The sequence below is a fragment of the Candidatus Sphingomonas phytovorans genome (assembly GCA_029202385.1).
Classification (GTDB): Bacteria; Pseudomonadota; Alphaproteobacteria; order Sphingomonadales; family Sphingomonadaceae; genus Sphingomonas; species Sphingomonas phytovorans.
This window is the reverse complement of the sequence record CP119314.1, coordinates 1380009-1437679: the sequence shown is the minus strand read 5'-3', so window position 1 is coordinate 1437679 and position 57671 is coordinate 1380009. Positions and strand designations below refer to the sequence as shown.

50 protein-coding genes, 1 tRNA gene and 1 pseudogene (1 of these 52 only partly in view) are annotated in these 57671 nt (G+C 63.1%); 34 read left to right on the top strand and 18 right to left on the bottom strand.

All coding sequences use genetic code 11. The features are described 5' to 3' along the window. The 5 genes in view from rodA to P0Y59_06510 are tightly spaced (at most 57 nt apart) and all read right to left on the bottom strand, a layout consistent with a single transcriptional unit that may run on beyond the window. Positions 1-68, bottom strand: the beginning of a protein-coding gene (rodA, locus tag P0Y59_06530; protein WEK01334.1) for a rod shape-determining protein RodA. 1045 nt of this gene lie to the left of the window's left edge; only the first 68 of its 1113 coding nucleotides appear in the window; the start codon lies at positions 66-68; its stop codon lies beyond the left edge, outside the window. Further along, entirely contained in the window at positions 65-2149 is a 2085-nt protein-coding gene (gene mrdA, locus P0Y59_06525) for a penicillin-binding protein 2 (GenBank protein ID WEK01333.1), read from the bottom strand. The genes rodA and mrdA overlap by 4 nt, the downstream gene beginning before the upstream one ends. Further along, positions 2146-2658, bottom strand: a complete 513-nt coding sequence (mreD, locus tag P0Y59_06520) for a rod shape-determining protein MreD (GenBank protein ID WEK01332.1) — start codon at positions 2656-2658, stop codon at positions 2146-2148. Before mreD ends, mrdA begins: the two co-directional genes overlap by 4 nt. Next, positions 2655-3527 (bottom strand): rod shape-determining protein MreC, encoded by an 873-nt coding sequence (locus P0Y59_06515; GenBank protein ID WEK01331.1) that lies wholly within the window; start codon positions 3525-3527, stop codon positions 2655-2657. The genes mreD and P0Y59_06515 overlap by 4 nt, the downstream gene beginning before the upstream one ends. A gap of 57 nt (positions 3528-3584) precedes the next feature. Beyond that, positions 3585-4631, bottom strand: coding sequence for a rod shape-determining protein (locus P0Y59_06510; protein ID WEK01330.1), 1047 nt, complete (start codon positions 4629-4631; stop codon positions 3585-3587). Positions 4632-4788: 157 nt separating this feature from the next. Between P0Y59_06510 and mutL the strand changes: the two genes are divergently transcribed. Beyond that, a complete protein-coding gene (gene mutL / locus P0Y59_06505; GenBank protein WEK01329.1) occupies positions 4789-6561 on the top strand; it encodes a DNA mismatch repair endonuclease MutL in 1773 nt (590 codons plus the stop codon). A gap of 31 nt (positions 6562-6592) precedes the next feature. Here the strand turns inward: mutL and P0Y59_06500 are convergent, their stop codons facing one another. Both P0Y59_06500 and P0Y59_06495 read right to left on the bottom strand, forming a co-directional pair. Then, positions 6593-7687, bottom strand: a complete 1095-nt coding sequence (locus P0Y59_06500) for an acyltransferase (GenBank protein WEK01328.1) — start codon at positions 7685-7687, stop codon at positions 6593-6595. Positions 7688-7697: 10 nt separating this feature from the next. Then, complete coding sequence (locus P0Y59_06495; protein WEK01327.1) at positions 7698-8549, bottom strand: CmcJ/NvfI family oxidoreductase; 852 nt, start codon at positions 8547-8549, stop codon at positions 7698-7700. Positions 8550-8771: 222 nt separating this feature from the next. Here P0Y59_06495 and P0Y59_06490 point away from each other — a divergent pair, with 222 nt between their 5' ends. The 4 genes from P0Y59_06490 to P0Y59_06475 all read left to right on the top strand — a co-directional run bounded on the left by P0Y59_06490 (position 8772) and on the right by P0Y59_06475 (position 12716). Further along, positions 8772-9254 carry an SsrA-binding protein gene (locus P0Y59_06490; GenBank protein ID WEK01326.1) on the top strand — a complete coding sequence of 161 codons (483 nt, stop codon included), beginning with the start codon at positions 8772-8774 and terminating at the stop codon, positions 9252-9254. Beyond that, entirely contained in the window at positions 9247-9813 is a 567-nt protein-coding gene (locus tag P0Y59_06485) for a DUF2062 domain-containing protein (GenBank protein WEK02515.1), read from the top strand. Before P0Y59_06490 ends, P0Y59_06485 begins: the two co-directional genes overlap by 8 nt. 103 nt (positions 9814-9916) lie before the next feature. Continuing rightward, positions 9917-12325, top strand: coding sequence for a response regulator (locus P0Y59_06480; GenBank protein WEK01325.1), 2409 nt, complete (start codon positions 9917-9919; stop codon positions 12323-12325). 37 nt (positions 12326-12362) lie between these two features. Further along, a complete protein-coding gene (locus tag P0Y59_06475) occupies positions 12363-12716 on the top strand; it encodes a response regulator (GenBank protein WEK01324.1) in 354 nt (117 codons plus the stop codon). Here the strand turns inward: P0Y59_06475 and P0Y59_06470 are convergent. Both P0Y59_06470 and P0Y59_06465 read right to left on the bottom strand, forming a co-directional pair. Further along, positions 12713-13228 (bottom strand): phosphoribosyltransferase family protein, encoded by a 516-nt coding sequence (locus tag P0Y59_06470; protein WEK01323.1) that lies wholly within the window; start codon positions 13226-13228, stop codon positions 12713-12715. The genes P0Y59_06475 and P0Y59_06470 overlap by 4 nt on opposite strands. Continuing rightward, positions 13225-14238, bottom strand: a complete 1014-nt coding sequence (locus tag P0Y59_06465) for an adenosine deaminase (GenBank protein WEK01322.1) — start codon at positions 14236-14238, stop codon at positions 13225-13227. The genes P0Y59_06470 and P0Y59_06465 overlap by 4 nt, the downstream gene beginning before the upstream one ends. Positions 14239-14459: 221 nt before the next feature. On the opposite strand from P0Y59_06465, the gene recA reads away from it, so the two are divergent. From recA to P0Y59_06450, 3 genes are all read left to right on the top strand, one after another. Next, on the top strand, positions 14460-15518 hold the full coding sequence (gene recA, locus P0Y59_06460; GenBank protein ID WEK02514.1) for a recombinase RecA: 1059 nt from the start codon (positions 14460-14462) through the stop codon (positions 15516-15518). 182 nt (positions 15519-15700) lie between these two features. Then, on the top strand, positions 15701-16537 hold the full coding sequence (locus P0Y59_06455) for a methyltransferase domain-containing protein (GenBank protein ID WEK01321.1): 837 nt from the start codon (positions 15701-15703) through the stop codon (positions 16535-16537). Positions 16538-16550: 13 nt separating this feature from the next. After that, the gene (locus P0Y59_06450) at positions 16551-17183 is read left to right on the top strand and encodes a glutathione S-transferase (GenBank protein WEK01320.1); all 633 of its coding nucleotides are present in this window, start codon (positions 16551-16553) and stop codon (positions 17181-17183) included. Between the two features lie 291 nt (positions 17184-17474). Here the strand turns inward: P0Y59_06450 and P0Y59_06445 are convergent, their stop codons facing one another. Continuing rightward, positions 17475-18767 (bottom strand): dicarboxylate/amino acid:cation symporter, encoded by a 1293-nt coding sequence (locus tag P0Y59_06445; protein WEK01319.1) that lies wholly within the window; start codon positions 18765-18767, stop codon positions 17475-17477. Positions 18768-18862: 95 nt separating this feature from the next. Here P0Y59_06445 and P0Y59_06440 point away from each other — a divergent pair, with 95 nt between their 5' ends. After that, positions 18863-20119 (top strand): Xaa-Pro peptidase family protein, encoded by a 1257-nt coding sequence (locus P0Y59_06440; GenBank protein WEK01318.1) that lies wholly within the window; start codon positions 18863-18865, stop codon positions 20117-20119. Positions 20120-20161: 42 nt separating this feature from the next. Continuing rightward, positions 20162-22819 carry an alanine--tRNA ligase gene (gene alaS, locus P0Y59_06435; protein WEK01317.1) on the top strand — a complete coding sequence of 886 codons (2658 nt, stop codon included), beginning with the start codon at positions 20162-20164 and terminating at the stop codon, positions 22817-22819. A gap of 9 nt (positions 22820-22828) precedes the next feature. Here the strand turns inward: alaS and P0Y59_06430 are convergent, their stop codons facing one another. After that, positions 22829-23590, bottom strand: coding sequence for an NRDE family protein (locus tag P0Y59_06430; protein WEK01316.1), 762 nt, complete (start codon positions 23588-23590; stop codon positions 22829-22831). Positions 23591-23700: 110 nt separating this feature from the next. Between P0Y59_06430 and P0Y59_06425 the strand changes: the two genes are divergently transcribed. Continuing rightward, complete coding sequence (locus P0Y59_06425; protein WEK01315.1) at positions 23701-25437, top strand: alpha/beta fold hydrolase; 1737 nt, start codon at positions 23701-23703, stop codon at positions 25435-25437. A 17-nt stretch (positions 25438-25454) separates the two neighbouring features. Here the strand turns inward: P0Y59_06425 and P0Y59_06420 are convergent, their stop codons facing one another. Both P0Y59_06420 and P0Y59_06415 read right to left on the bottom strand, forming a co-directional pair. Continuing rightward, a complete protein-coding gene (locus P0Y59_06420) occupies positions 25455-27230 on the bottom strand; it encodes a cation:proton antiporter (protein ID WEK01314.1) in 1776 nt (591 codons plus the stop codon). A gap of 195 nt (positions 27231-27425) precedes the next feature. Next, positions 27426-28651: pseudogene (locus P0Y59_06415) on the bottom strand (NADP-dependent isocitrate dehydrogenase). A 185-nt stretch (positions 28652-28836) separates the two neighbouring features. Between P0Y59_06415 and P0Y59_06410 the strand changes: the two are divergent. The 20 genes from P0Y59_06410 (at position 28837) to P0Y59_06315 (ending at position 50816) form a co-directional block, all read left to right on the top strand. After that, positions 28837-29583, top strand: a complete 747-nt coding sequence (locus P0Y59_06410) for a phosphatidylserine decarboxylase (protein ID WEK01313.1) — start codon at positions 28837-28839, stop codon at positions 29581-29583. A 28-nt stretch (positions 29584-29611) separates the two neighbouring features. After that, entirely contained in the window at positions 29612-30439 is an 828-nt protein-coding gene (gene pssA, locus P0Y59_06405; GenBank protein WEK01312.1) for a CDP-diacylglycerol--serine O-phosphatidyltransferase, read from the top strand. Between the two features lie 400 nt (positions 30440-30839). Next, positions 30840-31715, top strand: coding sequence for a 30S ribosomal protein S2 (gene rpsB / locus P0Y59_06400; protein ID WEK01311.1), 876 nt, complete (start codon positions 30840-30842; stop codon positions 31713-31715). A gap of 86 nt (positions 31716-31801) precedes the next feature. Beyond that, positions 31802-32722 carry a translation elongation factor Ts gene (gene tsf, locus P0Y59_06395; GenBank protein WEK01310.1) on the top strand — a complete coding sequence of 307 codons (921 nt, stop codon included), beginning with the start codon at positions 31802-31804 and terminating at the stop codon, positions 32720-32722. Between the two features lie 206 nt (positions 32723-32928). Beyond that, positions 32929-33672 carry a UMP kinase gene (gene pyrH, locus P0Y59_06390; GenBank protein ID WEK02513.1) on the top strand — a complete coding sequence of 248 codons (744 nt, stop codon included), beginning with the start codon at positions 32929-32931 and terminating at the stop codon, positions 33670-33672. Continuing rightward, positions 33659-34216, top strand: coding sequence for a ribosome recycling factor (frr, locus tag P0Y59_06385; GenBank protein WEK01309.1), 558 nt, complete (start codon positions 33659-33661; stop codon positions 34214-34216). Before pyrH ends, frr begins: the two co-directional genes overlap by 14 nt. 14 nt (positions 34217-34230) lie before the next feature. Next, positions 34231-34953: an isoprenyl transferase gene (locus P0Y59_06380; protein ID WEK02512.1), complete on the top strand. Its 723-nt coding sequence runs from the start codon at positions 34231-34233 to the stop codon at positions 34951-34953. Next, a complete protein-coding gene (locus P0Y59_06375; GenBank protein ID WEK01308.1) occupies positions 34950-35744 on the top strand; it encodes a phosphatidate cytidylyltransferase in 795 nt (264 codons plus the stop codon). The genes P0Y59_06380 and P0Y59_06375 overlap by 4 nt, the downstream gene beginning before the upstream one ends. Next, a complete protein-coding gene (locus P0Y59_06370; protein WEK01307.1) occupies positions 35741-36898 on the top strand; it encodes a 1-deoxy-D-xylulose-5-phosphate reductoisomerase in 1158 nt (385 codons plus the stop codon). The genes P0Y59_06375 and P0Y59_06370 overlap by 4 nt, the downstream gene beginning before the upstream one ends. Further along, positions 36895-38028: an RIP metalloprotease RseP gene (gene rseP, locus P0Y59_06365; protein WEK01306.1), complete on the top strand. Its 1134-nt coding sequence runs from the start codon at positions 36895-36897 to the stop codon at positions 38026-38028. Before P0Y59_06370 ends, rseP begins: the two co-directional genes overlap by 4 nt. Before the next feature lie 284 nt (positions 38029-38312). Then, complete coding sequence (bamA, locus tag P0Y59_06360) at positions 38313-40892, top strand: outer membrane protein assembly factor BamA (protein ID WEK01305.1); 2580 nt, start codon at positions 38313-38315, stop codon at positions 40890-40892. Continuing rightward, positions 40892-41587, top strand: a complete 696-nt coding sequence (locus tag P0Y59_06355) for an OmpH family outer membrane protein (protein ID WEK01304.1) — start codon at positions 40892-40894, stop codon at positions 41585-41587. The genes bamA and P0Y59_06355 overlap by 1 nt, the downstream gene beginning before the upstream one ends. Next, a complete protein-coding gene (locus tag P0Y59_06350) occupies positions 41584-42060 on the top strand; it encodes a beta-hydroxyacyl-ACP dehydratase (protein WEK01303.1) in 477 nt (158 codons plus the stop codon). Before P0Y59_06355 ends, P0Y59_06350 begins: the two co-directional genes overlap by 4 nt. Before the next feature lie 95 nt (positions 42061-42155). Then, a complete protein-coding gene (rpmE, locus tag P0Y59_06345; GenBank protein WEK01302.1) occupies positions 42156-42386 on the top strand; it encodes a 50S ribosomal protein L31 in 231 nt (76 codons plus the stop codon). 80 nt (positions 42387-42466) lie between these two features. After that, positions 42467-42805: a PilZ domain-containing protein gene (locus P0Y59_06340; GenBank protein ID WEK01301.1), complete on the top strand. Its 339-nt coding sequence runs from the start codon at positions 42467-42469 to the stop codon at positions 42803-42805. A 270-nt stretch (positions 42806-43075) separates the two neighbouring features. Further along, positions 43076-44851 (top strand): hypothetical protein, encoded by a 1776-nt coding sequence (locus P0Y59_06335; protein WEK01300.1) that lies wholly within the window; start codon positions 43076-43078, stop codon positions 44849-44851. 275 nt (positions 44852-45126) lie between these two features. Further along, positions 45127-46395 carry an integrase family protein gene (locus P0Y59_06330; protein ID WEK01299.1) on the top strand — a complete coding sequence of 423 codons (1269 nt, stop codon included), beginning with the start codon at positions 45127-45129 and terminating at the stop codon, positions 46393-46395. A 904-nt stretch (positions 46396-47299) separates the two neighbouring features. Beyond that, positions 47300-48139 carry a hypothetical protein gene (locus tag P0Y59_06325; GenBank protein ID WEK01298.1) on the top strand — a complete coding sequence of 280 codons (840 nt, stop codon included), beginning with the start codon at positions 47300-47302 and terminating at the stop codon, positions 48137-48139. Between the two features lie 270 nt (positions 48140-48409). After that, a complete protein-coding gene (locus P0Y59_06320; GenBank protein WEK01297.1) occupies positions 48410-48664 on the top strand; it encodes a hypothetical protein in 255 nt (84 codons plus the stop codon). 214 nt (positions 48665-48878) lie between these two features. Continuing rightward, the gene (locus P0Y59_06315) at positions 48879-50816 is read left to right on the top strand and encodes an AAA family ATPase (GenBank protein ID WEK01296.1); all 1938 of its coding nucleotides are present in this window, start codon (positions 48879-48881) and stop codon (positions 50814-50816) included. Positions 50817-51281: 465 nt separating this feature from the next. On the opposite strand, the gene P0Y59_06310 is transcribed toward P0Y59_06315, so the two are convergent. After that, positions 51282-51500, bottom strand: coding sequence for a helix-turn-helix transcriptional regulator (locus P0Y59_06310; GenBank protein WEK01295.1), 219 nt, complete (start codon positions 51498-51500; stop codon positions 51282-51284). 100 nt (positions 51501-51600) lie between these two features. On the opposite strand from P0Y59_06310, the gene P0Y59_06305 reads away from it, so the two are divergent. Together P0Y59_06305 and P0Y59_06300 are read left to right on the top strand one after the other, a co-directional pair. Continuing rightward, complete coding sequence (locus tag P0Y59_06305) at positions 51601-52098, top strand: PH domain-containing protein (GenBank protein WEK01294.1); 498 nt, start codon at positions 51601-51603, stop codon at positions 52096-52098. Beyond that, positions 52085-52753 carry a hypothetical protein gene (locus P0Y59_06300; GenBank protein WEK01293.1) on the top strand — a complete coding sequence of 223 codons (669 nt, stop codon included), beginning with the start codon at positions 52085-52087 and terminating at the stop codon, positions 52751-52753. The genes P0Y59_06305 and P0Y59_06300 overlap by 14 nt, the downstream gene beginning before the upstream one ends. A gap of 11 nt (positions 52754-52764) precedes the next feature. Here P0Y59_06300 and P0Y59_06295 read toward each other — a convergent pair whose 3' ends face one another. The 3 genes from P0Y59_06295 to P0Y59_06285 are packed head-to-tail and all read right to left on the bottom strand — an operon-like array spanning position 52765 to position 56295. Beyond that, positions 52765-54666, bottom strand: coding sequence for a caspase family protein (locus tag P0Y59_06295; GenBank protein ID WEK01292.1), 1902 nt, complete (start codon positions 54664-54666; stop codon positions 52765-52767). Next, positions 54663-55328 carry a hypothetical protein gene (locus P0Y59_06290; protein WEK01291.1) on the bottom strand — a complete coding sequence of 222 codons (666 nt, stop codon included), beginning with the start codon at positions 55326-55328 and terminating at the stop codon, positions 54663-54665. Before P0Y59_06290 ends, P0Y59_06295 begins: the two co-directional genes overlap by 4 nt. 52 nt (positions 55329-55380) lie before the next feature. After that, positions 55381-56295 (bottom strand): hypothetical protein, encoded by a 915-nt coding sequence (locus P0Y59_06285; protein WEK01290.1) that lies wholly within the window; start codon positions 56293-56295, stop codon positions 55381-55383. Positions 56296-56479: 184 nt separating this feature from the next. On the opposite strand from P0Y59_06285, the gene P0Y59_06280 reads away from it, so the two are divergent. Next, entirely contained in the window at positions 56480-57286 is an 807-nt protein-coding gene (locus P0Y59_06280) for a hypothetical protein (GenBank protein WEK01289.1), read from the top strand. A 41-nt stretch (positions 57287-57327) separates the two neighbouring features. Here the strand turns inward: P0Y59_06280 and P0Y59_06275 are convergent. Next, positions 57328-57417: transfer RNA gene (locus P0Y59_06275), tRNA-Ser, on the bottom strand. Between the last annotated feature and the right edge of the window lie 254 nt (positions 57418-57671).

Here is a 57671-nt window from a genome sequence, read left to right as displayed (position 1 = left end):
ATGACCAGCAGGATGATCTTCCAGGGGAGTTGGGCCAGCGGCTCCGGAACGAAATTGAGCCCGTTCATCGGTCGCTCTCCGTCGAACCGGTCTCGGCGACCCCGGCCCCTGCCCGTGTGGCGTTGGCCAGCGCCTCAGCGCTTGCGTCGGCGGCGCTGGTCGCAGCCTCCACGGCCGGCGCGTCGGTGGCCGCGGTGGCGTTGAATTCCGTCGCCGCACCGACCATCGGCGGTGGCGCGTTGGCGGCGGCGCGATAGGCGGTGGCCTGCGCCGTCATGCGGGTCTTGATGTCGCCACCCCAGGTCGGCTCGACCTCGGCCAGTGACGCCACAGCCCGCTCGCGGTCGAGCAAATAGGTCAGGATGTCGCGCCCGATCATCGGCGTATCGAGATTGCGGATGAGATGGGCGTTGTGTTCGAGCACCACGGCTGCGGCATAACGCGGCTTGTCGGATGGCGCGAAGCAGATGAAGAGTGCGTGGTCGCGCATCTTGAAGGGCAGGGAGGCGTTATTGAGCACGCCGCTGCGCCGTTCAGCCATCGAGATGCGGCGTACCTGCGCGGTGCCCGTCTTGCCCGAGATGGTCATGCCCGGGATCTGGAGGCGTGAAGCGCCGCCGGTGCCGCCGTCGTTCACCACCGCGAACATCGCGTCGCGGACGATCTCAAGATGCTCGGGCGAGACATCGAGCGCTGCGGCGGGATGCACCTTGTCCATCAGGATGCTCGGCTGAAGCGCGCGTCCGGATGCGATGCGCGACGCCATGACCGCGAGTTGAAGGGGATTGGCGAGAACATAGCCCTGGCCGATCGACGCGTTTAGCGAGTCGGCGACCGTCCAGTTCTGCTTGTAGCGCCGGAGCTTCCACGCCGAATCGGGGACGGTGCCGTAACGCTGCGAGCTGAAGGGCAGATCGAATTTCTGGCCGAGGCCGAGCTTGCGGGCGATCGGCGCGATCCGGTCATATCCGATGTCGCGCGCCATCTGATAGAAATAGATGTCGCAGCTCTGCGCGACGCCACGCCGCATGTTGACGCTCCCATGGCCGCCGCGCCTCCAGCAATGGAAGGTGCCGTTGCCGACCTTCAGGGCACCCGAGCAGTTGACCGACTGGTCCGGGTGGACGCCAGCTTCGAGCAGGGCAAGCGCGTTCATCGGCTTCACGGTAGAGCCGGGCGGATAAAGGCCCTGCAGCACCTTGTTCATCAGCGGGACGTGATCATCGTCAGACAGCATCTTCCATTCGAGATGGCTGATCCCGTCGGAGAAGCTGTTCGGGTCGTATGCCGGCATCGAGACCATCGCGAGCATCTCGCCGGTCAGGCAGTCGATCACTACCGCCGAGCCCGAATTGGTGCCGAGGCGGCGTGCGGCATATTCCTGCAGGCCCGCGTCGATGGTCAGCCGCGCGGTCTTGCCGGGTACGTCGGGCCGGGTCGCGAGCTCGCGGACCAGCTTGCCGCGGGCGGTTACCTCGACGCGCTTCGCGCCGGGCGAACCGCGCAGCTCCGGCTCGAGCGTCTTTTCAAGGCCGTCCTTGCCCAGCTTGAAGCCGGGGGTGACCATCAGAGGATCCTTGGTCTTCTGATATTGTTCGGCCGACGCGGCGCCGACATAACCGGTCAGATGCGCGACCGCCGCGCCCGAGGGATAGCTGCGGGCGAAACCGCGCGAGGGCGCCACGCCGGGCAGTTCGGGCAGGCGGACGCTAACCGCGGCGAACTTCTCCAGATCGAGATTCTCGATGACCTGCACCGGCTGGAATCCCGCGGCGCGCTTCAGGTCGGCCGTGATCCGATCCATCGCCTCTGGCGGAAGGCTGAGGATATCGCGGAGCAAGCCGAGCGTGCGATCCTTGTTCTCCAACCGGTCGGGGATGATGTCGACACGGAAGTCGGTTCGGTTGTTGGCGATCGGAACGCCGTTGCGATCGACGATCCAGCCGCGCCGGGGCGGCACCAGCGTCATGTTCACGCGGTTGCTCTCGGAGAGCAGGCTGTAATGCTCGTTCTCGGCCACCGCGAGCCAGGTCATTCGGCCGGCGAGCAGCAGGCCGACCGCTGCCTGCCCGGCGCCCAACACCAGGGCGCGGCGCGAGAAGCTGTAAGTCTGCGTCGCCTCGGTAATCACGCGGGTCGGCTGGTTCATGCGCCCTCGCGCTTGCGGTCAAGCCAGGCGCAGAACCGCGCCACAAGGGGGAAAAGCATCGTCGAGATCACGATCTGGAGTAATAACACGGTATCGACATGGGCGCCGATAGGGGCTGCGACGAGACGTCCCACGATGAGGCAGAAGCCGATCGCGCCGGATGCGATCAGCCAGTCCTGCCAGAAATCCCGGAACACCAGCCTTTGGTCGATCAGGTCGATCATGAAGAAGCACAGGGTCCAGAGCAGCATCGCGCTGCCGAGTGGCTGCCCGCTGACCAGATCGTCGAAGAAGCCAAGCGGCAGCGGCGCCCAGATTCGAAGCACGTCCGGCCTGGTCAGTCGCCAGCCGAGCAGCACCATCAGCCCGAGCGGCGGCAGGAAGGGGAAGGTCGCGACGAAGGGCCAGGTCGTGGCGAGCGATGCCAGCAGCACCGATGCGGGCGGCAACAGCCGGGCCGCCGCGGGCGGGGGCGCGGCGTCGAAAGGCCCGCGGGTCGGCTGCCTCATGGCTTTTGCGGGGCCGCCGGCGGTGCGACCGACAGGAAAGCCTGCTGGACCAGCGCGAAATCGAGCGTGTCGGGCTGCGCGAAGGTGCGGGCCAGCGCCGTATCGCGGGCGCGTTTCAACACGCGTGCGACGGGGATGTTGGGCGAATAGATGCCACCGGTGCCCGAGGTCACGAAGATGTCGCCGGGCTCGAAACCCACATTGGCGAGCGAGGCTGACCGGATATCGAGCAACCCGTCGCCACGCCCTGCGGCGAGGGCGGGCAGGCCGTCCCGGGTACGGCGTACCGGAACGATGCTCTCAGGATCGGAAAGGAGCAGGACGCGTGCCGTATTCGGACCGGTTTCGAGAATCCGGCCGATCAGTCCTTCGGGACCGCGCACTGGCTGGCCCGGTTTCACACCCTGCCAGGCACCAGCGTTGAGCACCGCGAAACGCCGCGTGCTCGATGCCGAGGAACTGACGAGACGCGCCGCCACCACGGGGCCGGGCGAACGCTCGCGGAGCTGCAGCAGTGCCTTCAGGCGGCGATTGTCGTAGGACAGCGTCCGCGCACGCATCAGTAGGGCATGGTTGTCCGCGAGCTGCTTGCGGAGCTGCTCGTTCTGCCTGCGAACGCCGATATAGTCGGAAACCGAGGCAGGGATCGAGGCGATGCCCCGGCCGATCGCGGCGACGCCTGACGAGACCGGAGTGGTCACCTCGGCAACGGTCGCCCGCAACGCGGCGAAAGCCGGTGGGTCGAGCGTCGCCAGGGCAAGCAGCACCGCGCCGACGAGCGAACCCGCAACGGCGATCACGTAGCTCAGGAATAGGCTGTATTGCGCCCGCCGCGAAAAACCCGGGCGCCGGTTACGAGACGGCGCCATATTCCCCCTCAAGGAAGGCCCGGTACCGCCTATCGGCACCGGGACTTCATCATCTGATCACGCGCTGTGCAGCACACCGCGGAATACCGGATCCTCGAGCGCGCGGCCCGTGCCAAGCGCAACGCAGGTCAGCGGATCGTCGGCGATCGTGACGGGCAGGCCGGTCTCGTCGCGCAGCACCTCGTCGATGCCCTTCAGCAGCGCGCCGCCGCCGGTGAGCACGATGCCCTGGTCGACGATGTCGGCGGCGAGTTCCGGCGCGGTGTTCTCCAGCGCGATGCGGACGCCCTCGACGATCTGGCCGACCGGTTCCGAGAGCGCTTCGGCGATCTGGCCCTGGTTGATCTGGATTTCCTTCGGCACGCCGTTGACCAGGTCGCGTCCCTTGACGTGGATGGTCAGGCCGATGCCGTCTGGCGGCGGCTTCGCCACGCCGACTTCCTGCTTGATCCGCTCGGCGGTCGAATCGCCGATCAGCAGGTTGTGGTTGCGGCGGACGTACGAGACGATCGCCTCGTCCATCTTGTCGCCGCCGACCCGGACCGAGGTGGTGTAGGCGAGGCCGCGCAGCGACAGCACAGCGACTTCGGTCGTGCCGCCGCCGATATCGACGACCATCGAGCCGATCGGCTCGGTCACCGGCATGTCGGCGCCGATCGCCGCGGCCATCGGCTCCTCGATCAGCCAGACCTGCGAGGCGCCGGCGTTCGAGGCTGCGTCGCGGATCGCGCGGCGTTCGACCGAGGTGGAGCCCGACGGCACGCAGATCACGATCTGCGGCCAGCGCATGAAGCTGCGCTGCCCGCCATGCACCTTGTGGATGAAATGCTTGATCATCTGCTCGGCGACATCGATGTCGGCGATGACGCCGTCGCGTAGCGGACGGATCGCCTGGATGCTGTCCGGGGTCTTGCCCATCATCAGCTTGGCATCGTCGCCCACTGCCTTGACGCGCTTCACGCCGTTGATCGTTTCAACCGCGACCACCGACGGTTCGTTGAGGACGATGCCGCGTCCGCGCAGATACACCACTGTGTTCGCGGTTCCGAGGTCGATCGCCATATCGTGCGACATGAGTCTGAAGAAACGCGAGAAGAAGGCCATTGATCGTTCCGTTCCAGGCCGGCCGTTTTGCGGTCCGGCAGTTCGCACTACCACTTCCAACACCTGTGAACGCCCGGCCAGAGCTGGAAATTCCACGCTCAGTTTGCCGAGTAGATGCGGGTCGCGGGATGCCGTCGCTTGGGCTAGAGCCACACCCATGTCAATACGCCGCCTGCCCGAACATCTCGTCAATCGTATCGCCGCCGGTGAAGTGGTCGAACGACCCGCCAGCGCGTTGAAGGAACTGGTCGAAAACGCGATCGACGCGGGCGCCCGCCGCATCGCGATTCGTCTCGCTGGCGGCGGGACCGACCTGATCGAGGTGACCGATGACGGGTGTGGCATGACGCCCCCCGACATGGCGCTTGCGCTGGAGCGGCACGCGACCTCCAAGCTGCCGGATGAAGCGATCGAAAACGTCGCGACGTTGGGATTTCGCGGCGAGGCGTTGCCGTCGATCGCGAGCGTGGCGCGGCTGACCCTGGAGAGCCGGGTGCGGGGCGCTGAAGGCTGGTCGCGGATCGTCGATAACGGGGCGCTCGTGTCGGAAGGGCCCGCGGCGATTCCCCCCGGCACTCGGGTGCGGGTCGACGCGCTGTTCGAGCGTGTGCCGGCACGGCGCAAGTTCCTGCGATCGGCGCGATCGGAATATGCGGCGAGCCTCGATGTGGTTCGCCGGCTGGCAATGGCGCGGCCTGACATCGCCTTCAGCCTGGAACATGACGGGCGGCGTTCGCTATCAGTCGGTGCTGGCGAGAGCCTGCCTGACCGGGTCGCCGCGTTCACTGACCGGGCACTGATCGACAATGGCGTGCCGATCGATTTGGAACGCGAGGGGCTGAAACTCGGCGGGATTGCGGGCCTGCCCACCTTCAACCGAGGGATCGCCGATCACCAATATCTCTTCGTCAACGGCCGCCCCGTGAAGGACCGGCTGCTCGTCGGCGCGGTTCGCGGCGCCTATGCCGAACTGCTTGCCCGCGACCGGCACGCGGTGGTCGCCCTGTTCCTTGAGGTGCCGGCCGACATGGTCGACGTGAACGTGCACCCGGCCAAGACCGAGGTGCGTTTCCGCGAACCGGCGATGGTGCGCGGGATGATCGTCAGCGGCCTGAAGCGCGCGCTGGACGAAGCCGGGCATCGTAGCGTCCAGCGCCCAAGCGAGACGGCGCTGGCGGCGTGGCAGCAGGAGCCGATGACGCCCGTCTCGCCCCAGCTCTGGGAAGACCGGCAATGGGACAGCCGTCCGGCGACTGGCCAGCACGCCGTGTTCGAACGTCGTCAGGGTTTCATCCCCCCGCCGATGGCGCGGGCCGAGCCGGCCTATGCGCCGCCGCCGGAGACGGTGTCCTTCCCGCTGGGTGTCGCACGGGGCCAGGTCGCCAAGACCTATATCGTCGCCGAGGCCGAGGACGGGCTGGTGTTGGTCGACCAGCATGCCGCCCATGAGCGTCTGGTGCTTGAACGGATGCGCAAGGCGATGGCGCATGGTGGCGTCGCCGCGCAGGCGTTGCTGCTGCCCGAAGTGATCGAGCTTGACGAGCCGGCCTGCGATCGCCTGGAAGCGCGCGCTGCGGAACTGACCGAGTTCGGGCTGGATCTTGAGCGGTTCGGCCCGCGCGCCATGCTGGTGCGCAGCGTGCCGGCAATGCTCGGGCAAAGCGACGTCACCGGGCTCGTTACTGATCTCGCCGACGAACTGGCGGCGTTCGACGAGGCGCTCAGCCTCAAGGAGCGGCTCGATCATGTTGCGGCGACCATGGCCTGCCACGGATCGGTCCGGGCGGGGCGGGTGCTGTCGGTGGCGGAGATGAACGCGTTGCTCCGCGAGATGGAGATCACGCCCCATTCGGGCCAGTGCAATCATGGCCGGCCGACCTGGGTGAAACTGCAGCACTCGGATATCGAGAAGCTGTTCGGCCGGAAGTGAGGGACAATGCGCATGCCCGAGGCGGGCGGCGCTATACTCCTGCCGGTTGCCGGAGGCGGCTTCTCAGCCATTGTCGCGCCGGCGCCTCATAAAGATAGGCGGCGATCGTCGCGAAGAGCATGATGGCTACCGCGGTAAGGGCCCATAACGCAATTGCCCCCGAACGAGCGCCGATCAAGTCCGCGGCAACCAGCAGCAGGGGATAATGGACGGCGTAGAGCGGATAGGACAACGCCGCCAGCCATCTGGCGAGCCGTATCGCGGCCGTGGCCAGGCGGGCATGTGTCGCCAGCAGAACGATGATCGGGAACAGCAGGAACAGCGTCGCGCCGATCCGCGGGACCATCGCGCCGAAGCGGGGCGTCATCAGCAGGAAGAATGTCGTTGCGATCGGCCAGATGGCGGAGAAGGCGGGCGGCCTCAGGCGTCCCGCGACGATCAGCCGATAGAGCAGAAGACCAGCACCATAGCTCCACCCGATGCGCGCGAAACCACCGGCGAGGGTCGACCAGTTCCCGCCGCCGCCCCAATTGCCGGTCGATCCGGCGATCCAGGCCCAGGCGATGCCGCAGGCTATCGTCACTATGGCGAGACGCGATGTGGACAGCCTGCGCACGGCACCCGCATGCGCGGCATTGGCGATGAGTTCGAGGAAGAGCGACCAGATGACGCCGTTCAGCGGGAACAGGAGCGGGGAGGTGAAATCCGGCACTAGGAAGAACTGGCCGAGGGAATGCAAGCCAATGCCGGATGTCCCGTGCAGCGTGACCTGAACACCCAGGCCGATCAGGGCGCCAAGGAACAGGGCGGGGTAGAGGCGGGCGATCCGGACGGCCATGAAGCTGCGCCAGCGCATGCCGTCGAGCAGCTTGCGTTCATAGGCATAGCCGATGACCAGGCCGCTCATCATGAAGAACAGATCGACGGCGAGATAGCCAAGTGGCGCCAGCCATCGATAGCCGCCGAGATAGCCGATATGGACGAAAAGGACGCTGATCGCGGCGATGCCGCGCAGGACGTCGAGCGTCAGGAACCGGTGGGCGTCTGGAACAGTGAGCAGGGCGCTCATACCCTCATGACGGTCGAAGGATTCCTGTCCCGTCACCGTTGAGCCCGATGCCGGCAAGACCGATCCTTCAGTCAAGGAACACGCATGCGCGGGCTTCGATGCTCAGGCGAGGCACAGCTCCCTGGCTCTCCGGATGAATGAAGCTGGTATGCGGGCACCCCGACGGCTCGCCCGACAGTGAGTCCGACTGGCGAAAGATCAGCGCTTCGTCGGGTGTCATGGCCGAATAATAGCACCAGCGATGGCGGCTATTGGCTTTCAACAGGTAGAATTCCGATTCGACTTCGGCACTGCCCGGATTCCCGACGGCATCCGCCCGCACGAGGTCAGTCATCGCCACCGTGCGGATGTCGCATAGGGCGAGCGGCCTGTCCTGCGGAGGAGGGCGCAGCGAACGCCAGACGGTGTAGATCGTGAAGCGGTCTGTGCCGGCGCCAGTAGCGCCCGCCCGTTCAAGCGCCGTGGCTGCGGCTGCCTGGATCGAACGATCGGTAAAATCCGTGTGCGCGATCGGGGCCGGCACCTCGGTGATCATGCCGGTCGCGTCCGGTGTGTGACGGCTGGACCGCAGGACCGGGCGCGGAAGTGCGAACACCCGGGTTGCGCCGCTGGCCTGCCTCACCAGCTCCTCGACCTCGGCGAGATAGACCTTTTCCACTTCAGCGGCATCAGTAAAGTCGGCGACGCGGCTTTCGTGCCGGACGAGCGTGAACCCTTCGTCGGACAGCGAGGCCGGGTCGGCAGCGTAGCGCATGTCGTGAATCGGGAGTTCCCTGTCCTCGAAGGGGACAAGTGACCGTTCCGGCTGGATGCGGTCAGCGCGGGGACGGGAAGATCCGTCGGCGAGATACCCTATGCGTGCCCGAACCATTGTGGAGGGCGCAGCTTTTCGGACTTTCCAGAGTCTGTTCAGCCACATGAGTTCGCCCCGCCGGCAGCTTAACGCTGCCCGACGTTTCGGATAGGCTCAGGTCGGTATGGTGACAAGAACAACCACAAGTCCCCCGAGGAAGTGGTATCATCTTTTCATGTTTTATCAGTGGACTTGCCTCGCTGAAACATCGGTTACTCCGGCAACTCGACCGAATCCTCACCAACCCCGCTTTCGTTCTGCGCGGGGAGCGCCTACATCGCGCGTCCCATGTCCCGTCCCAAGCCCCCCGTCTTCGAGAAAACCAAGATCGTCGCCGAGAACCGGCGGGCGCGGTTCGATTATGCCATCGATACCGTTTACGAGGCCGGAATCGCCCTGACCGGCACCGAGGTGAAGTCGCTGCGCAGCGGCACCGGGTCGATCGCGGAGAGCTATGCCGAGGTGAAGGACGGCCAGGTCTGGCTGATCAATTCGAACGTTCCCGAATTCAGCCATGGCAACCGCTTCAACCACGAGCCCAAGCGGCCGCGTAAATTGCTCCTTCACGAGCGCGAGATAAACAAGATGCACGGCGCGGTGGCGCGCGAGGGCATGACGCTCGTGCCGCTGATGATCTACTTCAATTCGAAGGGACGTGCGAAGGTTGAGCTGGCGCTAGCGAAGGGCAAGAAGGACCACGACAAGCGCGCGACGATCAAGGAACGCGACTGGAAGCGTGAGCAAGGGAGGATCATGCGTGATCGTGGCTGAGCGGCCACGCCTTTTCACGCGCGTCGCCGCCTGGTGGCAGCGTACCATGCCGACGCGCGAGAGCATGGAGCAGAACCGCCTGTTGCGGCCGATCGCTCACCGTGTCCTTGCCCCCGCCCTGTGGCGGTTCACGCGCCGTTCAGTGCCGCGCGGCGTAGCGCTCGGCATGGTGACCGGCATCCTCTTCCCGGTCGCGCAGATTGCTTTCTCGGCGGTGCTCGCCCTGCCGATCCGCGCCAATATCCCGGTTGCCGCGGCGATGACCTTCATCACCAACCCTTTCACCACGCCGTTTCTGTGGGTGGCTGCCTATTGGATCGGGAAGCAGGCACTGCATCTCGATGCGCAGGTGCCGGGCGCCCCGATCGCAACCCAGGTCGCGGCGAATTCGAGCTGGCTTCACTGGCTGCTGTCGACTGCCGGGCCCGCGACGATCGTCGGGCTGTTCATCATCACCCTGGTCCTGTCGGTGGTCGGGTATGCGGCGGCGGCGCTCGGCTGGCGCTGGTGGATCGCGCGCAAATGGCGCAGCCGGGCCCATGCCAGGCTGAAGCAGTGAACTGCTCGCGGCCTCGGCATTGACCGGCCGCAAGCTCAATACAGCGCGTTCGCATCTTGTAAGCAGCTTGACGCGTCCCTGAGCGCGGCCAAAGAGAGGCAGGATGGCAAGCCTTCCAGCATCCTCCGCCTCAGCGCTCTCGCCGGCGCGCGGCGCGGCGTTGATCGCCGCTGCGTGCGGGTTGACCGCGGCGCTGCTGATTTTGGTGGTGCTGCGCAACCTGCCAGTCGCCGCGGCCTTCCTGGCGACTTCCCTGGTGATCCTCGGATCGCTGCTCCTGTTTCGCAGGCTGTTCCCATCTGGACGTGCCGAAAGCATCGAACCCGACTGGAGCGTTGCCCGGACGCTGGCCGCTAGCAGCCCGGAGGCGGTGGCGATCACTGATCGCGCCGGACGCCTGGTATGCGCCAACGACCGGTATGAGGCGCTATTCGCCGGTTTCCCGACTCCCCCGGCATTGCCGGTGGATGAGGCGGGAATCGACCTCCTTGGCGCCGCCGGTCGCACCGCCTGGCGTGACGGCGCTGCCTCGGTTGCCCGGCTGATTGCACGCGGCACGCTGCTCAGGGCGGAGATCGAGCGGGCGGGGGCGGACGAGGATCTGCTCGTCTGGCGTTTCCGTGGCGTCGAGGCGCTTGACCTCGCCGCCACCGTCGAAGGCGTGATCGGCGGACCAACCGGGGACCGGCTTGCCGCGGCGGGGATCATGGCCGCCCTGATCGCGCCCGACGGCCGGATACGTGCCGCGAACCGCGTACTGCGCGCCCGCGCCATGGGGCATGAGGAAGGCGCGGTTGCCGGCCGCGACTTCGCCCGGTTCCTGATCACCGACAGTCACGGCCTTGTCCGGTTCGAGCGCGAAGGGCTGACCGGCAGCCCGTTGCGAGTCCTTCAGATCCCGTTCCTCGACGGCGACGATGCGCCCATGCTGGTCGTCTTGCTTGATGAGGAGGGCGGTGCCAGCGAGCCGGCGATCGGGGCGAGCGCCAGCGCGCATGTCCGTAGCCTCGTCTCGCTGATGCCGTTCGGCATGGCGCTGGTCGATCGCGACGGTCGCTTTCTCCAGATGAACGATGCGTTCGCGCGCGCGGCGGAGGTCGATGCGGCGGCGCCGCCGCTCTATCCCGGCGATCTGCTGGTGCGCGAGGACAAGGGGGTGGTCGCCGACGCGATCCGGCGTTTCGCGAACGGGGCGACTCATTCGACCGATCTCGCGGTGCGTCTGAAGGATCATCCGGAGGAGCCGGTCGCGCTGTCGATCGCCGGCGCGCGCGGCCTGGGCGATGCGGCGGTGCTGCTCAGCCTCAAGGACAATAGCGAGGAGACCCGGCTCAAGCGCGAGGTGGCGCAGGCGACCAAGATGCAGGCGGTCGGCCAGCTTGCCGGTGGCGTCGCGCATGACTTCAACAATATCCTGACCGCGATCATCGGGCATTGCGACCTGATGCTGATGCGCCATTCGCCCGGCGACAGCGATTATGACGACATCCAGCAGATCCGCGCCAATTCGAACCGGGCCGCGAGCCTGACCCGGCAGCTTCTCGCCTTTTCCCGCCAGCAGACCCTGGTGCCGCAGGTATTGCAGTTGCCGGACGTGATTTCGGAGGTTTCCAACCTGCTCAAGCGCCTGCTCGGCGAGACGGTGACGCTGACGGTGAAGCATGGCCGTAACCTGGGCCCGGTGCGCGCCGATCCGGGGCAGCTCGAACAGGTCGTGGTCAACCTCGCGGTCAATGCGCGCGACGCGATGCTGGCGAAGGACCCCCGCGGTGGCGGCGAATTGTCGATCCAGACCAAGTCGGTGACCGCGACCGACGTTCGCCGGATGGGGTCCGACATCCTGCCGATCGCCGATTATATCGCGCTCGAGGTGGCCGATACCGGTGGCGGCATCCCGCCCGAGATATTGCCCAAGATCTTCGAACCCTTCTTCACCACCAAGGATGTCGGCAAGGGGACCGGGCTTGGCCTCTCCACCGTCTATGGCATCGTCAAGCAATCGGGCGGCTATATCTTCGCCGACAACCGGGAACAGGGGCGCGGGCAGGGGGCGGTGTTCACCATCTACCTCCCGGTCCATACCGCGTCGCAGCCCGCCAAGCCGGCAAGCCCGGCCAGGAACAGGGACAAGCCGACCGACCTGTGGGGTACCGGCACGATCCTGCTGGTCGAGGACGAGGATATGGTCCGCGCCGTCGCCGAGCGCGCGCTGGTCCGGCAGGGCTATACGGTGCTGACCGCGGAAAATGGCGAGGTCGCGCTCGACGTGCTGGCAAAGAGCGCGCGGCCCGACCTGCTGATCTCCGACGTGGTCATGCCGGTGATGGACGGGCCGACCATGGTTCGCCAGGTCCGCTCGCGCTACCCCGACCTGCCGATCCTGTTCATGTCCGGCTATGCCGAGGAGCAGTTGCGCAAGTCGATCGACCTCGACAATGTCACCTTTCTCGCCAAGCCCTTCTCGGTACAGCAGCTTGCCGAGGCGGCGCGGGACGTGCTGGCGGCGAAATGACTTGGCGGCGATACGCGCCGGAGATTATGGGGCGATGATGACCGCCCCGACCAACATCCTCATCGTCGAAGACGAGCCCCTGATCGCGATGATGCTCGAGGATTTTCTCGACGTCCTCGGCAAGACCATGGCCGGCACGGCCGACAACGTCGCCGATGCGCTGAAACTGGTCGAGGCGGGCGGCATCGATGCGGCGATCCTCGACGTGAACCTGCGCGGCGGGGAGAAGAGCTGGCCGATCGCCGACGCCCTGGCCGCGAAGGGCGTGCTGTTCGTGCTCGCGACCGGCGGATCGGCCGAGAGCGTGGCCGAGGCCTATCGCGGCCGGCCGACGCTGTCCAAGCCCTTCACCATGGATGCGGTATCACGGGCGCTCGACTCGCTCGGTTAGGCGATCCGTTCCGGTACTGCCGCCGCGTCCTCGATCAGCGACTGGGCGGGAGCCACTGCTTCCCAGGGAAAGACGAACCAGTCCTTGTCGACAGTGCGGTCGATCGTGAGGGCGCGATACTCGACCCTTTGCGCCGAGTTGGCGTTGTCGATCAACGTGGCGAAGCGAATACTGTCCGGTACCGCGCCGGCTGTACGCAGGACTTCGCGCAGATGGCCGATGGTGCGGCCCGAATCATTGATGTCGTCCAGGAACAGCAGCCTTTCACCCGCCTGGGTGCGGTGCGCGAGCCTGACCAGCGGCTCGTCGGCGAAATCCTTCACCTGGCTCGAATAGTCGACCGACAGCATCGGCATGCCGGTGGCATGGCTGAGATAGACGGCCGGGGCGAGGCCGCCGCGCCCGATACCGATGATGAAGTCCGGTTTCCAGTCGTCCTCGGCCAGTTGCGTCGCAAGCGCGCGGACGGCGGCGACGAACGCCTCGTGCGGTATCTCGGTGAAAACGGTCATCGGCTTGCCTCCACATAGGCATCGAGCCGGGCGAGATGCGCCGCCACCGCGTCGTCGGGCAGGAAGGAACCGAGAAAGCTGTTGCGGGCGAGCAGCGCCAGATCGTCGCGGTCGAGCCCCCGCGCGGAGGCCGCCGCCCGGTAATTGTCGGCGATATAACCGCCGAAATAGGCCGGATCGTCCGAATTGATCGTGGCGCGAAGCCCCGCCTTGATCATCCGGTCGATTGGATGATTGGCCATGTCGTCGACCACGCACAGTTTCAGGTTCGAAAGCGGGCATACCGTCAGCGTCATGCCGGTACGCGCCAGCCGCGCGGTGAGAACGGGATCCTCGAGGCTGCGATTGCCATGGTCGAGCCGGTCGATCTCGAGCAGGTCGAGCGCCTGGTGGACATAGTCGGGCGGTCCTTCCTCGCCGGCATGCGCGACGAGCCGAAGTCCTTTCGCGCGGGCAGCCGCGAACACGCGGGCGAATTTTTCGGGCGGATGGCCAAGCTCGGACGAGTCCAGCCCCACGGCGTCGATCCGGTCGAGCCACGGTTCAGCCGCCGCCAGCGTGGCGAAGGCGGCATCTTCGTCGAGATGGCGCAGGAAGGACAGGATCAGCTTCGACGTCATGCCGTGCCGGGCGTTCGCGTCGGCCATGCCGGCGAGCAGGCCCTCGATCACCGTGCCGAAGGCGATGCCGCGATCGGTATGGGTCTGGGGATCGAACATGATCTCGGCATGGGCGACGCCGTCGGCCGCGGCGCGATCGAAATAGGCGACAGCGAGATCGCGAAAATCCTCCTGCTTCTGCAGCACGTTTGCGCCGGCATAATAGATGTCGAGAAAATCCTGCAGCCGGGAGAAGCTGTAGGCGGCGCGAACCTCCTCGACGCTCGCATAGGGGATCGCGACCTTGTTGCGCTGCGCCAGGGCGAACATCAGTTCGGGTTCGAGGCTGCCCTCGATATGCAAATGGAGTTCCGCCTTGGGCAAGCCGGTAATAAAATCGTGGTCGGTCATCTCTCCTTCATCGCGCGGGCACGATCGGGGAGCAAGCCGGAACGAGAAGGGGCCGCACCCCGGAACGGGTCGTTTCACGGATCCAACAAAATTATTGTTCCACTCTTGTTCTTTTGGAACAAACCGTATACGGAACTTCCAACACGCATTGAACGCGCGATGTGATCAGTCTAGCGACGGAGGCTCCAGTGGCGGCATCTTTGAAGGTCATCGACAACAAAATGGCAGTCTCCAACGACAAGGCGAGCTCAGAGCGCGCCAAGGCACTCGACGCGGCACTCGCACAGATTGATCGCGCATTCGGCAAGGGGTCGGCCATGCGGCTCGGCTCGAAGGAAACCATGCAGGTCGAGGCGATCTCGACCGGCTCGCTCGGGCTCGACATCGCGCTCGGCGTCGGCGGCCTGCCGCGCGGCCGCGTGATCGAGATCTACGGGCCGGAAAGCTCGGGCAAGACCACACTCGCGCTCCACGTCATCGCCGAGGCGCAGAAGACCGGCGGTACCGCGGCATTCGTCGATGCCGAGCATGCGCTCGATCCGGTCTATGCCAAGAAGCTCGGCGTCAACATCGACGAGCTGATCGTCTCGCAGCCCGACACCGGCGAGCAGGCGCTCGAGATCGTCGATACGCTGGTCCGCTCCAACGCGATCGACGTGCTGGTGGTCGATTCGGTCGCGGCCCTGGTGCCCCGTGCCGAGATCGAGGGCGAGATGGGCGACAGCCATGTCGGTCTTCAGGCCCGCCTGATGTCGCAGTCGCTGCGCAAGCTGACCGGCTCGATCAGCCGCTCGCGCTGCATGGTGATCTTCATCAACCAGCTCCGCATGAAGATCGGCGTGATGTACGGCAACCCGGAGACGACGACGGGCGGCAACGCGCTGAAATTCTATGCTTCGGTCCGCCTCGACATCCGCCGCACCGGCCAGATCAAGGATCGTGAGGAGATCATCGGCAACACCACCCGGGTGAAGGTCGTCAAGAACAAGGTCGCGCCGCCGTTCAAGCAGGTCGAGTTCGACATCATGTACGGCCAGGGCGTTTCCAAGATCGGCGAGATCCTCGATCTCGGCGTGAAGGCCGGGCTGGTCGAGAAATCGGGCGCGTGGTTCAGCTACGACAGCGTCCGCATCGGCCAGGGCCGCGAGAATTCGAAGAATTTCCTCAAAGAGAATCCCGAAATGGCCGATCGCCTCGAAAAGGCGATCCGGGCTCGTACCGACAAGGTGGCCGAAGAGATGATGGCCGGTCCCGATGCCGAGGACGACGACGAACTCTGAGAGCTGATTTTACGCGGCGTTCTCCCGTCGCAAAACCCGGAAAGGCCCGCCTGCGTTGGCGGGCCTTTCATATTTCGGGCCATGGAATTTTTGGAACGCCGCAGCGCTAGCCTGCATGGCGACCGCGGGATAGGGCTGTTCGGGCCGGCCCCATGAACGATCGCCCGGCGCGGAGAAAGAACATGACGACCGCGAGTGACTGGTCAGGGTCGATAGGCGATGTCTGGGCGGCCGAATGGCGCCGGACTGATCGCATTTTTGCCGGGCTGGCGACGCAGTTGAACGCCGCGATCCTCGATATGGCTCTCTCCGGCAGCGCGGCGATCGTCGATATCGGCTGTGGTGCCGGCACCACCAGCCTGGCGATCGCCGGGGCGCTGCCCGGCAGGCAGGTGGTCGGGGTGGATATATCGCCCAGCCTTGTCGAGATCGCGACCGGGCGTGGCCAGGGGCTCGACAATCTTTCTTTCCGCTGTGGACCGGCGGAAGAGCATCTCGCCGGTCTGGCGCCGGTCGACCTGCTCGTCTCGCGTCACGGAGTGATGTTCTTCCCCGATCCGGTTGCCGCTTTATCGGCATTGCGCGGCGGAACCGTGCCGGACGCTGGCCTCGTCTTCTCCTGTTTCAGGGCCACCACGCTCAATCCCTGGGCAACGGAGCTTGTCGTCGCTGCCCAGGGGGAGTTGCCGCCCCCCTCCACCGGCTATGTGCCCGGGCCTTTCGCCTTCGCAGATCCCGATGCCGTTCGCGCTTTGCTGACCGCGGCGGGATGGTCGCGGATCGATTGCCGGCCAGTCGAGTTCTCCTATCGCGCTGGCGAGGGCGCCGCTCCGGTTGCCGATGCATTGAGCCTGTTCCAGCGTATCGGGCCGGTTGCGCCGATCCTTCGCCAGGCACCGGTCGGGGAGCGGGCGGCAATGCTTGATCGGGTCGAGGCGGTCATCGCGCGGCACCATGTCGACGATGCCGTGGATTTCCCGGCTGCGGCGTGGTTATGGTCTGCGCATAACGACGGATAGAGAGAGGATTGCCGTGACGATCATCGTCCACCATCTCGAAAACTCCCGCTCCCAGCGCGTCCTGTGGATGCTCGAGGAACTGGGCATGCCGTATGAGGTCAAGCGCTACGAGCGCAACAAGCAGACCATGCTCGCGCCGCCCGAGTTGAAGAAGGTCCATCCGCTCGGCAAATCGCCGGTCATTGAGGACAGCGACGACGGCCGGGTGATCGTGGAAACCGGCGCGATCATCGATTATCTGGTCGAGAAGGCCGACGGGAGGCTCGGGCCGCTGCCGCACCGCGATTCGGTCCTCCGTTACCGCCAGTTCCTGCATTATGCCGAAGGGTCGCTGATGCCGCCCCTGCTCGTGCTGCTCGTCGTCAATCGTATCCCGTTCCTCGGCAAGAAGGCGGCGAAGCGCATCCAGCCGATGATCGACGTGCATCTTGACTATGTCGAATCCGAACTCGCTCAGCGTCCCTGGTTTGCGGGGGAGGAGATCACCGGTGCCGATATCATGATGAGCTTCCCGCTCGAGGCAGCGCGCAACCGTGCCGGGCTCGATGGCTCGCGGCCGCATACCATCGCCTGGCTCGACCGGATCCACGCCCGTCCGGCCTATCGGGCGGCTTTGGCAAAGGGCGGGCCCTATGCCTATGCCTGAGCGCTGATCGAGCTCGGTTGATTCAATGTGGTGAACGCTGGCTGCAGGATAGGGGCTGCGCGGAACCCTCGGGAACCGGCGGGCTCTTTCTCATCGCTATACGCCGCAGATATCCCTGTTCGGCGCTGAATTTTCCCTGTTATCCGCGCCTGAATTCCCTGTTCTCGGATAACAGGGAATCTGTTATACTGAATTGATATTAAACAGGAATATTCGAATAATCCGCTGCAAGCCGGATAAAAAAAGAAATTCCCTGTTACTGGCCCGGAACAGGGAATTTCCTCGGGCTTTTTAAAGCACGCCCTTCGATGGCGCCTGTGGCGGATCGATGTCGGCAGGCTCGATCGGGTCGAGATCGCCCTCCCATTTCGCCACCACGCTTGCTGCGATGGCGTTGCCGACCACGTTGGTGGCTGAACGCCCCATGTCGAGGAAATGGTCGACCGCGAGGATCAGCAGCAGCCCTGCCTCGGGGATCTTGAACAGCGACAGCGTGGCCGCGATCACCACCAGGCTTGCGCGCGGGACGCCGGCAATCCCCTTCGACGTGACCATCAGCACCAGCAGCATGGTAATCTGCTCGCCGAGCGAGAGGTGGACGCCATAGGCCTGGGCGATGAACAGCGACGCGAACGTCATGTACATCATCGATCCGTCGAGATTGAACGAATAGCCGAGCGGCAACACGAAGCTGCCGATCTTCGGCGGCACGCCGAACCGGTCGAGCGCCTCGAGGGTGCGGGGATAGGCTGCCTCTGACGAGGCGGTCGTGAAGGCGAGGATCAGGGGATCGCGGATATAGCGTACCAGCAGCGAGGTCCGCTTGCCGATGAAGAGGTAGCCGAGCCCGATCAGCAGCAGCCAGAGCAGCAGGAGCGCGATATAGAAGGAGAGGATGAAATAGCCGAGATCGGCGAGCACGCCGGGTCCGCGTTCGGCGAGCGTACTGGCGACCGCGGCGAACACGGCGAACGGGGCGAAGCGCATCACATAGTTGGTGATCTGCAGCATCACCGCGACCAGCCCCTCCAGCGCGCGGACCAGAGGGGCCGCCTTGTCGCCGACCGCCGTGATCGCGACGCCGACGAAGACGGAGAAGACCACGATCTGGATGATCTCGTTGGTCGACATCGCCTCGATCATCGAGGACGGGACGACGTGGGTAACGAAATCCTTCAGGTTGAAGCCGGTCTTCACGATGCCTGCATCCGCATTGACGGGCGGGATCGGCAGGCCGAGGCCGACACCGGGTTGCAGGATGTTGACCAGGATGAGCCCCAGCGTCAGCGACAACAGGCTTGCACAGATGAACCAGGCGAGCGAGCGAAGGCCGACACGGCCCAGCGCGCCGGTATCCCCCATATGCGCGATGCCGACGACAAGCGTCGAGAAGACCAGTGGCGCGATGATCATCTTGATCAGCCGCAGGAAGAGCGTCGTGACGATCGAGAAATAGCCGGCGATCTTTTCCAGTGCGGCCGCGGAGGCCGGGGTGTTGTCGTCTATCGCGAGATGCAGACCCCAGCCGACGACGAGCCCAAGCACCAGGCCGATAACGATGTAGAGCGTAAGGCGCTTGGCCATGAAGATGTCCCCGGAGATTTGCGCGGCAGGGAAGGGGATTGCGGCCGCGCGGTCAAGCGCCTTATGTCCGGACGCAACAAACGGAAAGAGGCCCTATGCTGGTGACGAAACGCGAGTTGCTCGGCGGCGCGGTGACGGGTCTTTCGTTGCTCGCCGTGCCGTCGATCCTCCGGGCGGCCGAACCTGATCTTTCCGCGCTGAACGACATCACAGCGGGCACGGCGCCGATCGGCGCTGAAGAGCGCCGGGCCCGAATCGCGCGCGCGCAGGGCCTGATGAAGGCAAATGGGATCGGTGCGGTGCTGATCGAGCCCGGATCGTCGCTGATCTATTTCACGGGCGTTCGCTGGGGTCGGAGCGAACGGCTGACCGCCGCGGTGCTGCCGGTCGAGGGCGACCCGTGCATCGTCACGCCCTTTTTCGAGGAACCGTCCGTTCGCCAGACGCTCGGCGTGCCGGCGGAGGTGCGGGTGTGGCAGGAGGATGAGGACCCGCTGGTCGTCGTCGCCGGCTTCCTGAAGGATCGCAAGCTCGCCGCGCGCCCGATCGGGATCGAGGAGACCCTGCGCTATTTCGCGGTGAACGGCCTCGCCCGGGCGCTGCCGGGCGCGAAACTCGTCTCCGCCAATCCGGTCGTGCGCGGTTGCCGCATGATCAAGACAGCGCCCGAGATCGCGCTGATGCAGACTGCGACCGATGTGACGATCGCCGCCTATCGCTGGACATATCCGCGAATCGAGAAAGGCATGAAGCCGGCCGATATCGGCGCACTGATGAACGCGGCGACGCGAAAGCTGGGCGGCGATCCCGAATTCGCGCTGGTCCTGATCGGCGAGGCCGCGGCCTATCCGCATGGCAGCCGCGCGCCGCAGGTCGTGGCGGACGGGCAGGTGGTCCTGATGGACTGCGGCTGCACGGCGCAGGGATATCAGTCGGATGTCTCGCGCACTTTCGTGTTCGGCACCGCAAATGCCGAGCAGCGCAAAGTGTGGGATCATGTGCGCGAGGGCCAGGCGACCGCGTTCGCCGCCGCGAAGCTCGGGGCGGCAGCCGGGAGCGTCGATGACGCCGTCCGTCGCCGCTATGAAGCGCTTGGCTATGGCCCGCGCTACAAGCTGCCGGGCCTGTCGCACCGCACCGGCCACGGCATCGGGCTGGACGGGCATGAGCCGGTCAATCTGGTCCATGGCGAGGCTACGCCGCTGGCCGTTGGCATGTGTTTTTCGGATGAGCCGGGGCTCTATCTGCCGGGCAAGTTCGGGGTACGGCTGGAGGATTGTTTTCACATGACCCCGGCTGGCCCGAAATGGTTTTCGCAGCCTCCGACGACGATCGACGCCCCGTTCGGGTGATGTTCCTTGGCAAGGCGCGAAGTCCCGCTTAAATCGCCGCCCATGACATCGACCAACGACATCCGCCGATCCTTCCTCGACTATTTCGAAGCCGAGGGACATGCGCGCGTCCCGTCCGCGCCGCTTGTGCCGCACAATGATCCGACGCTGATGTTCGTCAATGCGGGCATGGTGCCGTTCAAGAATGTGTTCACCGGCCTTGAAACGCGCCCCTATTCGACCGCAACCTCGTCGCAGAAATGCGTGCGCGCGGGCGGCAAGCACAATGATCTCGACAATGTCGGCTATACGGCGCGGCACCATACCTTCTTCGAAATGCTCGGGAACTTCTCGTTCGGCGATTATTTCAAGGAGCGCGCGATCTCGCTCGCCTGGAATCTGATCACGAAGGAATGGGGCATCTCGCCCGACCGGCTGACCGTCACCGTCTATCATACGGACGACGAGGCTTTCGACCTCTGGCGCCGGATCGCCGGCCTGCCCGAGAGCCGGATCATCCGCATCGCCACTTCGGACAATTTCTGGTCGATGGGCGATACGGGGCCGTGCGGCCCCTGTTCCGAGATATTCTACGATCATGGCGATCATATCCCCGGCGGCCCTCCCGGCAGCCCTGACGAGGATGGGGACCGATTCGTCGAGATCTGGAACCTGGTGTTCATGCAGTTCGAGCAATCGGCTGACGGCACCCGGGCCGATCTGCCGCGCCCGTCGATCGACACCGGCATGGGGCTGGAGCGCGTCGCGGCGGTGCTGCAGGGCGTGCACGACAATTACGACACCGACACGTTCAAGGCGCTGATCGCCGAATCGAGCGCGCTGACCCGTACCGCCAGCACCGGCCCGACCCAGGCGAGCCACCGCGTTATTGCCGATCATCTGCGCGCTTCGGGCTTCCTCGTCGCTGACGGCGTGCTGCCGGCGAACGAAGGCCGGGGCTATGTGCTTCGCCGGATCATGCGCCGCGCGATGCGGCATGCGCATCTGCTCGGGGCGAAGGAGCCGCTGATGCACCGGCTGGTGCCGTCGCTCATCGCTGAGATGGGCACCGCCTATCCCGAACTGCTGCGCGCGCAGGCTTCGATCGAGGCCACCCTGCTGCAGGAGGAAACCCAGTTCCGCCGCACGCTGACCAACGGCTTGCGCCTGCTGGATGAAGCGACAGCCGGCATGGTGCCTGGAGCGACCCTGGCGGGTGAAACCGCGTTCAAGCTCTACGATACGTTCGGCTTCCCCTATGATCTGACCGAGGACGCGTTGCGGGCGCAGGGCTTCGGCGTGGATCGTGCGGGCTTCGACACGGCGATGGCGGAGCAGAAGCGCGCTGCGCGTGCCGCCTGGAAGGGTTCGGGCGACCGCGCCTCGGACGAGATCTGGTTCGACATCGCCGAGGAAACCGGCGGTACCGAGTTCATCGGCTACAGCGCCGAAGAGGGCGAAGGTCAGGTTATCGCGCTGGTCAGGGATGGTCAGCGGGTCGATCGCGCCGGCCCGGGCGATACGGTCGACCTGGTTGTCAACCAGACCCCCTTCTACGGCGAGAGTGGCGGCCAGGTAGGCGATGCCGGGTCGATCGGCAGCGAGAAGGGACTGCGCGGTTCGATCCAGGATACGCAGAAGCATCTCGGCCGCCTCTGGGCGCATCGTCTCTATGTCGAGGCCGGCGAGGTCGCTATTGGCGATGCCGTGCGACTGACCGTCGACCAGGGCCGTCGCGGTGCAATCCGCGCTAACCACTCCGCGACTCACCTGCTGCACGAGGCACTGCGCCAGCGCCTGGGCCTGCATGTGGCGCAGAAGGGAAGCCTGGTCGCGCCTGACCGGCTTCGCTTCGATTTCTCCCAGCCCACCGCGATCGAGCCGCTCCGCATCGCCGAGGTGGAAGCCGATGTGAACCGGCATATCCGCGCGAATGGCGAAGTCTCGACCCGGCTGATGACGCCCGAAGAGGCGATCGACGAGGGTGCGATGGCGCTGTTCGGCGAGAAATATGGCGACGAGGTTCGAGTCGTTTCGATGGGTCGCGAGGGCGACAGGACCTATTCGCTCGAACTCTGCGGCGGCACTCATGTGAAGCAACTCGGCGACATCGGCCTGTTCAAGGTGATCGGCGAGAGCGCGGTGTCGAGCGGGATCAGGCGAATCGAGGCGCTGACCGGAGAGGCTGCGCGGCAGTGGTTCACTGCGCGCGACGAGAAGCTGCGCGACGCGGCGGCGGCGCTCAAGACATCGCCCGATGACGTGCCGGCACGTGTCGCCGCATTGGTCGAAGACCGGCGGCGGCTGGAACGTGAACTGGCCGAGGCGAAGAAGGCGCTGGCACTTGGCGGCGGCTCCGCCACTGCGGCCGGGCCGGAGCAGGTCGGCGGGGTCAGCTTCGTCGGCCAGGTCGTCCAGGATTTCGATGCCAAGGGCCTGCGCGGCGCGGTCGACGAGACCAAGCAACGGATCGGATCGGGCGTCGCGGTGATGGTCGCGGTCAATGAGGGGCGTGCTTCGATTGCGGTTGGGGTTACCGACGATCTGGTTGCGACTTACAGCGCTGTCGACCTCCTCCGTCGTGCGGTCGCCGTGCTCGGCGGGCAGGGCGGCGGTGGCCGGCCCGACATGGCGCAGGGCGGCGGCCCCGACGGATCGAAGGGCGCCGAGGCGATCGACGCGATTAGGGCAGCCCTTGCCGAGGGTCAGGCAACCGCCTGAACCTTGATGTCATTCAGGCCAGGAGAAGGGCAGGCTCGTCCTGCCGGTCTCGTCGCCATCGGCCGAGAAGCGTCGTTCCATGATGACGCCGCGTCCCGACATGTCGATTGCCACTATGGTGCTGCACCGTGTGCCATAGACCGGATTGCTGATGAAGATCGGCGAATGAAGCGGTTCCTGCGGCACATCGGAAGGCGTGTGGGGTTCTAGGCCGATGTCGGGCAGGATCTGTTCCCGCAAGCCATCGAACAGCAATTCGGGATCGATCGCGTCGCCGGTGATCCAGTCGAGCAGCCGTGACTTGAGCCGCATTGTCTTGGGCCACGGCTCGTCGAGCCGTCCGTTCGACAAGCCGTACAGGCCCGAAGCGAGGGTGCTTCGCGTGATATCCGGCCGGTTCGAGAGGAAATGTGCTCCTCGCCGGTCAGCCACGATCAGGTTGACCGGATTGAAGACCGAAAGATCAGCGGTGAGCGCATCCGCATAAGGACCGTTCCCCGCCAGATAGTCCGTCACCAGCGCCCCGCGCGAGGCCAGGCCGGGCTCCGGCAAGCCAAAGCCGCGTAGGTTGGTGACCACGGCAAGGCGGCCCTGTTCGGACACGCCGAGCCAGGTCCCGCCAGACTGGAGATCGCGTCCGGCAAGCAGATGATCCGGTTCCTGCCAGCGCTCAAGCGGCTGAGCCGGTCGGGCATGGAGTTCGTCGCGGTTGCCGGTCAGCAGAAGCCGCCAGCGAGGATGCGCTTGCCACGCAAAGGCCAGGACACACATGGGGGCTTCTTAGAACGCACGGGCGGCTTTGACATCGGTTCGTGCAGTGGCGCATGACATCGTCGGAGAGCGCCGGCGCCCCGCGACCGCGCCCGAAGGGGAGGGATGCGATGGATAGCCAGCAGCAGGATTCGGTCGGGCTCGAACCGCTCCCGGCCCGGCGATGGCCGCGCTGGATGCTGGCGGCGATCGGCATGGTAATGATCCTGGGCGGGGCACTGCTCGCAAGTGCGATCCAGACCTCCGGCGGCGTCCGGGTGAGCGATATCCGTTTCAACGGCGCCGGCGGCACCGAGATGAGCGCGCTTCTCTACGTTCCGACAAGTGCAACACCGACAACGCCAGCGCCCGGCATCCTGGCGGTGCACGGCTATATCAATTCGCGCGAGACGCAGGACGGCTTTGCGATCGAGTTCGCCCGGCGCGGCTATGTCGTGCTGGCGATGGACCAGACCGGCCATGGCTATAGCGGCGGCAAGGCATTCTCGAATGGCTTTGGCGGGCCGGACGGGCTCGCCTATCTTCGCTCGCTGCCGTTCGTCGACAAGGACCAGATCGGGCTTGAGGGGCACAGCATGGGCGGCTGGACTGTGCTCGCGGCGGCGGCGGCGATGCCCGATGCCTATCGCTCGATCGTGCTTGAGGGATCGTCCACCGGCGCGCCTTATGCGAAGGAAGGCACGCCCGGATGGCCGCGCAATCTGGGACTGGTCTATAGCCGCTATGACGAATTCTCCCAACTGATGTGGGGTGTCGGGCGCGCCATGGATGTCGGGCAAAGCGTGAAGCTGAAGCAGCTGTTCGGCACGTCGGAAGCGGTGCAGGCGGGTAGGCTCTATGGCTCGATCCCGGCGGGAACGGCGCGATATCTGGTGCAGCCGTCGACGACACATCCGGGTGATCATATCTCGGCGGCGGCGATCGGCGCCGCAACCGACTGGTTCGCTCGCACGCTTTCCGGCGGTCATCCGCGTCCGGCGGGGGATCAGATATGGTTCTGGAAGGAGATTGGCACCGGCCTCGGCCTGCTCGGCTTTGTGCCGCTGGTGCTGGGGCTGTTCGATCTGATGCTGGCGCTTCCCTTCTTTGCGTCGCTGCGGGGCAACCCCGTCGCGACGTTGCCCGCTCGGGACGCGCGATGGTGGCGTCGGGCGGCGATCGCCGCCGTGGTGCCGGTGCTGATCTTCTTCCCGGTCTTCATCGGGATATTCCTGCTGGTGCCGGCGACGGCGTTCCTGCCGCAGACGGTAACGACCCAGGTGACGGTGTGGGCGCTGGTGGGGGCGGGGCTGACCTGGTTCTTCGGGCGAGGGCGATCGGCCGGACGGGAAACTGGAATCGATTGGTTGAAGACGATCCTGCTCGCGCTTGCCGTGACGTTGGTGGCCTATCTGGTTCTGGCATTGGTGCAGCGATTGCTGATGACCGATCTCCGCTTCTGGATCATGGCGATCAAGCCGCCGAGCATCCGGCAATGGCTGATCGCGCTGATCTACATCGTGCCGATGACAGTCGCCTTCCTGATGACGGGAAGGGTGCTGAGCTCGCTGACGGTCGCGGATGACCATGGTGTGGTGCGCTATGTCTCGCCCATGCTGGTACTGTGTGGCGGGTTCGCCGCGCTGCTCGGTCTGGTCTATGGCGCATTCTTCGCGACGGGCACCCTGGCGACCGGATTCGATCCGCTGTCGACCATCATCGCGATCCAGTTCGTGCCGGTGCTGGCCGCTGTCGCAGCGGTCATGACCTTTGGCTGGAGCCGCACCGGCAGCCATCGGCCCGGCGCCGTGCTGGCCGGGATGTTGATTACCCTCTATGTCGTGGCCGGGACGGCGACCCAGGGCTGATCGATGTTATCGGGGAATCAGGTCTCGATCGCTGCCTTGCGAGCGCGGCGCAGGCGCGGCTCGCGCACCATGTCCGCTGCTTCCTTGATCTCCTTGCGCAACTCGTCGCGCTTTTCGTGGATCGAGGCGATGACCGGACCAACGGCAATGCCGAGATCGACCAGAAGCGCCTCCGACAATTGAAGCGAGCTTTCCAGCGTTTCTGGCACGGCGTCGGTGGCGCCAGCGCGATAAAGTTCAGCCGCATGGGCGGTATCGCGGGCGCGGGCGACGATCGTGAGGTTGGGCACCCAGCTGCGCACGCGGCGGGTGAGCTGCACTGACAGGACCGGATCGTCCATCGTCAGGATCAGCGCCTTGGCACGACCGAGATTGAGCCGGTCGACCAGTTCCGACCGGGCGACATCGCCGAAGATGACGGGATATCCTTCCGCTCGTGCTGCCTTGACCGCGTCGATATCGGCCTCGACGGCAATGAAGGGCTGGTCATGCACCTTGAGCATATCGGCCACCATGCGCCCGACGCGGCCGAAGCCGATCACCACTGTGCCGGGCCCTGCCGTGGGAATTTCCGCTTCGGATTCGTTGCTGCCGCCACGCAGTTCGATCCTTCGGGCCACGCGCTGGCCGAGCCAGGCGAGCAGGGGCGTGATGGTCAGGCCTATGGCGGTGACCGTCTGCCAGAAACTCGCCGTGTCCGGCATGATCAGCCTCGCCTGCGCCGCCGTGCCGAGCACGATCAGCGTGGTTTCGGACGGGCTCCCCATCAACAGGCCTGTTTCGGCCGCTACTCCGTTGCGGATGCCCGCGAACTTGAGCAGGCCGAACGTCACCAGCGCCTTTACCGCGACCACGGCGACGATCGCCGCCAGCAGCGCAGGCCAGTTCTCGAGGATCGAGGAAAGGTCAAGGCTCATGCCGACGGTGATCAGGAACACGCCGAGCGCCAGGCCCTTGAAGGGCGCGGTCATCACCTCGACTTCGCTGTGATAGTCGGTCTCGGCGATCAGCACGCCGGCCAGCAGCGCACCGACGATGGGCGAGAGTCCGACAGCGGTCGTGGCGAGGCTCGCGACGATCACCACAAGCAGCGAGGCGGCAAGGAACAGTTCCGGGCTCTTGGTCCGCGCGGCCTGGGCGAAGAGCCGCGGCAGGATCACCCGCCCGCCGATGAACATCGCGGCGATCGTCAGGATGCCGCCGATGATCACGCCGGCGATCGCGCTCAAGCCTTCACCCGCGCCTGGGCCGAGCGCTGCCAGCGCGAAGATGATCGGGACGAGCGCGAGATCCTCGAACAGCAGCATCGCGAAGGCGGACCGGCCGACCGGACTGCTCGTGCCCGCGATCGGCAGGACGAGCGCGGTTGAGGAGAGGGCGAGCGCCAGACCGAGGCCGATCGCCCCGGGCCAGCTTTGTCCGGTCAGATGGATGGCTACGCCGATGATGAGGCCGGACCCAAGCAGTTCGGCGGCGCCGGTGCCGAACACCAGCCTCCGCATCGACCAGAGGCGCTTCAGCGACAACTCGAGCCCGATCGAGAAAAGCAGCAGGATAATGCCGAATTCGGCGAACGGCTCGATCGCGTGCGCGTCCGAGATGGTGAGGTAGTAGAGCCACGGATATTCGTGGACGAGCGCGCCGAGACCCGAAGGGCCGACCAGCAGGCCGACCAGAATGAACCCGATCACCGGGCTGATCTTCAGCCGAGCAAATGCCGGAATAACCAGTCCCGCAGCGCCAAGAATGACGAGTGCGTCGCTGAAGCCCTTATTGTCCAATCCCATCGCCATGGGGGTATTTAGGCATGGCGAAACGACTTTGTCAGCCGATGAGTGGCGGCGATATGTCGATTATCGGTTTGGTTTGCCGTCAGCCGGGCGTTTGTGCCGCCGCCACGCGATATTGCCCGCGCATCAGGGGCGGCTGTGAGGGCATGAACATCGCCGCCGCGCCCGATCCGGACGCGGTGGCGGTGTTGTCATGGGTTATTTCGAGCTTCCCATCGCCTGTTCGAGGTTGATGCGAACCTCCTCGAAGAACTGCTCCGTGGTCATCCAGGGCTGATCCGGGCCGATCAGGATCGCGAGATCCTTGGTCATCTTGCCGCTTTCGACCGTGTCGACGCAGACCTTCTCGAGCAGTCTCGGCGAACTCGGTCACCTCGGGGGTGCCGTCGAACTTGCCGCGATACTTCAGGCCGCCGGTCCAGGCGAAGATCGACGCGATCGGGTTGGTCGACGTCGCCTTGCCTTGCTCGTGCATGCGGAAATGGCGGGTGACGGTGCCGTGCGCGGCTTCCGCCTCGACCGTCTTGCCGTCGGGCGTGAGCAGCACCGAGGTCATCAGGCCGAGCGAGCCGAAGCCCTGGGCGACCTGGTCCGACTGGACGTCGCCGTCGTAGTTCTTGCAGGCCCAGACGAATTCGCCATGCCACTTCAGCGCGCGACGCGACCATGTCGTCGATCAGGCGGTGCTCGTAGACGATGCCCGCTTCCCTGAACTCGATCCTTGAACTCGCTCTCGAACACCTCGGCGAACATGTCCTTGAAGCGGCCGTCATAGGCCTTGAGGATGGTGTTCTTGGTCGAGAGATAGACCGGCCAGCCGCGGTTGAGGCCGTAGTGCATCGACGCGCGGGCGAAATCGCGGATCGAATCGTCGAGGTTGTACATCGCCATGGCGACGCCCGGCGACCGGGAACTGGAACACTTCCTCGTCGATGACGGTGCCGTCGTCGCCCTCGAACATCGAGGCGCAGCTTGCCGGGGCCGGGGACGCGAAGTCGGTCGCGCGATACTGGTCGCCGAACGCGTGGCGGCCGACGACGATCGGATGAGTCCAGCCCGGGATCAGCCGGGGCACGTTCGGCATCACGATCGGCTCGCGGAAGATCGACGCCGCCCAGGATGTTGCGGATCGTGCCGTTGGGCGACTTCCACATCTTCTTGAGGCCGAATTCCTCGACCCGCGCCTCGTCGGGGGTGATCGTAGCGCACTTCACGCCGACGCCGTACTTCTGGATGGCGCGGGCGCTGTCGACAGTGATCTTGTCGTCGGTCGCGTCGCGCTTCTGGATGCCGAGGTCGTAATAATCGAGGTCGATATCGAGATAGGGAAGGATCAGGCGCTCACGAATCCATTGCCAGATGATCCGCGTCATCTCGTCGCCGTCGATCTCCACGACAGGCGTTTTTACCTTGATCTTCGCCATCGATACTCGCTTTCCAGAGGGGAGGTTTCGGTGAGCGTCTAGGAGGAAGGTCGGCGCGGATCAACATCGTCGTGGCGACCTTCTCTCGGGCATGCCCGCTGATCGCCTCATCGCTCCCCTCAATCGCAACCCTTCAATCCCGCCCGGTCATTGTCTTGGGATCGCGCAGGAGATAGACCGGGCCGATGGCTTCATCAGACACGCCGCCGTCGGGCACCCCCGCGATTAAATGGCGCCTTCCCGACATGCACCCCGAGGGGCGCAAATATGTTCTCGTCTCGGGCGCTGTCACGCTCCTGGCGCTCTGGTGGTTCGGCTGGTTCATGGCGTGGCCGCTGGTCGGCCTTACCGTCTGGGTGGCGGCGTTCTTCCGCGATCCGGTGCGCGTCACGCCACAAGGGGAGGGGCTGATCATCGCTCCCGCCGACGGGCTGATCACGATGATCCAGCGCATGCCGGTACCGCGCGAGCTGGCCGGCGAGAATGGCCTGGGCGACGCGCCACTGATACGCGTCTCCATCTTCATGTCGGTGTTCGACGTGCACATCAACCGCACGCCGATCGCCGGAACGATTCGTCAGGTCGTCTATATCTCCGGCAAATTCCTCAATGCAGATCTGGATAAGGCAAGCGAGGAGAATGAGCGCCAGCATATCGTGGTCGAGAGCCGCCCGGACTCAAACGGAAACACGCGCCGCATCGGCTTCACTCAGATCGCGGGCCTCGTCGCGCGGCGGATCGTCGGCTTCGTAAAGCCCGGCGATATGGTCGCGACCGGCCAGCGCGTTGGCCTGATCCGTTTCGGCAGCCGGGTCGATGTCTATCTTCCCGACGATATCGCCCCCCAGGTCTCACTTGGCCAGCGTAGCGTCGCAGGTGAGACGGTCCTTGGACGCCCCGGCGTGAGCGCGGCGACCGGTATTGCCCAATGACCTGCTTCCAGATGGCGAGCCGCTCCCTGTGAGGCATCCGCTCCGGAGGCGGTCGCCCCGTGGCCTGCCGCTTCGCGCGGTTGCCCCCAATGCAGTCACCGCGCTGGCGCTGTGCTTCGGCCTGACCGGCATCCGTTTTGCCATCTCCGCCCAGTGGGAGATGGCGGTGACGATGATCATGATCGCCGGTGTACTCGACGGGCTGGACGGCAGCGTCGCCCGACTGGTGCGCGGCGAGAGCCGGTTTGGCGCCGAACTCGATTCTCTGTCCGATGCCATATCGTTCGGGGTGTCGCCGGCGCTGATCGTCTACCTCTGGTCGCTGAAGGATATTCCGCGCCTCGGATGGCTGGTCGCGCTGGTGTTCGCGGTATTCTGCGCGCTGCGCCTTGCCCGCTTCAACGCCAATATCGATGTGACCGAGCAGCCGCATAAATCGGCCGGGTTCCTGACGGGCATCCCTGCACCCGCTGGCGCGGGGCTGGCGATGCTGCCGCTCTATCTGTCCTTCTGGAACGATCAGCCGTTGTTGCGCTCGCCCTGGCTGGTTGCGCCCTGGGTCGCGATCATCGCCATGCTCATGGTGTCGAGCATTGCGACCTATAGCTGGTCGTCGCTCAGGCTTCGCAACAACATAAGATTCGAGGCGATCGCAATCGTCGTGCTGCTCGGCGCGGCGCTGATTTCGGCACCCTGGCACACGCTGACGGCCGTCTGCATTGCCTATCTTGGATCGATGCCGTTCAGCGTCACTGCCTATCGGCGGGTCAGGCGGCTGCGCGGAACGCCCGCGACCGAGCCGCAATTGCCGCTGCCGGCACCGGACGAACCCGGGCGCGAAGCTGGCGGTCGCTGAGAGTCAGCATCGGGGCGATCACATGGGCCGGATCAGCCTCGCCGCGGAGCAACGCCACGATTCGGGGCAATGCCGGAACGAGCGTGAACGCGAACACCCACGCCGCCGCAGCAAAGGCGCCAGCGAAAACCACCATGCCGAGAACTGCCATCATTGCCCAACTCCCTGATTGCGTGGGCAGAAACCGAAGCCGGAGAACCGCGGAGCCTTGCGTTCCGTTCCATGTCCCTGTTGCGGTCACTTTATGTTCTCTTGATGTTCCCATTGTCAATGCTTGATTTCCAACAGAGGCTCAGCTAGAGGCCGCGCCTTCACACCGCATGGGAAGCACACATCGCCGGTGTCCGGAGCAGTCCGGATTACTCGCTTCCCAGAGGCACAACCGGAAAGGAACTACCTTATGGCGGCACCTGTCGTCACCATGCAGCAATTGCTCGAAACGGGCGCGCACTTCGGCCACCAGACCCACCGCTGGAACCCGAAGATGAAGCCCTACATCTTCGGCGACCGCAACGGCGTCCATATCCTCGATCTCTCGCAGACCGTGCCGCTGTTCGCACGCGCTCTCGAATTTGTGAACGCCTCGGTCGCGGCGGGCGGCAAGGTGCTGTTCGTCGGCACCAAGCGCCAGGCGCAGGAGCCCGTCGCCGACGCGGCCCGCCGTTCGGGCCAGCATTTCGTCAACCATCGCTGGCTGGGCGGCATGCTCACCAACTGGAAGACCATCTCCAACTCGATCAAGCGCCTCAAGACGCTCGAAGAGCAGCTTTCGGGCGACACGCACGGCCTGACCAAGAAGGAAGTGCTTCAGCTCACCCGCGAGAAGGACAAGCTCGAGCTTTCGCTCGGCGGCATCCGCGACATGGGCGGCATCCCGGACGTGATGTTCGTGATCGACGCCAACAAGGAAGAGCTGGCGATCAAGGAAGCCAACACGCTGGGTATCCCGGTGGTGGCGATCCTCGATTCGAACGTGTCGCCGGACGGTATCGCGTTCCCGGTGCCTGCCAATGACGACGCCAGCCGCGCCATCCGCCTGTATTGCGAGGCGATCGCTATCGCAGCGACCCGCGGTGGCCATGAGCAGATGGCGCGTCGCGTCGATGTCGGCTCAATGGAGGCTCCGCCCGTCGAGGAAGCGCTGACCGTCGAGCCGGCGCCTGCCGCCGCGCCGGTCGAAGCGATCGATTTCACGCCCGCAGCGGCACCTGAAGCTGTCACTCCGGCGGCCGACGAGACCGTTGCAGCCGAGGAAGAGCGCCAGCTCGACGCCTGAGCGTCGCCGAACTGACATACGGACGGGGTAGGGCGCAGGCCCTTCCCCGTCCGCAACCATATCCGAAGCACAAGAGGACAAGAGACATGGCCGAGATCACGGCAGCAGCAGTGAAGGATCTGCGCGAGAAGAGCGGCGCGGGCATGATGGACTGCAAGAAGGCGCTGACGGAAAACAACGGCGACATGACCGCCGCGATGGACTGGCTGCGTACCAAGGGCCTCGCCGCCGCCGCCAAGAAGTCGAGCCGCACCGCGGCCGAAGGCCTTGTCGGCATCGAGGTGTCCGGCACCAAGGGCGCTGCGGTTGAAGTCAATTCCGAGACCGACTTCGTCGCCAAGAACATCCAGTTCCAGACGTTCGTCCGTGACGTGACCTCGGTCGCGCTCGAGCTTGGCGATTCGATCGACACGATCAAGGCTGCGCAGCTCGGCGACAAGACCGTCGAGGAGATCCTGACCAACAACATCGCGACGATCGGCGAGAACCAGACGATCCGTCGCGCCAAGCGGCTCGAAGTGACATCGGGCGCGGTTGTTCCTTATGTCCACAACGCAGCCGCCGCGGGCCTCGGCAAGATCGGCGTGCTGGTCGCGCTCGAGAGCGAAGCCGGTGCCGATGTGCTCGAGCCGCTGGGCAAGCAGATTGCGATGCATATCGCCGCTGCCTTCCCGCTGGCGCTCAACGAGGACGGCCTCGACCCCGAGATCATCGAGCGCGAGCGCGCGATCGCGACCGAGAAGGCAGCCGAATCGGGCAAGCCCGCTGACATCGTCGCCAAGATGGTGGAAGGGTCGATCGCCAAGTACCGCAAGGAAAACGCGTTGGTCAGCCAGCTGCTGGTGATGGATGGCAAGACCAAGATCTCCGACGTCGTCGCCAATGCTGCCAAGGCGGCCGGCAAGTCGATCGAGCTTAAGGACTATGTCCGCTTCCAGCTCGGCGAGGGCATCGAGAAGGAAGTCAGCGATTTCGCGGCTGAAGTCGCGGCTGCTGCCGGCGTCTGATCGCTTCGATACCGAATATGAGGGCGAGGTTCGGCATTGCCGGGCCTCGCCCTTCTTATATGTTGTTATTTAAATAGCTGTGATATAACGCTTTCGGCTGAAGGGTGCATCGGTTTTGCACCGTTCGCGGGCGGTATCATCGCTTGGCATCGCGCTGGCGCGCTACTAAGGTTCGCGCCGCCCCGGCCCTCAGCATGTTGGAACTTGTGACAATACCGCGCTTCAAACGCATTTTGCTGAAATTGTCTGGCGAGGTCCTGATGGGGCCGAACCAGTTCGGTATCGACCCGGCGACCGTCGACCGCGTCGCGGGCGAGATCAAGGCAGCCAAGGAGGCAGGGCATGAATTATGCCTGGTCGTCGGCGGCGGCAATATCTTCCGCGGGCTCGCCGCGGCGGCCAAGGGCTTCGATCGCACCAGCGCTGACTATATGGGCATGCTGGCGACCGTGATGAACGCGCTGGCGGTGCAGAACGCGCTGGAAAAGATCGGCGTGCAGACCCGCGTCCAGTCAGCGATCCCGATGGCGAGTGTGTGCGAGCCCTATATCCGCCGGCGTGCCGAGCGGCATATCGAGAAGGGCCGGATCGTGATCTTCGCGGCCGGCACCGGCAACCCGTTCTTCACCACCGATACTGCAGCCGCGCTTCGCGCCGCTGAGATGAACTGCAATGCTCTGTTCAAGGGCACCAGCGTCGATGGCGTGTACAATGCCGATCCCAAGATCGTGCCGACCGCCACCCGTTATGAGAGCCTGAGCTTTGGCCGGGTGCTTGCCGACAACCTCAAGGTAATGGATGCCGCTGCCGTGGCATTGTGCCGCGAGAACAATATTCCGATCGTTGTCTTCAACATTCGCGGCGAAGGCAATCTCGCCGCCGTCCTGCGGGGTGAGGGGACGTCGACGATCGTCAGAAACGAAGAGGAGGAAGCCAATGGCCGCCTATGACAAGGTCGATCTCGAACGCCGCATGGCCGGCAGTGTCGACGCGCTGAAGCACGATCTGGGGGGCTTGCGCACCGGCCGTGCCTCGACGTCGCTGCTCGATCCCGTGACCGTCGAGGTCTATGGTTCGCACATGCCGCTGAACACCATCGCGACCGTGTCGGCGCCCGAACCGCGCATGCTGTCGGTGCAGGTATGGGACAAGTCGAACGTCGGCCCGGCCGACAAGGCGATTCGCTCAGCCGGGCTCGGCCTGAACCCGATCGTCGACGGCACCACGCTCCGCCTCCCAATCCCGGACCTGACCGAGGAACGCCGGAAGGAACTGGCGAAGCTTGCCGGACAATATGCCGAGAAGGCACGCATCGCCGCGCGCAACGTGCGCCGCGACGGCATGGACAATCTGAAGGCCGACGAGAAGAAGGGCGTCTTCTCCGAAGACGAGCGCAAGCGCCACGAGACCGAGGTGCAGAAGCTGACCGACAGCACGATCGCCGATATCGACGCAGCCGCTTCGGCCAAGGAAAAGGAAATCCTGGGCAAGTGAGCTCGTCGCCCGCCATGGCACCGATCCCGGCGGGAGGCGCGGGGTTGCCGCGCCACGTCGCGATCATCATGGACGGCAATGGCCGCTGGGCGAAGAAGCGGCACCTGCCTCGCGTCGCCGGGCATCGCCAGGGCGTCGAAGCGGTGCGCCGGGTGTCCCGTGCGGCGCGCGCGATGGGAATCGAGGCGCTGACGCTCTACGCCTTCTCGTCGGAAAACTGGCGCCGGCCCGAGGATGAGGTGAGCGACCTGATGGGTCTGTTGCGGCTGTTCATCCGCACCGACCTGGACGAGATGGTGCGTGAAAATGTCCAACTGCGCGTAATCGGCGATTATCGCCGTTTCTCGCCGGATCTGGTCACGCTGGTTGAAGATGCGATCGCGCGGACGGCGGCCAATACCGGCCCGATTCTGGTGATCGCGCTAAACTATGGCGCTCAGGCAGAGATCGCCGCAGCGGCGCGGCGTCTTGCCGAAAAGGCGCGCGACGGCACGCTCGATCCGTCGGCGATCGACACGGCGGCGATCGAGGCTGAACTCGACACCAGCGACCTGCCGCCGCTCGACCTGCTGATCCGCACCTCAGGCGAGATTCGCTTGTCGAACTTCCTGCTCTGGCAGGCGGCCTATGCCGAGTTGCTGTTCGTCGACACCTTATGGCCTGATTTCGATGCGACCACCCTGGCCGACGCAGTGGCGGCGTTCGGCAATCGCCAGCGTCGTTTCGGAGGCTTGTGAACACTACATCACCGACCAAGCGACCGTCCGACCTGGCGCTCCGTACGGTCGTCGGCCTCGGCTTGGTCGCTGTCGCCGTCACCGCCTTGTGGTTCGGCGATGCGATATTCTGGGTATTGTGTTCAGTACTCGGTATTTTCATGATGGGCGAATGGGCCGATCTAGACGGTGCGACGGCATCGCAGAAGCGACTGGCCCAATTTGCCTTGTCCGTGCCGCTGGCGATCATGGCGCCGATGGCCGCGGGGCCTGATTTCTTTGCGCTGGGGCTGATTGCGGCAGCGGCGTTCTTTATCGTTATCGTGCAGCGCCGCCCGGCCCTTGCTCTGGGGGGGGTTTATGTCGGATTGCCCATCCTCGCGCTGCTGCTGATCCGCCGGCAGGAAGAGGGGATCGTCTTCACTTTCTGGGCGCTTGCTCTGGTGTGGGTCTGCGACATTGGCGCCTATTTCAGCGGCCGTGCGATCGGTGGCCCCAAGCTGGCGCCCCTGATCAGCCCGAACAAGACATGGGCGGGCCTTGCCGGGGGCGTCCTGCTGGCTGGTGCGTTTGGTGCGGCAATGCACGTATTCTACGGTCTGCCATGGCGGTTGACGCTTGCTACGCCGGTGCTGGCGGTACTGGCGCAGGGCGGGGACCTGTTCGAAAGCTGGCTGAAACGGCGGGCGGGGGTAAAGGACAGCGGAAACCTCCTGCCCGGGCATGGCGGCGTGCTCGATCGTCTCGACGGACTGGTGCCTGTCGCGCCGGTAGCCGCGCTGCTGGTCATTCTCCCGAGATTCTATTCATGAAGACAATTACCATCCTTGGCGCAACCGGATCGGTCGGCAGTTCCACGCTCGACCTGATCGAGCGGGAGCCCGATCGTTTCGAGGTATTTGCGCTGACCGCTCATCGCGATGTAGCGAAGCTGGCGGCCGCGGCGATCCGTACCCGCGCGCGGGTGGCGGTAATTGCCGACGAGACCTGCCTTCCGGCACTGCGAGACGCGTTGGCGGGTACCAATATCCACTGCGCGGGCGGTCCCGAGGAGGTCTGCCGGACCGCCGATCTCGGCGCCGACTGGACGATGGCGGCGATCGTCGGCTGCGCCGGTCTCGAGCCGGTCATGGCGGCGGTGGAGCAGGGCGGTACCGTGGTGCTCGCCAACAAGGAACCTCTGGTATCGGCGGGTGACGTGATTCTGGCCGCGGCCGCGCATCACGGCGCGACCCTGTTGCCGGCGGACTCCGAACATAATGCCATCTTCCAGTGCTTCGATGCGGCGCAGGCTGGCCGCGTGCGCCGTATCATCCTCACGGCGAGCGGCGGGCCATTCCGCGAATGGACGACGGAGCAGATGCGTGGCGTCACGCCCGAACAGGCGGTGGCACATCCCAACTGGTCGATGGGCGCCAAGATATCGATCGATTCCGCGACGATGATGAACAAGGGACTCGAACTGATCGAGGCGGCGCGGCTGTTTCCGATACCGACCGACCGGATCGAGATCATCCTGCACCGGCAATCGGTGATTCATTCGATGGTCGAATATGTCGACGGATCGACGCTTGCTCAGCTTGGGCCGCCCGATATGCGTACGCCGATCGCGCATTGCCTTGCCTGGCCGGACAGGATGGAAACGCCGATGGCGCCGTTGGACCTGGTCTCGATCGGCCGACTTGATTTCGAGGCGCCGGATCCCGCGCGATTTCCCGCGCTCGCGCTGGCGCGCCATGCACTCGACGCGGGCGGCGCCAAGCCGGCGATCCTCAATGCAGCCAACGAGATTGCGGTTGCGGCGTTCCTGGCGCGCCAGATCGGCTTCCTCGAAATTGCCGCAATCGTCGCCGATACCCTTGATCGCTACGATCCGCCCGCCCCCGATACGCTTGATGACGTCCTGATGGTGGACGCGGAAGCGCGAAGGCTCGCGGGCGAGCGTGTAAAGGACTGCGTCGCTTGATCACTAGCCCCGGCCTGTTGCTGACCATTCTGGCCTTTGCGCTCGTCATCGGGCCGCTCGTGTTCCTTCATGAGATGGGCCACTACCTTGCCGGCCGCCTGTTCGGCGTGAAGGTCGAGGCTTTCTCGATCGGCTTTGGTCGCGAGATCTTCGGTGTGACCGACAGGCGCGGTACGCGCTGGAAATTCGGCTGGCTTCCGCTTGGGGGCTATGTGCGCTTTGCCGGTGACATGAACCCGGCGAGCGTGCCCGATGCCGACTGGTTGATGTTGCCGCCGGAAGAGCGGGCGCGGACCTTTCCTTCCAAGCCGGTATGGCAACGCGCGATCATCGTCGCGGCCGGGCCAGTCACCAATTTCGTGATCGCCATCCTTATCCTTGCCGGGTTCGCGGTCGCTTATGGCGACAGCCGTACGCCGACCGTCGCCGGCGCCATCGCTGCCGACAGCGCCGCGGCCAAGGCCGGACTGCAGGCAGGCGATCGCGTCGTCGCGTTAAGCGGGCGCTCTGTCGAAACCTTCGACGACATGGTCCGCTATGTGCGGATTCGCGCCGGCGAGCGGGTGAGAATTGATTTCATGCGCGGCGCCACGCCGATGTCGCGCGACGCGGTGGTCGGAACCGACGTGGAGCGCGACCGGTTCGGCAACGAATATCGTGTCGGCCGACTGGGTATCGCCAGTGCACGCCCGGTCCTGGTGACCGTAAGCCTGATCGAGGCGCCCGCAGTCGCCGTGCGCCAGACCGGCGAGATCGTCAGCATGATGGTCGAGACGCTCGGACAGGTCATCACGGGACGCCGCTCGGTCAAGGAACTGGGCGGGCCGCTGAGCATCGCCAAAGTGTCCGGCGAGCAATTGACCCTCGGCGCGCCGGCCTTTGTCTGGTTGATAGCGCTGGTGTCGATTAATCTGGGATTCATCAACCTCTTGCCAGTTCCTATGCTGGATGGCGGCCATTTGTTCTTCTACGCGATCGAAGCGGTTCGGCGTAAGCCGGTCGGGCCCGAAGTGCAGGAATGGGCGTTTCGCGGCGGCCTTGCGGCATTGCTTGCCCTGATGCTGCTGGTGACGTTCAACGATCTGGGTTCGTTTGGCCTGTGGAACAATTTGGCCGGGTTGATCGGCTGACGTGGTTGAGGCAGGGCTAGCGGATAGGCGGCCCGCATATTTTCTCCGACTGGGGTGGGATAGTGACAGCGATCAAGGTTACATCATTCGGCGCCCGCGCCACCGTCGTGCTTCTTACAGGCACGATGTTGTCGGGCGTGCCGATGGCCGCGAGCGCCCAGGCGGCTGCGGGCCAGGCTGCACCAGCCCGCGGTAGGGCGGCACCAGCTGCACCAGCTCGGGGACAGGCAGCACCGGCCGCAGCAGCTCCCGCTCAGCCTGATTCAGTTCCGGTGGCTCCCCCCGTGACCCGGACGATCAAGTCGTTGCGGGTCGAAGGATCGCAGCGCATCGAATCCGATACCGTGCTTTCCTATACCAAGCTCCGCGTCGGCACGTCCTTCACCAACGAGACGCTCGATCAGGCGATCAAGGATCTCTACGCCAGCGATCTGTTCGCCGATGTGTCGATCAGCGGTGCCGAATCGGGCGAGATCGTGCTGCGGATCCGGGAGAATCCGGTGATCAACCGCGTGCTGCTCGAGGGCAACAAGCGACTGAAGGAAGACAAGATCAAGAAGGAGATCAAGCTCGCTCCGCGGCAGATCTTCACGCGCACCGCCGTCCGTCAGGATGTCGGCCGCATCGTCGAACTATACCGTCGCCAGGGCCGCTTCGCTGCGGTCGTCGAGCCGAAGATGGTTGCGCTCGACCAGAATCGCGTCGACGTCGTCTTCGAGATCACCGAGGGCCCGAAATCGAAGGTCCGCCAGATCAATATCCTCGGCAACGAGGTGTTCTCCGACAGCAAGCTGCGCGGCGAGATGGCGACGAAGCAGGCGCGCCTCAGCACGCTCCTGAGCTCGAACACGAGCTACGATCAGGATCGCATGGCCTATGACCAGCAGAAGATGCGTCAGTTCTACCTGACCAACGGCTATGCCGACTTCCGCGTGACGTCAGCGGTCGCAGAACTGACTCCGGACAAGAAAGACTTCATCATCACCTATGTGGTCGAGGAAGGTCCTCGCTACAAATTTGGTGAAGTGTCGGTCGACAGCGATATCCGCGACTTCGACAACAAGCGCCTTGCCGCCACGCTGCCGATGAAGAAGGGCGAGTGGTACAACGCGAAGCAGGTCGAGGATTCGGTCGATAGCCTGAGCGAATCGACCGGCCTGTTCGGCTATGCCTTCACCGAAGTGAACCCGGAGTTCAACCGCGACAAAGAAACGCTGACGATGGGGATCAATTTCCACATCGCTGCGGCCCAGCGCTCCTATGTCGAGCGGATCGAGATCAACGGCAACACTCAGACCCAGGACAAGGTGATCCGGCGCGAGATCCGCCTGTCAGAGGGCGACGCCTTCAACAGCTTCCAGCTGAAGCGTTCGCAGGATCGCATCAACTCGCTCGGCTTCTTCCAGGAGAAGTTCGAGATCAAGAAAACGCAGGGATCGGCGCCCGACCGTGTAGTGCTGGCAGCGAACGTCGAAGAGAAATCGACTGGCGAACTGTCGCTTTCCGCAGGCTATTCCAGCCTTGAGAAATTTATCATCCAGGCCTCGATCCGCCAGCGCAACTTCCGCGGCAAGGGGCAGGAACTGCGCGCCAGCGTCAACTATTCAAGCTACTCGAAATCGGTCGAGGTGGGCTTCACCGAGCCTTATTTGTTCGACAAGAACATCGCGATCGGTGGCGACATCTTCCGCCGCGATTACAATGCCTTCAACTATGTCGGCGATCAACGTCAGACGACCTACACCCAGGTTTCGACCGGCTTCCAGATTCGCGCGGGCCTGCCGCTGACCGAATATTGGTCGCTGTCAGGTCGCTATGGCGTGTCCTACGATCAGGTCGGGCTCGACAAGTCGACCTATTTTACTGGTAACGCTTGCGATCCATTGCTGGCAGGGCGCTATCTCTGCGACGCGATCGGCAACCGCGTTACCTCGTCGGTCGGTTTCTCGCTGATCAATGACAGCCTCAACAGCCGCTTGCGGCCAAGCGCAGGCAAGCGGCTGGTCTTCAGTGCCGATTTCGCCGGTCTTGGTGGTGACGTGAGATATGTCCGCACCCGCTTCGAGGGCGCAAAATACTGGGGTCTTGGCAGCGGCTTCATCCTCTCGGCGAATGCCGAGGGCGGGTATATCAAATCGCTCGAGAGCAGCCGTGGACCGGGCATCGACAGTGTTCGCATCACCGACCGCTTCTATCTCGGCGAGCCCGATTTCCGCGGCTTCGATATCCGCGGCGTCGGCCCACGAGTCCAGCGCATCAATTATATCACGGACCAGACGACCGGGAACCAGACGCTGCAGACCGACCGTACGCAGTTCGTCGATGACGCCCTGGGTGGCCGGGCTTATTATCTGGGCCGGCTCGAGATGGAGATTCCGCTCGGTGCCGGTGCGCGCGAGATGGGCTTGCGCCCGTCTATCTACGTCCAGGCCGGCGCGTTGTTCGGTATCACCCGGCCGCTGCCGACTGCGACTTTTCCGGTCTTCGTCGATCCGTTCACGGGCAAGAAGACGGTCCTGCCGCTCGAGACGCAGCTGTTTAACAACGGCAATCCGCTATTCACCGTCCCGACGACCGACGCAGATCATGCGGGCCTCACCACGACGTGTAAAGTCGGCTATTCTGCGACGCTCGGGGGCACTGATTGCGCCGGCACATCGGTAAACGCTCCTGCTCTCCGGACGGTACAGCCGTTTCTCGAACGTTTCGGTGGTGATTCCGCCAAGCCCCGGCTGTCGGTCGGAGCGGGCGTCAACTGGAACTCGCCGTTCGGGCCGCTTCGTATCGACGTTGCTTATGCTTTGCTCAAAGACCCGAGCGACGATACCAAGCTCGTTACATTCAACGTAGGGACACAATTCTGATGAAGACGTACAAGAAGGTTCTGCTTGCCACGGCGCTTGTCGTGCCAGGTTTCGTGTTCGGCGTGGCGGGGGCCCAGGCACAGACCGTTGCGATGCTCGATCCCGACGCCGCCATGCAGAATTCCAAGGTCTGGACCACTACCTGGACGACGATCGATACCACCTACAAGGCACAGATCGATCAGGCGAAGGCGCGCAACGAGGCGATCAATGCCGAGATCCAGCCGCTGCTGAAGGCGCTCGATGCCAATGGCGATGGCCAGCTTTCGCAGGAAGAGATTCAGCGCGCCCGCGACAGCAAGCGCCCGGAACTCGCCCAGATCGAGCAGAAGCAGACAGCCGGTCAGGCTGAACTCGGCCGCATATTGCAACCCGTCACCCGCGCGCGCCTGTATTTGCAGGAGCAGGTCGGTTCCAAGATCGCCGATGCTGTCAGCAGCGTGGTTAAGACCCGCAAGGTCGGTCTTATCGTGAAGCCGGAAGCGGTGCTGATGCTCGGCGACGCCGCTGCCGACATCACGCCGGCGGTGAGCGCCGAGATCGATCGTACCCTGACCAGCGTCGCGGTGCCACCGCCTGTCGCATGGCAGCCCAAGCCCCAGCAGGGTCAGCAGGCCCAGGGTGCACCCGCTGCCGCTCCCGCGCCTGCGGCGCCTGCCGGACGTCCTGCAACGACGCCGCCGAAGGGCCGGTGACCGAGGCGGTTGCGACGGGGGCGCTCGGCCCGCTCGATATCGGGCGGGTCATGGCGGCGCTCCCCCATCGTTACCCGATGCTGCTGGTCGACCGTGTCGAGGAACTGATCCTCGACCGGTCGATCGCGGCGATCAAGGCGGTGACGATCAACGAGAGCTTCTTCCAGGGGCATTTCCCCGGACGTCCGATCATGCCCGGCGTGTTGATCGTCGAGGCGATGGCACAGGCGGCTGGAATCCTGGCGGTCGAATCGCTCGGCCTCGCCGGCTCCGGCAAGCTCGTCTATTTCATGTCGATCGACGAGGTGAAGTTCCGCAAGCCGGTCGAACCCGGCGTGTTGCTGCGCCTTGAGGTCGAGATCGTGCAGAAGAGCGCCCGCGCCACCAAATTCGCTGGACGTACGACGATCGACGGCAAGCTCGCCGCCGAAGCGAAGTTCATGGCGATGATCACCGATCCCCCTAAGGCTTGACGCAAACACCCACAGGTTGCACTCGGCGCGGCCCTCTGTTAGGGGCCGCGCCTTCGCTGCTGGTCGGAAACCAGCGGCTTTCCGGAGAATTCGACGTGAGAAAAGATATTCATCCCGATTATCACACCATCAAGGTGCAGATGACCGATGGCACCCAGTTCGAGACCCGCTCGACCTGGGGCAAGGAAGGCGATTTGATGACGCTCGACATCGATCCGCTCGCGCATCCGGCATGGACCGGCGGCCGCGGTACGATGCTTGATTCAGGCGGCCAGGTCGCGCGCTTCAACAAGCGCTTTGGCGGGCTGACGCTCAACAAGAAGTAAGATGGCGCGCGCCGTCGTTAATGGCGCGTTAGCTATCGAGGACTAGGCTTTCCCTCGTCGCACAATGCGAGAGGGAAGCCATGTTCGCCGCAGAATTCGAACCAGCTATGAGCAACGGACGCCGGCGTAGCCCGCGTGCACCGGTGTCACTCGACGCGCGCATCGGGCGCGGCGGGTTCGATCGTGCTCTGTGCAAGGTGACAGACGTGTCGCTTCACGGCGCGCGGCTTCATACCTATTCAAGCCTGCGCAAGGGCTCGATGATCTGGCTGACCCTGCCGAGGCTCGGTCAGGTGGCTGCGACGATCATGTGGGCGGATGATTTCGAGGCTGGCTGCCAATTCCAGCATCCGCTCGACGACGGCGATTTTGCGACGCTGGTCGATCATGGAATGCAGCCACAGCCTCGCGCTGCCTGAGCGCGCTTCCGTCGAACCCACGCAACCCCGGGGCATTTGGCAACCGGCACATGAGTGTCGCCATGACTATCGAATGGACCGGCCGTAGTGCGGACCGATGCTCGATAAGTTTAGCGGTTATCGGCCAGTTCGAATTGAACCTTAATCAGACCACGACCGACTCCAGGCAGTGGGAATGTGCCGTGGACGCAAAGTTGAGATATCGAACTCGAAATGTTACCATGAAGTAACGTCTCGTTGGCACCCCCCTCTCGACCAAGGGTTGCTGGAATGTACAAGCTGTTGAAAAGCATCATACTCGCCGGAATGGGAGGCGTTCTCACCAGCTTCTCGCCTGGGCTTGCCTTCTCTCCTGCGGCCTTGGCGATGCTTGATCCTAGCCAGCTTGCTTCCTCGCTTTGCGGCGGCAAGGCGATGGCGTCCGCGTTGAAACGCGAACTGATGCTGACCAGCGCGGTCACTGGACCTGTTGGAGCGGCTTCCAGTCCAATACCGCTCTATGCCGATCTCTCAGTCTCCAGTTTACCGGTCTCGACGTCGAGCGAGCAGGCGCGGCGCTATTTCAATCAGGGGCTGTTGCTCACTTATGGCTTCAACCACGCCGGCGCGGTTCGTTCGTTCCGCGCGGCACAACGGCTCGATCCCGGCTGCGCGATGTGCTGGTGGGGAGAAGCGCTCGCTCTGGGTCCCAACATCAACGCCCCAATGGACGATCGTGATCGTGACACCGCTCTGACGGCGATGGATCGCGCACGGGTGCTGGGCACGAACGCCTCGTCGCTCGAGCGGGTGCTCATCGAGGCGATCTCGCGTCGTTACTCCCGCGACGCGAAGAGCGATCGTGCCGTTCTCGATGCTGCCTATGCCGATGCGATGCTCGATGCAGTCCGTCATTTCCCCTGGGATGACAATGTTGCAGTGCTCGCAGCCGAAGCTGTGATGAATACCAGTCCCTGGAATTATTGGCAGCTGGACAAACGTACGCCGGTGGGGCGGAGCGGCGAGGCGGTCCGGCTGATCGAGACGGTACTCGCCCGCAACCCCGCCAGTCTCCAGGCCGCGCATCTCTACATCCATCTCATGGAGAACAGCGCCGCCCCGCGTCGCGCCGAAGCTGCGGCCGATCGGCTCGCGCGGCCAATTGCTCCGAGCGCGGGCCATCTGGTTCATATGCCCGGGCATATATATCAACTGGTGGGGCGCTATTCGGATGCGATCCGTGTCAATATCGCAGCGGCGCGATCCGACGAAGCTTTCATTCGCGACACCAATGATCAAAGCCTCGTCCGCTACGGCTATTATCCCCACAACATCCACTTCATCGTGACCTCGGCACAACTGGCGGGCGACATGCGGACAGCGATCGCCGAGGTACGACGCCTGCAGAAAGTCCTCGATCCCGAGACTTCCGCGCGGATCGCGTGGATACAGGCGATCGACGCCGCGCCCTTTCTGACAATGGCGCAGTTCGCCGAGCCGGAAGCGATACTGGCGATGCCCGCTCCCGACCCGCGACTCCCCTATGCTGCGGCGATGCGGCTGTACGCTCGCGCTGTCGCCAAGGCGCAGCGGCGCGACAGCGAAGGTGTCGAGCGCGAGCTTGCCGCTCTTACCAAGCTTCGGACGTCCAGAATATTCGCTGGCATGATCGAGCAGGGCGTGCCAGCGCCGGATCTTCTCTCGCTTGCCGCAGCAGTCGCACGCGGCCGCCTTGCCTATGCGGAGAAACGCTATGACAAGGCCATAGGCCTTTACCGCGAAGCTATCGCGCTTGAGGCGAAGATCCCATACCAGGAGCCGCCCTACTGGTATTACCCGGTGAATCAGTCTCTTGGCGCAGCCCTTTACCAGGCGGGGCTTTATGATGAGGCCAGCCAGGCCTTTCGTGCGGCCCTTGCGCAGACGCCCAGAAATGGCTGGGCGCTCTATGGTCTCGTCGAAAGCGAGAAGGCGCAAGGGCATATGCTTGAAGCTGCTGCAGCACGGCAGGCGCTCCAGCGTGCGTGGCAGGGCGATCGGGCGTGGCTCCGGATGGAACGGCTGTAGAAAAGTCGCCGATGATTGCTCACGCGATGGCGCATGCTGGGACTGTGCGTGCAGCCGCACGGCGGCATGTGGCGGAGAGGGTGGGATTCGAACCCACGGTGAGCTTGCACCCACGGCGGTTTTCAAGTTTGGGACACCCGACCCGGCAGTAACCTGTAGTGGCACGCAGATGCCTTAAAACGCCTTATGAATCAATAATATAACCTCCTTGCAGCCTCGTGGCAGCACGTCGTAGCACTGTGCCGCGTGCTAGAAATGCGCTAGAAGGAGGTCATATGGTGAAGCTCACCAAGGCGTTTATCGACAAGGTTCAAGCCCCGGAGAAGGGTTATCAGGTCCATTGGGACGAGGCGGTGAAGGGCTATGGGTTGCGGGTGGCTCCACCCCCAGCACCGGGGAAGCCGCCGCGCCGGGTGTTCATCGTCATGGGAAGGGTTGCCGGTAAGTCGATCCAATTCACTATTGGCGCATACGGCACCTACACCGAGGACGCTGCGCGCAAGCGGGCGCAGAAGCTGTTGCAGGACATGCGAGAGGGAATCGACCCGCGCGATGCCAAGAAGCACGACGCCGCCGTGGCGGTGACACTCCGCGATGTGGCTGACGCCTACAAGGACCGACCGGGCAAGTTGAAGGGTTCGAGCGCAGACGTGATCGAGCGCCATGTGACGACCACGTTTGAGGCGTGGCTGTCCAAGCCCATCGCGTCCATCAGCGAGGACGATGTGCGGAAGCGCTATCGCGACATGCTGACGAAGGGCTTGCGCGGGAAGGCAGGGGCACCGGGCCAAGCGAATCAAGGATTTGCAGTGCTTCGCGCTCTGATTAACTTCGCCAGCCGTCGCTATCGGCGTTCGGATGGCTCGCCCGTCATCACGCACAACCCTGTCGGGGCGCTCAAGGACGATTGGATTCAGTTGAAGCCGCGCACCAGTCGCGTGCCCGACTCCAAGGTCGGCGCGGTATGGAACGCACTGGAACAGTGGCGCGGCGAGACCCACAACCGCGAGACCCTCGCTGCCATCGACCTGTCGATGTTCTTGCTGCTGACCGGGTGCCGCCTCAAGGAAGCCGCCTCGCTCACATGGGATCGCGTTAATCTGGAGGAAGGTTGGTTCCATCTGCCCGACCCAAAGAACCGTAATCCGGTGTGGCTCCCGCTGTCGTCGCAAGCGGTTTCGCTGCTGGAATCACGGGCAAGGGTAGAAGGCAATCCGCATGTGTTCGCCTCGTGGTCGCGATCGGGCCACATCATCGACCCGCGCGACACGCGCCGGAAGATCAGCGAGGTCGCCGGGACCAAAGTCACGAACCACGATCTACGACGCACCTACATCACCATCGGCGTTGCAAACTGCGCCGTGGACTTCACGAAGATTGAGTTGCTGACGAACCACATTCCGAACAGTTCCGTCACTGCCAAGCACTATCTTGAAACCTCACGCCTGCAATATCTCAAGCCCGAAGCCCAGCGCATTGCGGATTGGATCGAGGAGCAGGCGGAGAAGGCGAACGGCGGGAACGTCGTAGCACTGCGGGCCTGATTGGCTATTGCTCTGATCGGATAGGTTCCGCGCCGTGCGCACTTACTTCTTGGGGGGCGGCGGAGGGGGTGGCGGTGCCGCCGGTGCTCGTGGTGCCGGGATCACTCCGCTTGCTGGTTTGGATATGCCTCCGTGCGCTGGCGCTCGCGGGGGCGGCACTGCTCCCCGTCTCTCGTAATTCGGCGGTATCGGAGGGCTTGGTTTGTCGGACATCGGCATGAACCACATTTGCAGTGACGAACGAGAACAAACATAGAAGGGCGACAGGAAAAGACCAGAGCGCTGTTGCATTAAGCCACTCACAAATGCGGTCGTTCGGTGGATCGGGATCATTCAATGCCGCTCGGCGTGCGTCGATAGCCTTACGGGCAGCGCCAAAGCTAAAGGTGAGTGCGAGAAGGCCCACGACGTCAGCGGACCAGCCTAGGATCAATGCCGGTCGCCAAATCGCTTCTGTTATTGGCGCAACGTCGCCTACGAATGATACAGATGCCGCAAACAAAGCGGTGTGCGCCAAGGCTATGAAGGCATCTCGCCCAGCTTCATTTTGTGCGTGCGCGGCATCCAGTGCCTGCCTTTCATGATTGAAGTCATCCAATGATCGTCCGCTCATGTCTAATATCTATACGCAAAGACGATCTGAGCCTACCGCCCCGCGCATATTGAATTGGAAAACGCGAAAGCGATTGGCGCAGATGAACTGCCCTCGCAGATAACTGGGGCCACGTAGACTCGCGCACAGCCTTGGCCGGCAAGGGGAGCCGGTGTACGGCGGCACGGTGCTGATCGCCCCCAGCAGGCGACGCTGGGCCATTGTGTGCGGCGGTCGCATATCGGTGCAGCTAAGCCGTGACATTCGCAGGCTAATCTCGCAATGTAGGAGAGACTTGGGGGGGGGGCATAAATGTTCAATCTGATTATGCGCTGGTTTGAGTGGGGCGATAATACCGGGACGCTCCCTTTGAGCCGGATGTTTGAATATACCGATGAGCGTATTGCCGATCAGTTCCGTGACGGTGGTAATCCTGCCCTCGACCGACTCACCCGATTGCCATGCTTATTCATGAATGAAGGTAACGAAGAGCAGGTCTGTCACGTTGGTTCAATCACACGGGCGCGTATCGCCAACCGCGAGATTCATTTTGAATATGCGCTAGATGCCGATGTGCCGCCATTGCAGAACAGTTTAATCTGGGCGAACCGCAACGCACTGGATATGCCTCACGACTTTGAGTTTTCGCGCAATCATTGGGCAGTGAAGGAGGTGGACCTTTACCGTTTTCTTCTTCGCAATGTCCGACCGCGCCGCCAACGCCCGACGGTGTTTCAAATTGCCGAACATGAGAATATTGAACCGACGCTTGCGTCCGCAATGATGCCCTTTGATGCCGGATTTAACGATGTCTATGCGGCGATCCAGCTTGCCGCTGACAATGCGGGCCTACGCTGCCGTCGAGCAGATGACATTTGGGAAAACCCGGCGATTATCCAAGACGTGGTATCGCTCATCGACCGCTCTCGCGTGGTGATCTGCGACTGCTCGGGCCGAAATCCGAACGTGTTTTATGAGGCAGGTATTGCTCACACGCTGGGGCGAGAGGTCATCCTCATCACGCAGAGCGAGCATGATATTCCGTTCGATCTTCGTCACCTGCGATATATCCGATATTTGAACAACGCGGAGGGACGAACAGCCTTGGCGAACGCTCTGCAAGGTCGAATGGAAACTATTCTAGGACATTGATAATTGATCGTCCCGGCGACGAAAATAAACAAGGTAAACGGGGTTGCGCGACTGGCTGCCGGTAGCATAAGGTTTTCACCGTTACCTACAGGTGACAGCGCCGCACTGGGGCGTACCCACGAGGAAAATTCCAGAGACGCAAGCCGGTGAGGCGCAAGGGTGAAAGCCCCCTAGGCCCCGGACACCCCCGATGCCGACTGGGGCAGGTGACGACACAAAACTCGGAGGCATGACGGACCTGCCATTGGCGGGATGCGCGGAGTTGCGTGTATGTCTGACCTGTCTTTCGAGCAGCTTTGCGAGCTGTTCAATTATACGCCCAAAGGGCGTCCCCTCGATCCCAAGGAATGCGCCAAACTTATCGGCGTGTCGGTCGATACCCTCGAAGGCTACCGAGGGCGCGGTACTCCCCTCCGTCATTTCGCCCCGCCCGGAACTCGTATCGTCCGGTATGCTGAACGCGACGTGCTGGCATGGCTGGCGACCGGGGCGCGATACAGCACCAGCGAGCAAATCGCCGCCTGACCCTTTCCTCATGAATAGCGGCAGGACCGGGCGTTCACCATGTCCTGCCGCCGGAGTATCACCGTGCACAGCAGCGTAACAGAAAGCGGCGATAGGTCGCAAACATCAACGTGTTTCGAACTATTCGAGAAATTCGCGCCGCGTAAAAATTTGCCGGATGCAGGCGGCGTTGCGCGAAAATCCCATCCTACCTCCACCGGCAGGGAGGCCCGTCATGACTGATTGGTCTCGTATTCCCGCAGAGCTTCGTGAACGCCCGCAATGGTGTCTGGCAGAGCAGAACAAGCGTCCCCTGACGGCGGATGGTCGCCCCGCCAGCGTTACCGATCCCGCCACGTGGACGGATTTCGTCACCGCCAGCCGCAGTGCAGCCGCGCGAGGTTGCGGCATCGGATATGTGCAGACGGCGGACGATCCATATTCGTGCATCGATATGGATGTGAAGGATGGCACATCGCGCGAAGCCCTTGATCGCTATCAGTCCATCATCGATCAGTTCGACAGCTACACCGAGCATTCCCAGTCCGGGCGCGGCTTTCATGTTTGGGTGAGGGGCAAGATCGGCGAGGGCAAGCGCCGTGATGGCGTGGAAGTGTATTCGCAGGCGCGCTTCATGATCTGTACCGGCAATGTCGTGAGGGACCATCCTATCGCAGAACGGCAGGCGCTGCTCACCAACATGGTATCGCTGATGGTGCCAGAGCCGCCCGCTAAGATTGAGCTTTGGGGCGAAGATCACGTGGATTGGAGCGCGGCGACACGCGCGGCAGAGGACGATGGGGAGCTGGGGCGCTTGTTCGGTGGGGACTGGGAAGGACGTTACCCTTCGCAATCGGAGGCAGACTTGGCCCTTGTCAAGCTGCTCCGGCCGCTCACCGAATCCCCCGGTGAATGCTGGGGCACGTTCCGTATGTCGAAGCTCGGTGAGCGGAAGAAGGCAAAGCGAATCGACTACGCACAATCTACCATGGCTCTAGCCATGCAGCACCTCGCCAACGACGCCGCGAGCGTTCAGCACGGACAGACGATGGCGGCGGGACTGTTGTGGCAGGGGCCGCCACCACACAGTCAGCGCCATTTCCGCCTGCTCAGTGATGGCGACTTGGACCGGCTCCCTGCGTTGCGGTGGCTGGTGAAGCGAATTATTCCCGATGCCGGTATCGGTGCGATTTATGGTGACTCTGGCACCTTCAAATCTTTCCTCACTCTCGACTTGATGGCCCACATCTCGAACGGAAACGAGTGGTTCGGCAATCGGGTGCGGGCTGCTCCCGCCGTCTATGTCCCATTCGAAGGGCAAGGTGGCATCCCCAATCGCGTGAAAGCATGGCGGCTGGCGCAGGCGGCACGGCAGAACCCGGAAATGTTGTTTTCGGTCATCCCGCCCGATGATGTGCGAACCAACATTTCGGTCATCATGGAACCGATCAATCTGCGCGAGCAGGCGGACCGGGACACCTTGGTCGCGACGCTGACGGAGCAGGGCTGGGCTGGTGGGGTGTTGTGCATTGACACGCTCGCGCACGCTTCGGCAGGCATTGACGAGAATAGCAGCGCGATGGCGGAGATGATCAGCATTTTCCGCGACCTGCAATTGCGGCTTGGCGGCGTTGTCTTGCTGATCCATCACAGTGGCAAAGACAGTTCGCGCGGGATGCGCGGCTGGTCCGGCCTCCATGCGGCGATGGATTTTGTGATTGAGTGCCAGCGCGACAAGGACGACCCAGCGCTCGCGGCTGAATTTGTCCTCGCGAAGGTGAAGGACGGCAGCACCGGCGCTCGAACGCGGTTCCGGCTGGAAGTGGTCCAGATCGGAATGGACGAGGACGGCGACTATATGTCGTCACTCGTTGTCGCACCCATGCCAGCGGAAGAAGCGCCTGGCGCTGACCATCCGTTCAAACAGGACAGGAGTGCCGAGGACGCGGAAGACGAACAGTTCGTTTGGGAATGGGTGAAGCGTGCGGTCGAGAATGGCGAATATCCCAGCGGCAGGTCGCTGGAAGGGCAGCGCGCCAACCAGATGAACCAAGAGCGCAAGCTCACGCAGGTCAGGCTTCGCGACGCGATCCACAGGCTGCGGGCGGCAAGCCGCCTGGTAGATGCCGACGAAAAGGCTCCTTCGGGCAACGTCTATATGGTGACGCAGTGAGGGGCGTTGCCACGCACCTAGGGCGCGTTGGGGGTGTATTGTCGCCCTTTAACGCGCCCCGAACCCCACAGGGGCCAGCAGCACCCCGCAGGGTGCGTAGCTGGGTTACCCCTTTAGGGGCAACGCACCTTTTCCAACGCGCATCAGCCACCGACATTCACGCGAAAAACTGCCGCCAGCTTGTGGGGAGGTGCGTTGCGCGCGCCGTAAGGTGCCGCACAGGCCGACAGCGCCGGGCGCTGGGGCACGAAACAGGGGTTGCCGCCCCAAGTGCATACCCCTGCCGCGAGTCAGCGCTGTAATCGCCCCATTTCGCCGCCGCGCCATACGCCAACTTCTGGATGCAGCGGCGGCCTTCAAATAAACATAAAGGAAACAGGAGCTTATGCCCGCAAGCGATTCATAGATATGACTAATGCAGAAATTAACACATTAACGCCGGATCGCTGATCTTCGCAATTCTGCCTATTTGGAAACAGCCTTGAGCAATTCGGCTGGTTCCGTGCCAAGCGCCGCTGCAATCCTGACCAGAACCAGAACGGACGGGTTGCGCTTCCCGCGTTCTATACCGCCGACATACGTGAGGTCGATCTCCGCCGCGAATGCCAGTTGTTCCTGCGTCAATTGGGCGCGCTGGCGGAATCGCCTCACATTCATCCCGACAATGCCGCGCCAGTCGTCCATCTGACAATGGATGGCGGTCGGGTATATATTCTCTAGGGAATATAGTCCCTATTAACTTCTGAGGGCTATTTTGGGGTCATGCCAGACGAAGGAGAATACCATGGCGACCGCCGCGTTCAGGGACATAAGAGCCAACATATCATCCAGCACAATCGAGTTTCGTTCTTCGACAAAAGCCTTTTTGCTCAAGTCGGCAACTGGCTGGTTTATGATCGCGATAACGCTGCTCACTATGGGCGGGGCGGGGGTTGTGACGCTTCCGATTCTCGCCTTGAAGACGTTGATTAACCGCACCAGCCTTTATTGGCTGGAGGGTGACCGCCTTTTCATGCGGCGCGGTATTCTCATGCGCAGCGAGGAGGAAATCGAACTCTACCGGATCAAGGACATCAAGGTCCATTTCTCGCTGGTGCAGCAGTTCTTCGGTAACGGCGATCTTTCGGTTATCTCGTCCGATGCGACGGGCGTAGGCGAGGGGCGGAGAACGACCTTTCAGATCAATAATGTCGAAGATGCCCGCTCGCTGCGGGAGGAACTGCGTTCCCGTGTGGAAGCTGCTCGCAGGCGCGTGGGAGTGCGTGAATATGACGTTGCGTAACCACCGCCATATGCGAACGCTTGGAAAGCTGGTCAGCGTCGGGATTATGTTTGCCGGGAGTATGGCGTTGACCGCTCCGGCATCCGCGCAAGGTCTTTTCGGTCCTGGCAAATTCAAGATCGAGCAAACAGACGACCGATTCTCCGATGCCCCGACGATCACGTTTATGGGGCTGAACAATCGTATCTCCAAGAAATCTCCAGCCGGGGGAATCTACATCAACGGGCAGGGGCTCTACCTTGAGCCGTTGGTGATGCGGAATCGAGCGGACGGAAAGATCGCAAGGGTCGGCTTCTTCTTCCACAATGAGACGGAAATCGACACCACCTACGGATCGCCCAACAGCATCGGCACACCGCAGAGTATCATATTCATAATCGATGGCTCGAAACGCGTTTCCGCCTCGTTCTTGCAGGCAGGGGCCGCATTTGGTGACCGCATCCAATATAATTCCATGAGTCGGTCGGCATCATCCGGCCTCCGCGAAACCGGCCTCGCCTATGTGTCCGTCGAGGATATGGAGGCTATCGCTCACGCCAGATCCATCGCGATCAAGGTCGAAGGCAGCAGGCGCGCGGCGACCTTTGACGAGAAGGATATTGCCAAAACGTTCCTTGAAAACCTCTTGACGTTTTATGCCGAAAAGGTCGGATGATTTCCGTGGGGCTAATCAATACCCGTTAGCGGGTTGCCTTCGACGAGCGAGGGGACAGGTAAGAGAAACCAAGGGCATCGGTCCGGGAAAATGAGGGACGCCAACAGGGACGCCATGGATGTGCCCGCATCCGCGGGACTGGGAAATGCTGGCCAAGCAGATTCGAGGTCAGTCACGCGCCAGAAATCATGCCCGATGTGGAATACAGCATTCACACCATTGGCGATATGCTCGTCGCCGAACTGCCGATAGTCATCAGGCAGATAAGCGTTAAGTGCTAGGTGATCGAGTTCGGAAAGAGCGAGGTCGAACTCGTCAGTAAGGTCGGCTAGCCGTGACAAGCGCAGAAGCGCAAGCACGAGTTCGGTGGGCTGCGCGATCACGTCGAGGCCGAGCCCGATTGGCGGACTGCTGCGCGCTACCAAATAGGAGAGGACCCTAGAGGGATCGAGATCAGTCCGCGCAATCTTACCCCCGCAACTCACGACGGACGCGAAATAATGCCCCAGCAATCGCTCGGCTTCATCGATGAGGCCGACGCGAGAGCAAGCCGTTATTGCTGCAATGAGAAATGACGCCTGACAGTCGCTCATCGCCACAAGCGAAAGCGAGTAAGTCTCAAATACCTTTTCCAGGAGACCCGAGAGCACAGCTTTAGCCGGTCCGGGATCGTTGCCAGTCAACAGTCTCACATGGATCGCAAAACCGCTCCAGCCGAGCAATTTTGAGATACGGATAGGTAGATAGTAGAGATCGCCAAGACCGCCGGTTACCAGTGCATATTGATATGCTTCGGCGGCGGCGATCACCTCCTGCAAGGCCACTTCAACCTGTACGCCAAGCTCGACACATTGCCGGACAAGTTGATCGGCCACGGCGGGCTGCGACGAATATGGGAGCAATGCGACGATGCAGGCCGCCTGAACCTCAATCTCACGAAACCGGTCTCGCGCCTCCCGGGCCTGAGCTGCGCAAGCTTCCGAGACGCGCTCACTCAAGTTCAGAAGCACCATTGGATTGTATTGTAATTGATCAAGCAGTGGCGAAAGCCGGTCGACAAATCCCCTCGGGTCCCATCGCCGAGTCAGGGCGACATAAGGCTCCCAGAGGCGCGGCAAGTTTGATCGAATCGCCGCCGCGCTCTTGGCATCGGGCCATCCGGCCAGCACGCTTCTGAGCGGCGCATTTCCGGTACCCACATGCGGGTTCTTGCTGAAGCTTGACGGACCATAAAGATTGAGGCCCCAGACCACCGGCGTCTGCTCGCCCGCCGCGCTGAGGCGCTGCGACACCGCGCGCCCAATTTCGACAAGGTCGAGCGCGGGATTGCTGTCCTGAAGAAAGATCTCGCCCCGAATGCATTGGAGTAGCGCCGCCGTGCCTATTCCATGGCCGCCGATTTCCACGGCAGATTCATTAGATGCAGCCGTTGCTAGCAAGGTGACGCCGGGTGTCCCAAGCTCCCCCATAACCTCCGATTTAAGGATCACATTGAGGTCCGCAATCAACCCGCCGGATTGGCAAGCATCGATAATGAGATAGGTCTGCTTGGGGCCGGCCTCGGCGATCATCCGAAATAGGTCCGCCAGCGACAGCGCAGTGGCGGACAAGGCTTGCCCTCGTGAATCGCGCAGCGCCATGTAGAAGCTGCCCCCGCTAACGGCGCCGTGACCGGCGAAAGCGATGGTCAGCGTGTCCAGTGCCTCACCGGAAAATAAGGTCGTAGTTAGGGTGTCGCGCACTTCTTGGAGAGAGGGAGAGCGCAAGATGTATGATCGCGAGACATCATAGTCACCGATCTGGGGCTGTATGAGCGCATCGTAAATTCCGGCGGCATCGGCTTCCGCGCCAGTCAATGGGTTCAGATGTTCATAGCCGTTACAACCAATGGCGATCAGCGCACGCCCACTCATCCGCTCGCCCGCTTAAACTTGGCCTTCCGTTCGACCTCTCGGTCCAGAGCTAGCTGAATTTTCTCCGCTTTTACCCGTTCGATCTCCGCAGAAAGTTCGGGCGGCACGTCCTGCATTTCGCTTACAATGCGCTCATACATACCCGGCCCGACATGTATCTGAGGCATCGAGACATTTCCGTCACGATCGACACCAAACTCAATCTTTCGGAACATCTCCAGCATCGAAAGCGCGAACGATCCGGCCTCCTTGGCATCGACAACGTTGCCGACCTTTTCCGCTGCCGCACCCATCACGCCATATATGTTTTGGGCGAACTGGCGCTCCATCTCCTCGTTCACGGGGAGAATGGTCTGAGCAATCAGATTCAGATCGTTCTCCGCGATCCCTGCGAATGGGATCGTCCATTCCGCAGAAATGCTGTGCATCGTTGTGTCAGGCTCTGCGTCGCGCGCCGAATGGACCCAGTTTGCGCCATGATTCATACGAAGAACATTGTGCTCGTTAATGAACATCTGGCGCGACTGCTCCTGCATCCTTCCCATTAGGGCGGTCACAGAGGTTTCGAATGCGCGATCATCTTCATCTCGCTCGAAGCAAAAAATGCGTGGATCAGGCGTCTCCGTTTGTTCAACTCTTTCGGGCATCAGGCTTTCTACCATAACCAAAATCTATCGATGGGGTGCGATCATTCCAAGAACGCTTGCGCTAAGGTTACAACCGTGCATCCGCTTCACTTCCGCCGGGTTTCGGCTCGTTGAGCAGATAACCGGCAGCCTGCAATTCTTCGAGGCGCATCCGCTCCGAGGCGGCCCTCTCCTCATCTGTCTGATCGAAGCTGGTGTGGAGATAGATGACGACCTCTGGCTTAAACCATGGCGTGATCGCGATCTTATCGCCCTGCATTTCGCGGTGCCACTTCCGGGCGCGTTCAATCGGGTCCACGTTAAGGTCCATCTGTTCGGGATACAGAAGCATCAGCTCGCGAACCGGCTGGGAGGCAAATACGCGCTTGAATACACTGAAATACCAAATGGGCGGGGGATTGATCATGTCATGGCGTAGGAACGAGGTCACCCCATTGGAGGTCAGGCCTACCCTGAGCAGCTTAGGCGGATAACGATCGTCGTCCGTATAAACGGTTTCAACGAGTCGTCCGACTGCTCGTCCGACACTCTCCAATGCCGCCTCGAAAAAGTGCGTGGCAGGAAAGAATACGCGGAAAATTTTGTTCACGCGCTCCCCAAAGGTCACCAGCGTCATCATCACTTTCGCGCCATAAAAATCCGCCCAATATTCGAGGGCACGATAATCGGCTGCCTCTTGGACCCCGGCATAAAGGTGCCGGTGCACCAGATGGGCTAACTCGTGGCTTAGGATGAGCAGATGAAAGAAGAGTCGATCAGGACTGTCGATCTCCTCGCGTGCCATATCAGGTGGAATGACAATCCGTGTTTCGTCACCGCTGCGCCGGATACACGCGCTATGAGCTGCCTCCACAGCAATCCTCACTTCGAGCGGCCCCCATGGTAGAAAGAAGGATTCAAAATCGGCCGCCACGGCACGCGCGAGTTGTTCGCCTGTCAAATCGGGGCCGCCAGTTGGTCCGTCTGTTTTCACGTTCTCCATTCCACACTAATGACGTGCACGATGGGTATCGACAAGTTGCTGTCGTATCGATCCTCTGTATTGCTGGCGATTTGTATCAACGGGACTTCAGGTTGCTATGGAAAAGCGGCGGCGTATGGGATGACACGCTTTGGTTCGCAGCACGACGCCCTAGAACGAAGTGAGAACGTCTGGGAAATTTCGGATGTTCATGCTACCGATCGCAATAGAGGGCATCAGTGGGGGCGTGTGGCCGATGAGCATTCTGGAATTTGTTAATCAGGACGAACTTGACGATCTCGACGAAGATCCGCGCATGGCGTTTATGCAGCTCGTCAACGCAACTCAACGGAGCCTTTCCACCAAAATTGGTGCGCTTGATCCGGAAAATCAGTATGAGTGGCAGAAGATCGAAGAGCTTCGCTACAGTTTTATGAACGTGGTTGTCGCGGCTGCGAAACGTTTCGAGATTGAGCCATTTTATTCGATGGAGGTGCCTCAATATTCCAATTTTCGAGACACAGATCATCGTCAATTCAAATCTGATTTAGATCACTATGTCACGCAATTGATATTGGATAATAGCCTTCGCGCGAAACGTGATTCTGTTGAGGTTCTACCCAAGACAAAAGATCAACTAAGAACGTATCTTAGCGGGCTCAAGCAATGCATTGAGAATGGCAATATGAGCGCCGCTAAGCGTGAGGGTCTATTAAAGAAACTCGATGCCTTTGAAGCTGAACTGGAGAAGCGTCGGCTTAATATGTTGGCCGTCGCACGTTTGGCTTATTTGATCCTAAGCGTTCCCGGCACGCTCTGGGCGTCGGCAGACATCACCCATAAGCTGACTACTAGTATTATGCAGACGGTCGCAGAAGCGAAGGCTGCCGAAGACGAAACCAAGCAGCTTCCGGCGGTGGCCCCGGCTAAGGCTCTTAGCGCTCCGAGGAAGCTGGCTTCGTCGTTGGCCTCCCCGTTTGACAGCGACCTCGATGACGATGTGCCGTTCTGACGAGAAGCACCTGCATAGCCCCCACGACGCGATGACGGGGATGGCGGAAGAGGTGGGATTCGAACCCACGGACGGGTTGCCCCGTCGCTGGTTTTCAAGACCAGTTCCTTAAACCACTCGGACACTCTTCCATACCGATTCAGCGGCGCGGCTAGAAATCTGCTAGATGGCGGCGCTGCCGCTCGCTTTAGCCATTTCCCGACCCGCCGCTAAGCGATTCTAACTACGCTCCTTTTTCGCCAGTCCGTGCCGCCGAGCGCCGAAACCACCGTTAGTTTTCAAGACCGCTGCCTTAAACCACTCGGCCACCTCTCCGCTGGGAATGCGCTTAGTGCGTGAGCGCTGTTTTGTGCAAGGGCCACGACTATAAGGGGTTCATGTCGCG

Coding starts and splice junctions, on each gene's coding strand:
- P0Y59_06320 (WEK01297.1), top strand. CDS start 48,410: ATGTCTGACCTGTCTTTCGAGCAGCTTTGCGAGCTGTTCAATTATACG.
- P0Y59_06510 (WEK01330.1), bottom strand. CDS start 4,631: ATGGCCTTCTTCTCGCGTTTCTTCAGACTCATGTCGCACGATATGGCG.
- P0Y59_06410 (WEK01313.1), top strand. CDS start 28,837: ATGGCTTCATCAGACACGCCGCCGTCGGGCACCCCCGCGATTAAATGG.
- P0Y59_06295 (WEK01292.1), bottom strand. CDS start 54,666: ATGAGTGGGCGTGCGCTGATCGCCATTGGTTGTAACGGCTATGAACAT.
- P0Y59_06290 (WEK01291.1), bottom strand. CDS start 55,328: ATGGTAGAAAGCCTGATGCCCGAAAGAGTTGAACAAACGGAGACGCCT.
- P0Y59_06280 (WEK01289.1), top strand. CDS start 56,480: ATGTTCATGCTACCGATCGCAATAGAGGGCATCAGTGGGGGCGTGTGG.
- P0Y59_06335 (WEK01300.1), top strand. CDS start 43,076: ATGTACAAGCTGTTGAAAAGCATCATACTCGCCGGAATGGGAGGCGTT.
- recA (WEK02514.1), top strand. CDS start 14,460: ATGGCAGTCTCCAACGACAAGGCGAGCTCAGAGCGCGCCAAGGCACTC.
- P0Y59_06315 (WEK01296.1), top strand. CDS start 48,879: ATGACTGATTGGTCTCGTATTCCCGCAGAGCTTCGTGAACGCCCGCAA.
- P0Y59_06470 (WEK01323.1), bottom strand. CDS start 13,228: ATGACCGTTTTCACCGAGATACCGCACGAGGCGTTCGTCGCCGCCGTC.
- P0Y59_06465 (WEK01322.1), bottom strand. CDS start 14,238: ATGACCGACCACGATTTTATTACCGGCTTGCCCAAGGCGGAACTCCAT.
- mrdA (WEK01333.1), bottom strand. CDS start 2,149: ATGAACCAGCCGACCCGCGTGATTACCGAGGCGACGCAGACTTACAGC.
- P0Y59_06310 (WEK01295.1), bottom strand. CDS start 51,500: ATGGACGACTGGCGCGGCATTGTCGGGATGAATGTGAGGCGATTCCGC.
- mutL (WEK01329.1), top strand. CDS start 4,789: ATGTCAATACGCCGCCTGCCCGAACATCTCGTCAATCGTATCGCCGCC.
- P0Y59_06300 (WEK01293.1), top strand. CDS start 52,085: ATGACGTTGCGTAACCACCGCCATATGCGAACGCTTGGAAAGCTGGTC.
- P0Y59_06420 (WEK01314.1), bottom strand. CDS start 27,230: ATGGCGATGGGATTGGACAATAAGGGCTTCAGCGACGCACTCGTCATT.
- P0Y59_06475 (WEK01324.1), top strand. CDS start 12,363: ATGACCGCCCCGACCAACATCCTCATCGTCGAAGACGAGCCCCTGATC.
- frr (WEK01309.1), top strand. CDS start 33,659: ATGGCCGCCTATGACAAGGTCGATCTCGAACGCCGCATGGCCGGCAGT.
- P0Y59_06330 (WEK01299.1), top strand. CDS start 45,127: ATGGTGAAGCTCACCAAGGCGTTTATCGACAAGGTTCAAGCCCCGGAG.
- P0Y59_06430 (WEK01316.1), bottom strand. CDS start 23,590: ATGTGTGTCCTGGCCTTTGCGTGGCAAGCGCATCCTCGCTGGCGGCTT.
- tsf (WEK01310.1), top strand. CDS start 31,802: ATGGCCGAGATCACGGCAGCAGCAGTGAAGGATCTGCGCGAGAAGAGC.
- P0Y59_06445 (WEK01319.1), bottom strand. CDS start 18,767: ATGGCCAAGCGCCTTACGCTCTACATCGTTATCGGCCTGGTGCTTGGG.
- P0Y59_06325 (WEK01298.1), top strand. CDS start 47,300: ATGTTCAATCTGATTATGCGCTGGTTTGAGTGGGGCGATAATACCGGG.
- alaS (WEK01317.1), top strand. CDS start 20,162: ATGACATCGACCAACGACATCCGCCGATCCTTCCTCGACTATTTCGAA.
- P0Y59_06380 (WEK02512.1), top strand. CDS start 34,231: ATGGCACCGATCCCGGCGGGAGGCGCGGGGTTGCCGCGCCACGTCGCG.
- P0Y59_06480 (WEK01325.1), top strand. CDS start 9,917: ATGGCAAGCCTTCCAGCATCCTCCGCCTCAGCGCTCTCGCCGGCGCGC.
- mreD (WEK01332.1), bottom strand. CDS start 2,658: ATGAGGCAGCCGACCCGCGGGCCTTTCGACGCCGCGCCCCCGCCCGCG.
- P0Y59_06440 (WEK01318.1), top strand. CDS start 18,863: ATGCTGGTGACGAAACGCGAGTTGCTCGGCGGCGCGGTGACGGGTCTT.
- P0Y59_06305 (WEK01294.1), top strand. CDS start 51,601: ATGGCGACCGCCGCGTTCAGGGACATAAGAGCCAACATATCATCCAGC.
- P0Y59_06490 (WEK01326.1), top strand. CDS start 8,772: ATGTCCCGTCCCAAGCCCCCCGTCTTCGAGAAAACCAAGATCGTCGCC.
- P0Y59_06455 (WEK01321.1), top strand. CDS start 15,701: ATGACGACCGCGAGTGACTGGTCAGGGTCGATAGGCGATGTCTGGGCG.
- rpsB (WEK01311.1), top strand. CDS start 30,840: ATGGCGGCACCTGTCGTCACCATGCAGCAATTGCTCGAAACGGGCGCG.
- P0Y59_06495 (WEK01327.1), bottom strand. CDS start 8,549: ATGTGGCTGAACAGACTCTGGAAAGTCCGAAAAGCTGCGCCCTCCACA.
- P0Y59_06515 (WEK01331.1), bottom strand. CDS start 3,527: ATGGCGCCGTCTCGTAACCGGCGCCCGGGTTTTTCGCGGCGGGCGCAA.
- P0Y59_06425 (WEK01315.1), top strand. CDS start 23,701: ATGGATAGCCAGCAGCAGGATTCGGTCGGGCTCGAACCGCTCCCGGCC.
- P0Y59_06340 (WEK01301.1), top strand. CDS start 42,467: ATGTTCGCCGCAGAATTCGAACCAGCTATGAGCAACGGACGCCGGCGT.
- P0Y59_06370 (WEK01307.1), top strand. CDS start 35,741: ATGAAGACAATTACCATCCTTGGCGCAACCGGATCGGTCGGCAGTTCC.
- P0Y59_06355 (WEK01304.1), top strand. CDS start 40,892: ATGAAGACGTACAAGAAGGTTCTGCTTGCCACGGCGCTTGTCGTGCCA.
- P0Y59_06285 (WEK01290.1), bottom strand. CDS start 56,295: ATGGAGAACGTGAAAACAGACGGACCAACTGGCGGCCCCGATTTGACA.